This is a genomic window from Pseudomonas sp. TNT2022 ID642, assembly GCF_028656995.1.
In the GTDB taxonomy this organism is placed as follows: Bacteria; Pseudomonadota; Gammaproteobacteria; order Pseudomonadales; family Pseudomonadaceae; genus Aquipseudomonas.
The window spans coordinates 227,204-284,319 of record NZ_JAMDGW010000012.1 but is presented as its reverse complement, the minus strand read 5'-3'; the positions used below and the strand labels follow the sequence as shown (position 1 = coordinate 284,319).

The 57,116-nt window shown below is 56.7% G+C and carries 55 protein-coding genes (2 of these 55 running past the window's edge); 27 read left to right on the top strand and 28 right to left on the bottom strand.

Annotated elements, in window-relative coordinates:
* Positions 1–507 carry the 3' portion of a TonB-dependent siderophore receptor gene (locus M5G26_RS13570; RefSeq protein WP_443218389.1) on the top strand. The gene continues 1,659 nt to the left of window position 1, outside the view, so the window shows 507 of its 2,166 coding nt (coding positions 1,660–2,166); its start codon lies off the left edge, out of view; it ends in the stop codon at positions 505–507.
* Positions 508–645: 138 nt separating this feature from the next.
* A complete protein-coding gene (locus M5G26_RS13565) occupies positions 646–1,839 on the top strand; it encodes a GAF domain-containing sensor histidine kinase (RefSeq protein WP_273915699.1) in 1,194 nt (397 codons plus the stop codon).
* Here the strand turns inward: M5G26_RS13565 and M5G26_RS13560 are convergent.
* The 3 genes from M5G26_RS13560 to M5G26_RS13550 form a co-directional block, all read right to left on the bottom strand.
* A complete protein-coding gene (locus M5G26_RS13560) occupies positions 1,836–2,477 on the bottom strand; it encodes a LysE family translocator (protein ID WP_150652868.1) in 642 nt (213 codons plus the stop codon). The two genes, M5G26_RS13565 and M5G26_RS13560, sit on opposite strands and share 4 nt — an antisense overlap.
* Positions 2,478–3,576: 1,099 nt before the next feature.
* Positions 3,577–3,918, bottom strand: a complete 342-nt coding sequence (locus M5G26_RS13555) for a hypothetical protein (RefSeq protein WP_038369774.1) — start codon at positions 3,916–3,918, stop codon at positions 3,577–3,579.
* 86 nt (positions 3,919–4,004) lie between these two features.
* Entirely contained in the window at positions 4,005–4,649 is a 645-nt protein-coding gene (locus tag M5G26_RS13550; RefSeq protein WP_150692711.1) for an ATPase, read from the bottom strand.
* 171 nt (positions 4,650–4,820) lie between these two features.
* Between M5G26_RS13550 and M5G26_RS13545 the strand changes: the two genes are divergently transcribed.
* The 3 genes from M5G26_RS13545 (at position 4,821) to M5G26_RS13535 (ending at position 6,877) form a co-directional block, all read left to right on the top strand.
* Complete coding sequence (locus tag M5G26_RS13545; protein WP_134177176.1) at positions 4,821–5,069, top strand: hypothetical protein; 249 nt, start codon at positions 4,821–4,823, stop codon at positions 5,067–5,069.
* 147 nt (positions 5,070–5,216) lie between these two features.
* Positions 5,217–6,374, top strand: a complete 1,158-nt coding sequence (locus tag M5G26_RS13540) for a GGDEF domain-containing protein (RefSeq protein WP_134177177.1) — start codon at positions 5,217–5,219, stop codon at positions 6,372–6,374.
* Between the two features lie 8 nt (positions 6,375–6,382).
* The gene (locus tag M5G26_RS13535) at positions 6,383–6,877 is read left to right on the top strand and encodes a PaaI family thioesterase (protein WP_273915698.1); all 495 of its coding nucleotides are present in this window, start codon (positions 6,383–6,385) and stop codon (positions 6,875–6,877) included.
* Positions 6,878–6,932: 55 nt separating this feature from the next.
* Here the strand turns inward: M5G26_RS13535 and M5G26_RS13530 are convergent, their stop codons facing one another.
* The 6 genes from M5G26_RS13530 to M5G26_RS13505 form a co-directional block, all read right to left on the bottom strand.
* Positions 6,933–7,196, bottom strand: coding sequence for a PAAR domain-containing protein (locus M5G26_RS13530; protein ID WP_273915697.1), 264 nt, complete (start codon positions 7,194–7,196; stop codon positions 6,933–6,935).
* Positions 7,197–7,248: 52 nt separating this feature from the next.
* The gene (locus tag M5G26_RS13525) at positions 7,249–7,656 is read right to left on the bottom strand and encodes an Imm1 family immunity protein (RefSeq protein ID WP_273915696.1); all 408 of its coding nucleotides are present in this window, start codon (positions 7,654–7,656) and stop codon (positions 7,249–7,251) included.
* Between the two features lie 5 nt (positions 7,657–7,661).
* Positions 7,662–12,389 (bottom strand): RHS repeat-associated core domain-containing protein, encoded by a 4,728-nt coding sequence (locus M5G26_RS13520; protein WP_273915695.1) that lies wholly within the window; start codon positions 12,387–12,389, stop codon positions 7,662–7,664.
* The gene (locus M5G26_RS13515) at positions 12,386–15,310 is read right to left on the bottom strand and encodes a type VI secretion system Vgr family protein (protein WP_273915694.1); all 2,925 of its coding nucleotides are present in this window, start codon (positions 15,308–15,310) and stop codon (positions 12,386–12,388) included. Before M5G26_RS13515 ends, M5G26_RS13520 begins: the two co-directional genes overlap by 4 nt.
* 126 nt (positions 15,311–15,436) lie before the next feature.
* The gene (locus tag M5G26_RS13510) at positions 15,437–15,952 is read right to left on the bottom strand and encodes an Hcp family type VI secretion system effector (protein WP_008084998.1); all 516 of its coding nucleotides are present in this window, start codon (positions 15,950–15,952) and stop codon (positions 15,437–15,439) included.
* 453 nt (positions 15,953–16,405) lie between these two features.
* Positions 16,406–18,610 (bottom strand): OsmC domain/YcaO domain-containing protein, encoded by a 2,205-nt coding sequence (locus M5G26_RS13505; RefSeq protein WP_134177182.1) that lies wholly within the window; start codon positions 18,608–18,610, stop codon positions 16,406–16,408.
* 221 nt (positions 18,611–18,831) lie between these two features.
* On the opposite strand from M5G26_RS13505, the gene M5G26_RS13500 reads away from it, so the two are divergent.
* Complete coding sequence (locus tag M5G26_RS13500) at positions 18,832–21,444, top strand: bifunctional diguanylate cyclase/phosphodiesterase (RefSeq protein WP_273915693.1); 2,613 nt, start codon at positions 18,832–18,834, stop codon at positions 21,442–21,444.
* Positions 21,445–21,488: 44 nt separating this feature from the next.
* Here the strand turns inward: M5G26_RS13500 and M5G26_RS13495 are convergent, their stop codons facing one another.
* Positions 21,489–21,704 carry a hypothetical protein gene (locus tag M5G26_RS13495; protein ID WP_273915711.1) on the bottom strand — a complete coding sequence of 72 codons (216 nt, stop codon included), beginning with the start codon at positions 21,702–21,704 and terminating at the stop codon, positions 21,489–21,491.
* A 172-nt stretch (positions 21,705–21,876) separates the two neighbouring features.
* On the opposite strand from M5G26_RS13495, the gene M5G26_RS13490 reads away from it, so the two are divergent.
* Entirely contained in the window at positions 21,877–22,710 is an 834-nt protein-coding gene (locus M5G26_RS13490; RefSeq protein ID WP_273915692.1) for a suppressor of fused domain protein, read from the top strand.
* 38 nt (positions 22,711–22,748) lie between these two features.
* On the opposite strand, the gene ppk2 is transcribed toward M5G26_RS13490, so the two are convergent.
* Entirely contained in the window at positions 22,749–23,564 is an 816-nt protein-coding gene (gene ppk2 / locus M5G26_RS13485) for a polyphosphate kinase 2 (protein WP_134177185.1), read from the bottom strand.
* 190 nt (positions 23,565–23,754) lie between these two features.
* Here ppk2 and M5G26_RS13480 point away from each other — a divergent pair, with 190 nt between their 5' ends.
* From M5G26_RS13480 to M5G26_RS13465, 4 genes are all read left to right on the top strand, one after another.
* Positions 23,755–25,881: a TonB-dependent receptor family protein gene (locus M5G26_RS13480; protein ID WP_273915691.1), complete on the top strand. Its 2,127-nt coding sequence runs from the start codon at positions 23,755–23,757 to the stop codon at positions 25,879–25,881.
* Between the two features lie 222 nt (positions 25,882–26,103).
* A complete protein-coding gene (gene sseB, locus M5G26_RS13475; protein ID WP_273915690.1) occupies positions 26,104–26,895 on the top strand; it encodes an enhanced serine sensitivity protein SseB in 792 nt (263 codons plus the stop codon).
* A 91-nt stretch (positions 26,896–26,986) separates the two neighbouring features.
* Positions 26,987–27,637, top strand: coding sequence for a hypothetical protein (locus tag M5G26_RS13470; RefSeq protein ID WP_273915689.1), 651 nt, complete (start codon positions 26,987–26,989; stop codon positions 27,635–27,637).
* Entirely contained in the window at positions 27,637–27,765 is a 129-nt protein-coding gene (locus M5G26_RS13465) for a hypothetical protein (RefSeq protein WP_273915688.1), read from the top strand. The genes M5G26_RS13470 and M5G26_RS13465 overlap by 1 nt, the downstream gene beginning before the upstream one ends.
* Positions 27,766–27,870: 105 nt before the next feature.
* Here the strand turns inward: M5G26_RS13465 and msrA are convergent, their stop codons facing one another.
* The 4 genes from msrA to M5G26_RS13445 all read right to left on the bottom strand — a co-directional run bounded on the left by msrA (position 27,871) and on the right by M5G26_RS13445 (position 29,707).
* Positions 27,871–28,377 carry a peptide-methionine (S)-S-oxide reductase MsrA gene (gene msrA, locus M5G26_RS13460; protein WP_095118586.1) on the bottom strand — a complete coding sequence of 169 codons (507 nt, stop codon included), beginning with the start codon at positions 28,375–28,377 and terminating at the stop codon, positions 27,871–27,873.
* A gap of 85 nt (positions 28,378–28,462) precedes the next feature.
* Positions 28,463–28,756, bottom strand: a complete 294-nt coding sequence (locus M5G26_RS13455) for a hypothetical protein (RefSeq protein ID WP_273915687.1) — start codon at positions 28,754–28,756, stop codon at positions 28,463–28,465.
* Between the two features lie 175 nt (positions 28,757–28,931).
* Entirely contained in the window at positions 28,932–29,186 is a 255-nt protein-coding gene (locus tag M5G26_RS13450; RefSeq protein WP_273915686.1) for a hypothetical protein, read from the bottom strand.
* Positions 29,187–29,326: 140 nt separating this feature from the next.
* The gene (locus M5G26_RS13445; protein ID WP_273915685.1) at positions 29,327–29,707 is read right to left on the bottom strand and encodes a hypothetical protein; all 381 of its coding nucleotides are present in this window, start codon (positions 29,705–29,707) and stop codon (positions 29,327–29,329) included.
* Positions 29,708–29,897: 190 nt separating this feature from the next.
* On the opposite strand from M5G26_RS13445, the gene M5G26_RS13440 reads away from it, so the two are divergent.
* From M5G26_RS13440 to M5G26_RS13430, 3 genes are all read left to right on the top strand, one after another.
* Positions 29,898–30,458 (top strand): hypothetical protein, encoded by a 561-nt coding sequence (locus M5G26_RS13440; protein WP_273915684.1) that lies wholly within the window; start codon positions 29,898–29,900, stop codon positions 30,456–30,458.
* Positions 30,459–30,920: 462 nt separating this feature from the next.
* A complete protein-coding gene (locus M5G26_RS13435) occupies positions 30,921–31,283 on the top strand; it encodes a DUF6124 family protein (protein WP_273915683.1) in 363 nt (120 codons plus the stop codon).
* Between the two features lie 183 nt (positions 31,284–31,466).
* Entirely contained in the window at positions 31,467–33,197 is a 1,731-nt protein-coding gene (locus M5G26_RS13430) for a DUF6119 family protein (protein ID WP_273915682.1), read from the top strand.
* 177 nt (positions 33,198–33,374) lie between these two features.
* Here the strand turns inward: M5G26_RS13430 and M5G26_RS13425 are convergent, their stop codons facing one another.
* The 3 genes from M5G26_RS13425 to M5G26_RS13415 all read right to left on the bottom strand — a co-directional run bounded on the left by M5G26_RS13425 (position 33,375) and on the right by M5G26_RS13415 (position 37,495).
* Positions 33,375–34,826 carry an ATP-dependent nuclease gene (locus M5G26_RS13425; protein ID WP_273915681.1) on the bottom strand — a complete coding sequence of 484 codons (1,452 nt, stop codon included), beginning with the start codon at positions 34,824–34,826 and terminating at the stop codon, positions 33,375–33,377.
* Complete coding sequence (locus tag M5G26_RS13420; RefSeq protein WP_273915680.1) at positions 34,823–35,992, bottom strand: DUF262 domain-containing protein; 1,170 nt, start codon at positions 35,990–35,992, stop codon at positions 34,823–34,825. The genes M5G26_RS13425 and M5G26_RS13420 overlap by 4 nt, the downstream gene beginning before the upstream one ends.
* A gap of 699 nt (positions 35,993–36,691) precedes the next feature.
* Positions 36,692–37,495 (bottom strand): 2OG-Fe(II) oxygenase, encoded by an 804-nt coding sequence (locus M5G26_RS13415; protein WP_273915679.1) that lies wholly within the window; start codon positions 37,493–37,495, stop codon positions 36,692–36,694.
* Positions 37,496–37,762: 267 nt separating this feature from the next.
* On the opposite strand from M5G26_RS13415, the gene M5G26_RS13410 reads away from it, so the two are divergent.
* Positions 37,763–38,734 carry an AraC family transcriptional regulator gene (locus M5G26_RS13410; RefSeq protein ID WP_273915678.1) on the top strand — a complete coding sequence of 324 codons (972 nt, stop codon included), beginning with the start codon at positions 37,763–37,765 and terminating at the stop codon, positions 38,732–38,734.
* A gap of 712 nt (positions 38,735–39,446) precedes the next feature.
* Here M5G26_RS13410 and M5G26_RS13405 read toward each other — a convergent pair.
* On the bottom strand, positions 39,447–41,366 hold the full coding sequence (locus M5G26_RS13405) for a tyrosine-protein phosphatase (protein ID WP_273915677.1): 1,920 nt from the start codon (positions 41,364–41,366) through the stop codon (positions 39,447–39,449).
* Between the two features lie 160 nt (positions 41,367–41,526).
* On the opposite strand from M5G26_RS13405, the gene M5G26_RS13400 reads away from it, so the two are divergent.
* Positions 41,527–41,976, top strand: a complete 450-nt coding sequence (locus M5G26_RS13400) for a GNAT family N-acetyltransferase (protein WP_273915676.1) — start codon at positions 41,527–41,529, stop codon at positions 41,974–41,976.
* Positions 41,977–42,110: 134 nt separating this feature from the next.
* Here M5G26_RS13400 and M5G26_RS13395 read toward each other — a convergent pair whose 3' ends face one another.
* Positions 42,111–42,440, bottom strand: a complete 330-nt coding sequence (locus M5G26_RS13395; protein ID WP_038367105.1) for a DHCW motif cupin fold protein — start codon at positions 42,438–42,440, stop codon at positions 42,111–42,113.
* Between the two features lie 370 nt (positions 42,441–42,810).
* On the opposite strand from M5G26_RS13395, the gene M5G26_RS13390 reads away from it, so the two are divergent.
* Positions 42,811–44,328 (top strand): EAL domain-containing protein, encoded by a 1,518-nt coding sequence (locus M5G26_RS13390; protein ID WP_273915675.1) that lies wholly within the window; start codon positions 42,811–42,813, stop codon positions 44,326–44,328.
* Positions 44,329–44,391: 63 nt separating this feature from the next.
* Here the strand turns inward: M5G26_RS13390 and M5G26_RS13385 are convergent, their stop codons facing one another.
* Entirely contained in the window at positions 44,392–44,658 is a 267-nt protein-coding gene (locus M5G26_RS13385; RefSeq protein ID WP_273915674.1) for a hypothetical protein, read from the bottom strand.
* A gap of 142 nt (positions 44,659–44,800) precedes the next feature.
* Here M5G26_RS13385 and tspO point away from each other — a divergent pair, with 142 nt between their 5' ends.
* From tspO to M5G26_RS13365, 4 genes are all read left to right on the top strand, one after another.
* Positions 44,801–45,241, top strand: a complete 441-nt coding sequence (gene tspO / locus M5G26_RS13380) for a tryptophan-rich sensory protein TspO (protein WP_007916213.1) — start codon at positions 44,801–44,803, stop codon at positions 45,239–45,241.
* Positions 45,241–46,242: an alpha/beta hydrolase gene (locus tag M5G26_RS13375; RefSeq protein ID WP_273915673.1), complete on the top strand. Its 1,002-nt coding sequence runs from the start codon at positions 45,241–45,243 to the stop codon at positions 46,240–46,242. Before tspO ends, M5G26_RS13375 begins: the two co-directional genes overlap by 1 nt.
* Positions 46,243–46,335: 93 nt before the next feature.
* On the top strand, positions 46,336–46,962 hold the full coding sequence (locus tag M5G26_RS13370; protein WP_273915672.1) for a DUF3885 domain-containing protein: 627 nt from the start codon (positions 46,336–46,338) through the stop codon (positions 46,960–46,962).
* A 77-nt stretch (positions 46,963–47,039) separates the two neighbouring features.
* On the top strand, positions 47,040–47,450 hold the full coding sequence (locus M5G26_RS13365; RefSeq protein ID WP_273915671.1) for a hypothetical protein: 411 nt from the start codon (positions 47,040–47,042) through the stop codon (positions 47,448–47,450).
* Positions 47,451–47,505: 55 nt separating this feature from the next.
* Here M5G26_RS13365 and M5G26_RS13360 read toward each other — a convergent pair whose 3' ends face one another.
* Entirely contained in the window at positions 47,506–47,700 is a 195-nt protein-coding gene (locus tag M5G26_RS13360) for a hypothetical protein (protein WP_273915670.1), read from the bottom strand.
* 234 nt (positions 47,701–47,934) lie between these two features.
* Between M5G26_RS13360 and M5G26_RS13355 the strand changes: the two genes are divergently transcribed.
* On the top strand, positions 47,935–49,794 hold the full coding sequence (locus tag M5G26_RS13355; protein WP_273915710.1) for an ABC transporter ATP-binding protein: 1,860 nt from the start codon (positions 47,935–47,937) through the stop codon (positions 49,792–49,794).
* A gap of 172 nt (positions 49,795–49,966) precedes the next feature.
* Here M5G26_RS13355 and M5G26_RS13350 read toward each other — a convergent pair whose 3' ends face one another.
* Together M5G26_RS13350 and M5G26_RS13345 are read right to left on the bottom strand one after the other, a co-directional pair.
* Complete coding sequence (locus tag M5G26_RS13350; protein ID WP_273915669.1) at positions 49,967–50,971, bottom strand: glycosyltransferase family 2 protein; 1,005 nt, start codon at positions 50,969–50,971, stop codon at positions 49,967–49,969.
* 212 nt (positions 50,972–51,183) lie between these two features.
* Entirely contained in the window at positions 51,184–51,597 is a 414-nt protein-coding gene (locus tag M5G26_RS13345; RefSeq protein WP_134177914.1) for a PaaI family thioesterase, read from the bottom strand.
* Positions 51,598–51,812: 215 nt separating this feature from the next.
* Here M5G26_RS13345 and M5G26_RS13340 point away from each other — a divergent pair, with 215 nt between their 5' ends.
* Positions 51,813–52,346 carry an ATP-binding protein gene (locus tag M5G26_RS13340; RefSeq protein ID WP_134177913.1) on the top strand — a complete coding sequence of 178 codons (534 nt, stop codon included), beginning with the start codon at positions 51,813–51,815 and terminating at the stop codon, positions 52,344–52,346.
* Positions 52,347–52,378: 32 nt separating this feature from the next.
* Here the strand turns inward: M5G26_RS13340 and gabP are convergent, their stop codons facing one another.
* Both gabP and M5G26_RS13330 read right to left on the bottom strand, forming a co-directional pair.
* Positions 52,379–53,779: a GABA permease gene (gabP, locus tag M5G26_RS13335; RefSeq protein ID WP_273915668.1), complete on the bottom strand. Its 1,401-nt coding sequence runs from the start codon at positions 53,777–53,779 to the stop codon at positions 52,379–52,381.
* 314 nt (positions 53,780–54,093) lie between these two features.
* Positions 54,094–54,576: an HIT family protein gene (locus M5G26_RS13330; protein ID WP_134177911.1), complete on the bottom strand. Its 483-nt coding sequence runs from the start codon at positions 54,574–54,576 to the stop codon at positions 54,094–54,096.
* A gap of 54 nt (positions 54,577–54,630) precedes the next feature.
* Here M5G26_RS13330 and M5G26_RS13325 point away from each other — a divergent pair, with 54 nt between their 5' ends.
* Positions 54,631–54,981 (top strand): hypothetical protein, encoded by a 351-nt coding sequence (locus M5G26_RS13325; RefSeq protein WP_273915667.1) that lies wholly within the window; start codon positions 54,631–54,633, stop codon positions 54,979–54,981.
* Positions 54,982–55,086: 105 nt separating this feature from the next.
* Positions 55,087–55,563 (top strand): short chain dehydrogenase, encoded by a 477-nt coding sequence (locus M5G26_RS13320; protein WP_273915666.1) that lies wholly within the window; start codon positions 55,087–55,089, stop codon positions 55,561–55,563.
* Between the two features lie 47 nt (positions 55,564–55,610).
* On the opposite strand, the gene M5G26_RS13315 is transcribed toward M5G26_RS13320, so the two are convergent.
* Positions 55,611–56,045 carry a DNA methylase gene (locus tag M5G26_RS13315; RefSeq protein WP_273915665.1) on the bottom strand — a complete coding sequence of 145 codons (435 nt, stop codon included), beginning with the start codon at positions 56,043–56,045 and terminating at the stop codon, positions 55,611–55,613.
* A 195-nt stretch (positions 56,046–56,240) separates the two neighbouring features.
* Here M5G26_RS13315 and M5G26_RS13310 point away from each other — a divergent pair, with 195 nt between their 5' ends.
* Positions 56,241–56,489: a DUF6555 family protein gene (locus tag M5G26_RS13310; protein WP_150692750.1), complete on the top strand. Its 249-nt coding sequence runs from the start codon at positions 56,241–56,243 to the stop codon at positions 56,487–56,489.
* Between the two features lie 2 nt (positions 56,490–56,491).
* On the top strand, positions 56,492–56,884 hold the full coding sequence (locus M5G26_RS13305; protein WP_038367150.1) for a GFA family protein: 393 nt from the start codon (positions 56,492–56,494) through the stop codon (positions 56,882–56,884).
* Positions 56,885–56,964: 80 nt separating this feature from the next.
* On the opposite strand, the gene M5G26_RS13300 is transcribed toward M5G26_RS13305, so the two are convergent.
* Positions 56,965–57,116 carry the 3' end of a hypothetical protein gene (locus tag M5G26_RS13300; RefSeq protein WP_244295032.1) on the bottom strand. 235 nt of this gene lie beyond the right edge of the window, so the window shows 152 of its 387 coding nt (coding positions 236–387); its start codon lies beyond the right edge, outside the window; the stop codon is at positions 56,965–56,967.

Genomic DNA, 57,116 nt, shown 5'->3' with positions numbered 1-57,116 from the left:
GTCATGACCTGCTACAACACATCAGGCAAAGTGCGCAGCCAAGGCGTGGACATGGAACTGCAAGGCGCGCTGACAGAAAACTGGCAGGTCGGCGCCGGCTACACCTACACCCGCGCGCACTACATCAAGGACGAGAACCCGGCGAACAACAATCAGCGTTTCGATACCGACACGCCTGAGCATCTGTTCAAGGTGTCTACGGTGTACCGCTTCCAGGGCCCGCTGCAGAACCTGCGCGTGGGCGGCAACGTCTACTGGCAGAGCCGCATGTACAACGACATCACCCTGGCCAATAACGGTAGCTACCGCCTCGAACAGGGCGGTTATGCCGTCACCGATCTGATGGCCGGGTACGAAGTCAACAAACACCTGGATCTGCAAGTCAACGCGAACAATATCTTTGACCGTGTCTACTACTCCGCCATCGGCTCTGATGTCACCTGGGGTTCCACCGACAACTATGGCAACCCGCGCAGCTACATGCTGACCGCCAAGTACAAGTTCTGAGTCGATAACGTTCGATCTGTCACAACAAACAAGGGCGCCGGGGAAATCCGCGGCGCCCTTGTTTTTTCTACCCGCCGTATTAGTCATGAACGGCAATACCAGATAGTCTCTGAGCGAACTCATCTCGAAGCATCGCCCATGACCAACCCGGACTTTGCACCCGACATCGAAGCCATCCGCAGTATTGACGCGGTGCCGGTCATCCTGAGCATGGTCAAACACCTCACCGGCATGCGTTTCGCCGCGGTGGCAAGGGTCACCGAGAGAAACTGGGTGGCGTGCGCTGTCGATGACTCGATTGATTTCGGGCTCAAACCCGGTGGCGAACTGGTGCTCGAATCGACCATCTGCCACGAGATCCGCCAGCATCAGCAGCCAGTGATCTTCGGTCATGCCAGTACGCACCCGGTCTTTTCGCTTCACCACACGCCGAAAACCTATGGGCTGGAAAGCTACATTTCCATTCCCATCGTCAAAGCCAACGGCGACTTCTTCGGCACGCTGTGCGCCATCGACTCGGTTCCGGCCAATATCGATGAACCGGCCATTACCAAAACACTGACCCTGTTCGCTCAATTGATCGCCATGAACCTGGACACACAGCGCCATCTGGAAGCGACCCAAATCGAGCTGAACAACGCCAATGAACTCGGACGCCTGCGCGAGCAATTCATCGCCGTACTCGGCCATGATTTGCGCACCCCACTGAGCGCGGTGCGCATGAGCGCCGACTTGCTGGAAAGCAAAACCGAAGACAAACGTTCGCTCAACCTGATTGCGGCGATTCGCAACAGCTCGGTGCGCATGGGCGTGTTGATCGAAAACATCCTCGACTTTGCCCGAGGACGACTGGGCGGCGGAATTCCGGTGCAGCGCAAGCTGGTGGATGACCTGCAGCACACCTTGCAACTGACCCTTGCCGAGGTTCAGGCGTCCCATCCGCAAGCGAATTTCATCCATGAACTGGATGTGCCGGCAGGCGTCTATTGCGATGCGCTGCGCATCAGCCAGTTGCTGTCCAATCTGCTGGGTAACGCGGTCACCCACGGCTCGAACAGCACACCGATCATCCTCAAAGCCTGTGCGGAAAACGACGAGATCGTGATTTCCCTGACCAACCAGGGCACGCCGATTTCAGCGCAGCTGATGCCCTTACTGTTCGAACCCTTCTCCCGCGCCGAAGCCGGGCAACGTTGCGAGGGCTTGGGACTGGGGCTTTACATCGCCTCGCAGATAGCGATGGCACACAACGGCACGTTGAGCGTTACCTCAAGCGCCGAGTCGGGAACCTGCTTCGTGGCGAGATTCCCGGCCCGGTTCAAATGGGTCTAAGCCGTCTGCCGACGCATCGTCAGAATCGCCGCGCCAAACCCGATAAACGTAGACCCGACCACCCGGCTGACCCAACGGGACAAAGCCGGACGAGTCAACACGCCCTTGGCCCGCGAAGCCAGCGCGGCATAAACGCTCAGTGACGACACCGACAACGCCATGAAGATCGAAGTCAGGATCAGAAACTGCGGCAAGAGCGCGGCGCCCTGATCAATGAACTGCGGAAACAACGCAGTAAAAAACATTGTCGCCTTGGGGTTGGTCACCGCGGTCAGGAATGCCGATTTGTACAACTTGCCGCGCGTCGGCCGCACCTTGCTCGCCTCCCCCTCGACTCCCTCAGGCAGCATCGGGCCTTTCTTGAACAGCTGCTTGACGCCGAGATAGAACAGATACCCGGCACCGATGATCTTCACTGCATTGAACAGCAGTTCCGAACTGGCCAACAACGCCCCCAACCCCAACATCGCCGCCGCCGACAGACAGAACAAGCCACTGGCGTTACCCAACGACGACCAGATCGTGCTGCGCTGCCCATGCGCGAGGCTATTGTTGATCGCCATCAACGTCGCCGGCCCCGGGCTGGCGATGGCAATTGCGGCGACCAGAGTGAAGGTCAATATCGAGTGAGAATCCATTTTCGCTGCTCGTATGATTGAAGTTGCCGCATGTTACAGCAACCGGCTGCATAGCCCAGATCAAAAGCCCCTCACCCTAACCCTCTCCCCGAGGGAGAGGGAACTGACCGAGGTGACTACCAGAGTTACGCCGACGTGAAATACCGAGTCGAACTCAAATTCTCAAACAGATCAAAAGCCCCTCACCCTAACCCTCTCCCGGAGGGAGAGGGAACTGACCGAGGTGACTACCAGAGTTACGCCGACGTGAAATACCGAGTCGAACTCAAATTCTCAAACAGATCAAAAGCCCCTCACCCTAGCCCTCTCCCGGAGGGAGAGGGAACTGACCGAGGTGATTGCCAGAGTTACGCCGACGTGAAATACCGAGTCGAACTCAAATTCTCAAACAGATCAAAAGCCCCTCACCCTAACCCTCTCCCGGAGGGAGAGGGGACTGAGCGAGGTGACTACCAGAGTTACGCTGACGTGAAATACCGAGTCGAACTCAAATTCTCAAACAGATTAAAAGCCCCTCACCCTAGCCCTCTCCCGGAGGGAGAGGGAACTGAGCGAGGTGACTACCAGAGTTACGCCGACGTGCAATACCGAGTCGAACTCAAATTCTCAAACAGATCAAAAGCCCCTCACCCTAGCCCTCTCCCGGAGGGAGAGGGAACTGACCGAGGTGACTACCAGAGTTACGCCGACGTGAAATACCGAGCTGGACTCAAACACAGAAACCAAAAAACCGAACACGCCCGCGCTTCTCACCACTCAACAGGATGAGCGTTAGCTCGGCTGCAGCTTTTGATCTTGATCCACGGGCGACGTCGGAAGGCTGAGTGGAGGGATTGATCCGGGCGTGGGAGCGCAGCGACCGTTTGGTGCTTCTTCGGCGTCTGGAAAAAGTGACCCGCCGTAAGGGCGGAACCCTAAGCCGCCATCACCGCAGCAACGGATATTCACAAAGAACACCCCGAGCATGGTCGGCCCAAAGGCCGCCAAGCTCAAAAAACAGCCAAAAAAAAGCCCCACAACCACATAAGGGCGTGAGGCAAAAAATTGGTTGGTTGCGGCCAACCAAAGGAGCTCAGTCAAATACGTACAAAAGCCAAAATCAGATGCAATCCTGCGCAGCCCGCTCAAAACTCGAAGGCAAAAGATTCGAAGCCAACAAATGGCGCTCATAGATAAACACCTTGCCGCCAGCGCCAGCCTTATAGGCCTCCAGCACGTTGTCAGCAGAAATCTTGCTCGGCACCACAATCCGATAACTGCGCTGAGTCTGCGAAACCGTCGGGTTCAACGCACTGCCCTGCAACTTCGGCACAACACAATCGGCGTACTGCGCAGGCGTCTTGCTGGTCTGCAAAGTAAGGCTCGGATTGTTCGGCGCCGAAGCGCAACCAGCGAGCAACAAAGAAGCGACAGCCATGGCAGGCACGAATAAAAGACGCATCGGTGTAATCCTGAAAATAAAAGTTCGGTTCAATCGGCAACGGTTCAGCCTCACGGAGCCGCCGTTGCCATTTATGTTTTAAGTGTTCAGCTCGACGCCACCAGCGCCTTGAGCGACACATCAAATTGCTTCAAGGCGTTGAGTTGCAAGTCACGCTGCCTGTCGATCTGTGCAGCAATGGCCGGTGCCGCCTGGTTATGCACCCACACCGAAGGCAGCTGTTTCTCGACGGCGCCTTCAGCCTTGCCGATGTATTGCAGGTCGGCGTCGTAGAAGCGTGCGGTAAAACGCGCTTCAACCAGGCTGTTCTGCTGCGTCAGCAAGCGGTTGAAGGTGTCGAGTTTCACCACCACGTCCGGATGCGCCTGCACCAAGGCATCAAGGTTGTCGTATACGGTCACCGACAAGAACTGCTGTTGCAATGAACTCACCAGCCAGTCGATGGCCAGTTCCGGATCGGAACTGCTGACAAAGGCTTCACGAATTCGCGAGTCGAGCGCATCTTTCGCGCCGTTGACCGCCATGTCGTGGTAACGCTCAAGGTATTGCAGGTTGTCCAGTGTGTTCTCACTGAGCAACACACCCACGGTTTGCGAATGCTGCAACGTCGCGCTGCTGCCGGTGATGGTCTGGAAGTGACACGACCCGGTGTCGGCTGCGTAAGTCGGTGCTGTGAACAGCGCGCCGCCTGCCAGCAGGGCGACCAAAGCCAGTCGGGTCATAGTCTTCATCGCGCAGATTCCTTGAGCGGCGTGTTCGATGGAGGCGATTTTCCGCCGATTGCCGCCAAAGCAGAACTTGCGTTTCTTGATGGTCACTATTACTTCTAGCAATAGTTGCGCGACGTGCAGACTGATACACACTCAATCACAACGAGAAAAACATGAAATGAGGAGTTCGCCTTGAGAACGTTTGACCTGATCCGAGACGCCGTTTTGCCCGATTTCCGCGAGCGCGTGGCCGAGTATCTGGTTCAGTACGAAAGCGTATTGCTGAACAAAGACGCGACTGACCCGCAGCTCATCAAAGACACCGCCAACCAGTTGCGCGGCTACCTGCGCGGGCTCAACACCACCCGCGTGCTGGGCATGGCCTACTGGGAAGAGCTGGACCGTCGGGTCGTCGACACCTGGCTCGCGCCCGAGCAATGACCGATCGGCGCGGTGATCAGGGCGGCGGCCAGCAACCGCGCCCTCCCCGCTGCCAGCGGTCTGCGCGGCAACACGCCCTCTGCGAAAAAACCGCCTGAACGCTTACAATCGCCGGTCTAATCGCCAATCAGACAGGCTCATCCAGAAATGCCGCTCGACCCACCTACGATGTTGACCATTTCCATCGCCCTCGCAGCCGCCGCCGCGCTGTATCTGGCGATTGAATGGCGCAGCATTCGTGAGCCTTCGCTACTGTTCTGGAGCGCCGGTTTCGCCACCATTACCGTCGGTTCCACCCTGGCCCTGTTGCGCAGCAGCGGCTTTTTGCTGATCGGCATCTGGTTCGCCAACGGCTTGCTGGTGACCGCACACTTCCTGTTCCTGCTTGGCGTGGCACGCTTTACCCAGATACGGCTGTCGCCGTCCTGGTATCTGATCTTCGCCACTTGGCTGGTCATGCTGCTGTTGCCGGACGGGCCGCTGTGGTCCAAGGTCATGCTCGCTGCCAATTCGCTGCTGGTGGCGCTGTCGACCCTCAAGGCCAGCTCGCTGCTGCGCCCCCACGGCAAGTCGCTGAGCGTGGGCGCGGTGCAGTTGCGTTACGTTCTGCTCGGTCACGGGATCTTCTATGTGGCCAAAGCCCTGACCGTGGTGATCCCCGGCACGCTGATCGATCTGGCGGCGTTTCGTGGCGAGATCATTCAGATTTCCCTGGTCGAAGGCGCGATGGCGATCATGTTGATTGCCCTGTCGATGACCGGCACCGAACGTTACCGCCGGGAAAAACAGATCGCCCGCCTCGCCGAGCGCGACCCGCTGACCGCCCTGTACAACCGCCGCGCCCTGGAAAAGCGTGCACCGCGCCTGCTCGAACACGTATCGCCCGAGCATCCCGGCGCCTTGCTGCTGATCGACATCGACCATTTCAAACTGGTCAACGACCAGTACGGCCACACCGCCGGTGACCGCTTGCTCATCGCCTTGAGCGAAATGATCCGCTCGGTGCTACCGCGCAATGCACTGACGGCGCGCCTGGGCGGTGACGAGTTTGTCATCCTGCTCAGCAGCGCATCGAGTGAGCGCGTCATGGAACTGGGCAACACATTGCGCGAGCAGTTTCTGAGCACCACTTCACAGACATTCCCCACTACCGCCGCCGTGACCCTCAGCATCGGCGCCAGCCTGTTCGACCACCCGCCCGCCAACCTGACGGCACTGATCGAGCAAGGCGATGCGGCACTCTACGAATCGAAACGCGGCGGTCGCAATCGACTGCGCCTGACCGGACTCACCACGCCAGGATAATAAAAACCATGTCCAGCCTCGATACTCCCCTGCAAGACCTCGCCGCCCCCGAAGGCGTCTGCTACGGCTGCGGCGGCCGCAACCCGCACGGCCTGCACGTGAAAAGCCATTGGCATGAAGACGGCGTGCACGTCATTGCCGAACACCTGCCGGAGGCCAAGTACTGCGGCTGGCCGGATCTGGCCTACGGCGGCCTGATCGCGATGCTGGTCGACTGCCATTCCAACTGGACGGCAATGGCGTACCACTACCGTGCAGAAAACCGCAAACCCGGTAGCCTGCCGCGCATCGACTGCGTCACCGGTAACCTCGGCATCAAATTCATCAAGCCGACACCGATGGGCGTGACGCTGACTCTGCGCGCGAAAGTCGAGGGTGACGTCGGGCGCAAGACCCGGGTGATCTGCGAGGTGTTTGCCGGGGAAGTGCTGACGGCGGTGGGCGATTCGGTGTTTGTGCGTGTCGATACCGGGCAATTGGCCGACGCGGCACACGGGCGATAAACCTGGCGAGCCTGCCTGGCTTGTCGAACCGTTACCGGCAGGCCCTGGCGACTGTTCAACTGACCACAGCCCCTTTGGGGCCGCTGGCAATCAGGGCGGCGCCACAAGCGGTTTTCATGCCGTCCAACGCCACAGGCGTGCCATCAACGGTGTAAGTGCTACTGCCCTCGGCGATGGGAAAAACCCCTTTGCACAGAGGGCAGCTTACATTGTGTCCGACACCGGCAATGGGCTTGCCATTGAGATCGGTTCGAGAGAATGCTTCAAGGACCGTGCCACCATGCGTGGTGGAGTCACCCAAGCGAATCGCGTCTTTCACAGCATCACTCCTTTGCCGTTCAATCAGGCCCGACGGTCTGACCTTCGCCCCCTCATTCTTCAATCTCCCACGCCAATCCCGGGTCCGCGGTGCCGTGTTCGCAAAAATACAGCAACGCTTTCCGGGCACTTTCTTTGTCGACAACCTGGTTTTTCGGGTAACTCCCGGACTGCCCACCGACGACGACATCAACCGTCTCATCGCTTGATGCATCAGGAGTGGTCAGTGTGTAAAGCTTTTCGTCGACGTTGACCGCGATAAACACAACATAGCGATGGTCGTTCCCCCCGCCCACGCTCATGTAGTTATCGTCATCGAGCAAAAACAGTGTCGAACTGCACGCCTTTCCATCCAGTCGATCCAGAGTTTCGAGTACCTTTGCGCGGTCGGGACTCAAGTGCTCTCGCTCTTTGAAAGTCTCGCCCTTTGCTTCGTCTTCTAGGATTTTTTCCAGCTTCATGATCACTACTTCGTTGGTGTGTAAGTTCGGCTGCCACTGGGTGAATGCACGGTAATATTACATCCCAGATTTCGAGCCAGTGAACGAATTCCCCCTGCGCCCGGCAACCCGCAAGCCTTGCACGGATCGCGGTCGACCCACATTTCGGCACTTTCGGCTTTACCTGCCATGCCCGCATTCACGGCATGTTGCACCGCTTCAGCCTCCGCGTGGGTTTTGGTTTGCGCATTTACCCGGTCGAGGGTAATCGCCGTCTTGGGATTCTGGTCACCTGAGTTTATACCCTCGAAACTCTGACCATTGACCCTCAATAAAGACAATGTCGATGTGTCATTGGCAGAACCTGCGACGGGTAGACCCAAGGCTTTCCTGCGGTCAGCCAGTCGCTGCCGTGGATCACAGGTTTCCAGGCCCAGCGGATCGATCCAGCCCGTCGGGTTTGGTGCATAGGCATAAAGATTCAAGCCACCGGCATAGCTGATCGGGTCTTTGCTGATGAAACGACCGACCTGCGGATCGTAGTACCTGTAGCGGTTGTAATGCAGGCCCGTCTCATGGTCATGGTACTGCCCCTGAAAACGCAGTGGATTCGTCAGCCCCTGTTGCCTGGCCCAATCTGAACGCTGCTCCTGAACTTGACCCCACGCCTTGTATTGCGCACTCCAGACGATTTCACCTCGCTGGTCAGTCAGTTCCTGTGGCGTGCCCAAGTGATCGCACTGATACCAGCTCAACTCATCGATCGGTTGGGCCTTGGGTGCGTGGCTCCACAACGGATCATCGTCCAGTCGATATTCGTCGCTGTAGTCGGGCTGCTCCGACAGTTTGATTGCCTGATGCCGCAGTGCCTGAGCGACAGGCACAAAGGTGCCAGGCTCGTACACGTAATGCACGGTACGACCATAGTCACCATCCACCTGTGCCAGGCTACTTTCCCAGGCTAGAACGTCACCGTCCCAACCATACAACGTGAAGCCGCAACCCGACTCGCGCTGCTTGCGTGCGTATTCGTGATGGTTCCATTGAGAGCCGGCTTCAGGGTGCTGTTTAAAGTGCGCACGGGAGTGTTTGTAAACCCTGCGGCCCAGCGCATCATAGGCGTAATCGACCTCCAGACGGGCGTCGTCAAAATGCACCAGACGGTCGAACAGATCCCAGCGCAGCCGGCTGTAACTGCCGTTATGCCAGCGCTGGATCAGGTTGCCCCGCTCGTCATACTCATAATGAGTGCCGGCGTACTCGCGCAGCAGGTTATCCAGAAGCTTGCTGCGGGTCGGGTCCTGATCCAGCGGGCGTCGGGTTTGCCGGGCCGTTTCGTCGAGCAGATTGCCAGCCGGGTCGAAGGCGAAGGTTTCCACACCCAGGCGACTGCTCGCCTGAAGCAGACGACCGATCGGATCGTATTGATAAGCCAACGTCCCTCGGCGGGTATCGTCAATACCGCGCAACTGACCTGCCGCATCGTACTGATACTCGCGTTTGAGCACAGTGCGCTTATCGTCGGCGCGTCCCAGCAGTTGCTCCTGCAAACCTCCGGCGGGGTCCCACTGCTGGGTTTGCAACAGATGATTGCCCTGATGCCGCGCAACTTCACGATGCAGGTCGTCGCGCTCGAAACCGATAAGGTCATGTTCATCGAGGCGCATGCCCAACAGATGACCGCTGCCGTAAGTCAACCAACTGACCCGATGACCGTCCGGACGCAGCGTGGCCACTCGCTGATTGAGCGCATCGTATTCATGTCGCCAGATCGCGACCGAGGGTTTTTCCAACCCCAGAAAATGCTGATGTTCGCGCAGCAGGTTGCCAGCCGGGTCATGGAACCACTGCAAGCGGCTCTGATCGTTACAGGCAAGCACCAGGTTGCCGTTACCATCGTAGGCGAAGGTTTCCGCTTGCGACTCGCTGCCCAGCGTCGCCAAACGGCTGATCATCCGGTTCATCGGGTCGAACTGGAATTCGGTCAGGCGCTCGCCGTCGCGAATGGAGGCCAATCGCCCGGTCTCGGTGTCATAGCGATAGTGTTTGCTGCGCCCATCGAAGCCGGTTTCATGGAGCAAGCGCCCCACCGGATCGTACTCGAACTGCACCCGCTGCTGGTTCTCGTTTTCCAGGGCGGTCAGCCGCCCCAGTCGGTCCCAGCGATAGCGCAACGTCTGCTCCGTGGCATCCACTCGCTCGGCCACCAGCCCCGCAGCCGTGTAACGCCAGGAGGTGCAGCGGTCCAGCCCGTCGACATGGGCCAGCAAACGACCTTCAGCATCGTAAGTGAAACGTTCTTCGGTTTTATCCGGATGCCTGATCAGCACCCGCTGGCCGGCACGGTATTGGTACTCGGTGCTTTGCCCGGCCGCGTCGGTGAAGCAAATCAACTGCCCAAGACTGTTGTACTCCCAGGTACTGGCCTTGCCGGAGCAGTCGGTATATTTCGTCAGTTGACCGGCATCGTTGTATTCAAGTTTCTTCTCGGCGCCGTTGGCGTCCTTGATCGCTTTGAGCAGGCCTGCCGAGGTGTAGGCGTATTCGGTCTGGTTGCCCAATGGGTCAATGGCTTTCTCCAGATTGCCGTGAGCATCATAGTCGCGCAGCCAGAGCCCGCCTTCGGCGTCGCTGATCTTGATCAACTGATCTTGATCGTCATACGCAAAATGCACGACGGTGTCGTCGGCACGAATATGCTCAAGCACATTGCCCCGTTCGTCATAGCTGAAGCGGTCGATGCTGCCGTCGGTGTGCACATGGCGCACGACGTTTTTCGCCTCATCGCGAAACAGCCATTCCGAGCGTTCATCCGGGTGCCGAATGCGATAGGTGTAGCCAAGGATGTCGTAGTAGTGCCAGGTCTCGTTGCCATGGGCATCGGTGACATACGTCAGGCGGATGTTTTCGTCCCACTCCAGCCGGGTATCGAAACTGCCGTCATCCGCCCATTCGCGGACGGCTTTGGCATCAGCGCCCTGACCTTGCCATTGCAGGTTCATCCCGCGCCCGGTGCGATCGGTGTAACGCGTGACCAGATGGTGCTGGTATTGATAATTCCAGGCCGCGCCGTTTTCATCCTGAGCCTGGATCAGATCACCGCTGGCGTCGTAGCGATAGGCACACAATTGACGCTTGGGTGCACCGTCGCGAATTTCCCAGAGACCGATCAGGTGCCCTTGCGCGTCGAGCAGGGTGCCGAGCTGCAAGTGGACGTTGCTGATATCGCCTTCGTAGGTAATCAGATCCGACAACACCGCCTCGTCGTCATGACGGTGTTCGTAGTGAAGCATGACCCCGGCACCGCTGCGCAGGACGATACCGATCAGCACGTAACGCTGACCGCGGCGCACGTAGGTTTCCTTGCGCTCGATACCGCTGCACAGCACCAGCCGGTTTTCGTCGACCCGCACCAGCGTCAGGCTTTCAACCGGGTCGTAATGGGCCTCACCGACTTTGGGCAGTGGGTAGTTGTGGCTACGTCCATCTGCCGCGTGAAACACCAGGCCGTCATCGACGCGATCGAAACGGGTGGTGAATTCGGTAATCCAGCGAGCGCCCATGCCCCCTTTGTCATAGGCCTCCAGGCGCGAGTAATACGTGCGCGTCCAGTTGATCGGGAACGGGCCCGGCAGGCTGAAATCAGTGTGACGGAAAGTCTCCGAGCCCATCGAGAAACTGATGCTGTGCGCGGTAATCGGGCACACCACGTTTTTTCTGCAATTAGGGTCGGCTTTCGCCCCGGCTTGCTTGGACTGCATCTCAAGCTGACCTTCCCCGGCCTTGCGCTTGGCCTGGGTGGTGCCGCCGGGTTTGACGTTCGTACTCTGACCATGCGCCTTGCGCTTACGCCAGGTGACCACGGCGCCACCGAGCATCTGCAACAGCCAGCCGATGGAGTGTTGAACACCCGGATCGCTGAGCTTCTTCAGCTGTGTTCGCAGCTCTACGCCCAAAGTCCGCAGCATGGACGTATTGCTGAGCACCAATGCCTTGGCTTTTTCCGGCAGCAGGTTTTTCGCTGCGCTGTTGGCTACGCCTTTGCCGGCGGCCTTGTAGGCACTGAACGCTGCACCGAAGATGTTGCCGATGGCCGCTTTGGGGTCATGCAGTAACTGGCTGCGCGCCGCCGTGATCTTTGAACCCGCAGCGTTGAGGTCGCCCTTGGCATCGAGTTTGCCATTGACGACGGTTTCCAGCCCCTTGGCAATCTCGTTCACCGCGCTCTGGCCCAGTTTGCCAGCGTCGTCGAGAATGCCAGCGAGTTTGGGCTGCGCCTGTTTTACGAAGTCATCGATCGTGCCGACAATGGTCGCGTTCAAATGCCCGATCAACACTTCGATCAGCGAATCACCCAGAAGCATCTTCGCGCTGTTACGCAGTTCCTGGCGCACCAGGCCCAATGTCGGACGCAGCGTCATGCGTGCCGATGCCATGGTTGGAGGGGCCGGCAGTACGCCAATCAGGTTGATCCCCAGGCTGACCCAGTCCAGCACTTGGCGCTGCTTGCTTTTGGCCAGGGTCACGATGTCGCCAAGGGCGTCGACCAGCGCCATGATGTTACCCACCACCGGCAAGGCACCGGCAACGTTCTTCACACGGTCGAGCGTGACAACCCCGCCACTGATCGACTGCAGCCAGGCATCGAATTTGGCGGCGCCGCGACCGACGTCTTGAATATCGATGGTGTTGAGCGGAACGACAGCAACCTGGGGTTCACGTTTTTTATCGGGCGCAGGAGTCGGAGTAGTCATGACATGAACTCATCTGGCAGCAAGCTTGAGGCCGGACTCAGGCCGGGCGTTTGAATCGCGTTTTTGGGCAACGAAACGGCAGGCAAACTCGGCAACTTGCCGTTCTTGCTCGCGGCGCCGAGGATGCTCGACGCACTCGGCAACGCCGCACTCGCCAGTTTCGGCAACCCGGCCACCCCGCCCTGCACAACCCCCTTAACCTGCTGCGCTGTTTGCATCGCACCTTGCGCGGTCTGCATCGCACTCATCCCTGTTTGCGCCATGTCCTTGCCCTTCTCCAACATGTCCCAACTCTTGCTCGGCAAGACCTGCGCGACCATGGCTTGCACCTGACTTGGCACGTCTTCGGCACCCGGTGGATTCAACGGCCACTCCGGTTTGCCGATGTAACTGCCATCGCTCCACGTATCTGCTGGATCCTTGCCGAACAGCACCCGTGCCGGCCCCGGCGCAGCGCCGGCGACGCTGGCAAAACCCTTGCCGTCGAGCTTGCCCTTGATGCTTTTGCCCAAGGCATCGATGACTTCGTAATCCCCCTCTTTGATGCCCTGACGCCCGGCGTACTGGTTGAACAATTCCAGGTTGCCCTTGCCCGGTTTCGGCGGTTCCGGGAATACCCCGGCGAGACTTTTCGCGCCGGTGTAGGCGAAGTTCGCCGCGTGCGCGGTGTAAGGGCCGCTGGTGGCGTGGGTGATGCCGCCGGCGTTGTAGGTGGTGGCGCTGCCACCGCCCTGGATCACCAGTTCGGTTTTCGCAGTGATGGTGATGCGATCGGCATTGGCGGTGATGTTGAGTTTGGCCAGCAGGTTGATGCTGTCCTTGAGCGCACGCACGTCGATGTCGCCGGAGGCCGCGACCAGCCGCCAGCCCATGCTCTGCACGAACAGGCGCATGCCACGACTGGCGCTGGCCAGCAGGCGTTTGCCGATCGACAGGCTGGTGTGGCCGGTGCTGCTCAGCGCCAGATGTTCGCCGGTGGCGATGTGGGTTGAGCGCGGAGTGGTCAGGGCGATGCCGGCTGGGCTGGCGAGGACAAGATGCGGTTCGGTGAACTCGGGGAATTCGTTGGCGGTGAGGTTGGCCGGTCCACTGCCGAGCACGCCTTGATGCTGGGCATGCAATGCCTTGGCGACGTCGTCCTGATCGCCCGCCTCTTGGGCTTGCAACTCTTTGGCTTGAACGGCGAATCCGTCCTGCTGATCGCTGGCGGTGGCGAGGCGTTCAGCGGTTTCCGGCAGATCTTTGTGGTGCTTGGATTCGTTTGGACGCGGCTCGGTGGTGATCAAAAGACCGGCCGCCGCACGCACCGCACCGTGGCGATCGGTTCTTAGTTCAAAACCTTCACCACGCGGCTGACCACCGCTCGGGCGCGGATGGGTCAGGTAACCGAGGTTGATCGCACTCGCACCGTGGTCACTGCGCAGCGCGATGCTGATCTCGCTGGTGGTGTCGTCGATGCGCAGTTCGTTGGCGCGGCTGCCCTTGTATTCCTTGCTCTTGACCGTGGCCAGGGTCTTGAAATCCGGCAGTTTGTAGGGCGGCAGATTGGCGCCGTGGTACAGGCAACCGGTGATCAGCGGTTGATCGGGATCGCCTTCAAGGAAGGTGATCAACACCTCCATGCCGACCCGTGGAATATTGATCGAACCAAAAGTCTCGGCGGCCCAGCTCGACGCCACGCGCATCCAGCAACTGGTCATGTCGTCGTGCTTGCCTTCGCGGTCCCAGAAGAACTGCACCTTCACCCGGCCGTACTGGTCGCAGTAGATCTCTTCACCTTCGGGGCCGCAAACCACCGCACTTTGCGTGCCGAGGACTTTCGGTTTCGGGTGATCGAGCGGCGGACGGTACGGCACGTCCCACGGGATCGCGCTGAAGCGGTTGCGATAGCCCTGGTGGAAATCGTCCTTGAGGTCGGTGGTGTCGCTGGTCACCGACTCTTCGAGCACTTGCGGTTGTTTGCCTTCGTGGAAGATTTCAGTGAGCAGCCAGAGGTCGTTCCACGTCGGGTTGGCGTGGTCGGTCAGGGCAAGGAAATGCCCGCTGACGAGGATCGGCTGATCGCTGTTGCCCTCGGCCAGACGATAGTCGCTGCGATGCCGTTCCAGTGCGCGATTGGCCAGGTGTTTGCCACGCTCGCGATCGACGAAACGGCCCGGGTAATCGTAGTCTTCGAGGTCCGGTTGCGCGCTGCTTTTGGCGTCGCTTTCCAGCTCGATTTTCGGTTTGACGAAGTCGTAATCGCGCCGCGTGGTGCGGCTGGTGCGGGTGGCCAAACGCAGGCCGAAGCGCTTGACCACCGGTTTGTCGGCGACCAGTCCGGAGTCCTGCTGATAGGCCACTGGCGCCAATTTCGGGAACACCGTCTGGTCATCACCGAATGTCAGCTTGTGGCCGCTGGACGTGTGCTGGAAGTGGTAGTGAATACCTTCTTCCTCGCACAGCCGCTGGATGAAATCCAGGTCCGACTCGTCGTACTGCACGCAGTAAATGCGCTCGGGATAAATCGCGCTGAGCTGGAAGTGGTAATCGCTGGCGAGGATGCCGTGTTCTTCCAGGACCTGGCTGATGATCTGCTGCACGGTCATCTGCTGGAAAATTCGCTGATTGACTCGATGCGCGAGGTACGCGAGTTGCGGGCGCAGGGAAATCTTGTAGCGGGTCAGACGCTTGCCCGCCTCGCCCTGGGCGATGCTGTAGACCAGCCCGTGAATCCCGCTGCCGCTCGGCGACAGCTGAAGAAACGCCAGTTTGTGCAGCACGCTTTCGAGGTTGATCGAGGCCTTTTCGCTGACCAGTTCCAGCTCGAATTCAAATGGCGTGTTGAGGGCCTCACGACCGGTGAACGACAGCACTTGAAAGTCACTGTCGATGCCATCGACGGTCAGATTGAAATGAGGCTGGTTGGCCGGTGAGAACATTCCCTTGTCCCTCGCGCAGTGCTGCGACGCGCCTCAGGGTGCATGAAACTGAGGCGAAGAATTCCTTGATCGAACAGTGAACTCGACCAGTCAGACTGGTCGAGTCGGTATCACTATCAGCCGCGATTAAACGACTGGAGCACGCCAGTCATCGGAACCCGAAGTGCCGGAGACTTCGTGGGTCCAGGTGATTTTGCGGTAGGTGAACTGCACTTCTTCCAGGTGAGTGAAGTGCGCGTTGCCTGGATCCTGGCAGTTGTGCATTTTGTTGTTGATGGCGACGATGATCGCGTCTTCCAGTTTGGTGGTGTAGTAGTGCTCTTGGGTGCCTTGCGCCGAAGTGCGGTACCACTGGATAACGATTTCGCTCATGCGCTCGCCGGAAGTCAGCGCCGCTTGCAGCAGCGGCGAAGCCTTGTCATAGACCTTGGTGATGACCACTGGCTTGTGCACGCGCTGACCGGTTGGCTGACCGGATTGCGGGTCACGCGGGATGATCACGTCGTGGGTGAAAGCCTGAACCATCACCTGGTCTTCGTGGCCTTCTTGAAAGGTGTTGCCAACGGAATCGGCAGTAAATGCGCCGGCAGTGATCAGGCCTTGTTTTTCGCCAGTGACGGACATGTAAGCGGGGGTTGCCATGGAATGCTCTCCTTGCTCAAAAGACACAAGTGACAGGCACCATTGCCTGTCCGTGCGAGTTTGGAGATATCAAATTTCATGCCAGTCATTACATTGCCATTGTTCATCAACAACTTGTGTAAACAACTTCAACAGAAGTAGCTATTGCAGCCAGGAAGAGTCGTCGTAAGTGCGCAACTTCTTGCGCAGTACTGCGCAAGAAGTTGCGCACTTGGCTGCACGCCCTGAACGGCGTGGCCTGTAGCGGTTTTCAGGGATGTTTTCTGGAAACAACTGCGCAACTTCTTGCGCAGTTGCTAAAAAGCGTTTTTATCGTCAATCGACGAAAAATCTCCAGATAGCCTTACTCTCGTTGACGTTGCATCAACGCAGTTTTGCTGAATAGGCAAAACATCGCGCGTAAAGAAAAGCCAGGCAACTGCCTGGCTTTTCTGGTCAGCGGAAATAATGTAGTCAGTGCGAAGAAGCTGTCACATTCGCCCGCGCCGAATGCAGCTTTTTATAGCTCTCGATCAAGCGCAAATGCCGATCCAGCCCTTCCAGCTTCATGCTCGTCGGCGTCAGGCCATAGAAGCGCACGCTGCCGTTGACCGAGCCAATCGCTGCATCCATACGCTCGTCACCGAACATCCGGCGGAAGTTGGCTTCGTAGTCTTCCAGCTCCAGATCTTCATCCAGCTCCATCTCCAGCACCACGTTGACCGCTTGATAGAACAAGCCGCGCTCAACGGTGTTGTCGTTGTATTGCAGGAAAGCTTCAACCAGATCCTTGGCCTGTTCGTACTTCTGCAGGGCGAGGCAGATCAGCAGGCGCAGTTCCAGAATGGTCAGCTTGCCCCACGGCGTGTTGTCGTCGAACTCGACGCCGATCAGCGTGGTGATCTCGGTGTAATCGTCCTGCTCGCTGTTTTCCAGACCTTGGGCGAGGTTACGCAGGCCGACCTTGCTGAGGTTGTGCAGGTTGAGGATGTCGGCGCGGAATTGCAGGGCTTTGTTGGTGTTGTCCCAGATCAGGTCTTCGACCGGGTAAATCTCCGAGTAGTCCGGCACCAGAATCCGGCAGGCCTTGGCGCCGATGTGCTCATAGACCGCCATGTAGACTTCTTTGCCCATGTCTTCAAGGATACCGAACAGCGTCGCGGCTTCTTCGGCGTTGGAGTTTTCGCCAGCGCCTGAGAAGTCCCACTCGACGAATTCGAAGTCCGGTTTGGCACTGAAGAAGCGCCACGACACCACACCGCTGGAATCGATAAAGTGCTCGACGAAGTTGTTCGGTTCAGTGACGGCCTGGCCGGAGAACGTTGGTTGCGGCAAGTCATTGAGGCCTTCGAAACTGCGGCCCTGCAACAGTTCGGTGAGGCTGCGCTCCAGCGCCACTTCCAGGCTCGGGTGCGCGCCGAACGAGGCGAACACGCCGCCGGTGCGCGGGTTCATCAACGTCACGCACATCACCGGGAATTCACCGCCCAGCGACGCATCCTTGACCAGCACCGGGAAGCCCTGCTCTTCCAGACCTTTGATGCCGGCGAGGATGCTCGGGTATTTCTCCAGTACTGCTTGCGGCACGTCCGGCAGGGCCATTTCGCCTTCGAGGATCTCGCGTTTGACCGCGCGCTCGAAGATTTCCGACAGGCACTGCACCTGCGCTTCGGCGAGGGTGTTGCCGGCGCTCATGCCGTTGCTCAGGTAGAGGTTTTCGATGAGGTTGGACGGGAAGTACACCACCTCATTGTCCGACTGGCGCACGAACGGCAGCGAGCAGATGCCACGCTGGGTGTTGCCGGAGTTGGTGTCGAACAGGTTCGAGCCACGCAATTCGCCGTCACGGTTGTAAATCTTCCGGGTGTATTCGTCGAGGATCTCGCTCGGCAACTCATCTTTCGGACCGGGCTTGAACCATTGTTCGTCCGGGTAGTGGACGAATTCGGCGTTGGCGATTTCTTCGCCCCAGAACTGGTCGTTGTAGAAGAAGTTGCAGTTCAGGCGCTCGATGAACTCGCCCAGCGCCGAGGCCAGTGCGCCTTCTTTGGTCGCGCCCTTGCCGTTGGTGAAGCACATCGGCGAATGCGCATCACGGATGTGCAGCGACCAGACGTTGGGCACGATATTGCGCCACGAAGCGATTTCGATCTTCATCCCGAGGTCGGCGAGGATGCCCGACATGTTGGCGATGGTCTGCTCCAGCGGCAGGTCTTTACCGGCGATGAAAGTACCTGCGTCCGAACCGGCCACTGGCATCAACAGCGCCTGGGCATCGGCATCGAGGTTCTCGACTTCTTCGATGATGAATTCCGGGCCGGTCTGCACAACCTTCTTCACCGTGCAGCGGTCGATGGAACGCAGGATGCCCAAGCGATCTTTCTCGGAGATGTCCGCCGGCAACTCGACCTGGATCTTGAAGATCTGGTTGTAGCGGTTTTCCGGGTCGACGATGTTGTTCTGCGACAGACGAATGTTCTCAGTCGGGATGTTGCGCGTGTCGCAGTACAACTTCACAAAGTACGCCGCACACAACGCCGACGACGCCAGAAAGTAGTCGAACGGACCCGGTGCCGAGCCATCGCCCTTGTAGCGGATGGGCTGATCAGCGATCACCGTGAAGTCGTCGAACTTGGCTTCAAGTCGAAGGTTGTCGAGAAAGTTGACCTTGATTTCCATGCGGGATTACCAGAATACGGCTAAACGAATGGCGGCCATTATCCGGTTTTTGCGCGGGAAGTCTTGCCCTTTCGGGATTGGCCGCTGATCGGCGTCCTGCACTTGGGAAGACAAATCACGCGGCGTTCACTACGCTTTCAGAGCAGTCGCCGAGAACATTCTGAACATTGCGCCCGCGCCGTGGTTCTAGATTCAGAAGACAGCGGATCAAGGACGAGCACATGGACCTTTCCAGCTATGCAGCCCCGCTTCCACCGCGCCAGAGCGCCGTCACCCGCCGCCTGGCCTTCGCAGTCGGGGCGCTGTTTGTCAGCGGCGTGATCGCGGCGGCGGTCGCTTTGCTGGGTATCGCCGAGCGCCTGGACAGCGAAGAGGTCAACAAAACCCGCTTTTACTCGGCTCGCGCGCTGGAAAACCGCATCACTGCCGCGAAGAACTACATCACCAGCTACGCCTACTGGACCACCGCCTACGAGCATTTGAGCGGTGAGGTCGACACCGATTGGGCCTACACCGAGCAGAACCTCGGCAAAACCCTGTTCACCAGTGACGGCTATGACGGCGTGTTCGTCCTCAACCGCGAAGGCACCCGTTACGCGGTGGTGCGCGGGCAGTTGGTCGATGCCGAGCTGTCCGCGTTCGTTCAGGTGAGTGCCACGGAGTTACTCGATCAAGTGTTGGGCCAAGGTGATCTGACCAAGCCAGTCAGTCGCTATTCACTGTTCGAAGGCTGGCCGGCGCTGGTGTCGACGGCGGCGATCATACCCAACGATGAGCGGCCCCTGGGCGATCCGCAGACCTCTTCGGTGCTGGTATTTGTCGACAAACTTACGCCGACCAAATTGCGCCTGATCGGCAGCGGCTATGGCTTGAGCAACCTGACCTTGGCGCCGGATGAAACCCTTGAACATGACCGCCCGCGAGTGCCGCTGGACAGCACCGGTTACAGCCTGATCGCTGATCTGGAACGGCCCGGGCAACATTTATTGTGGTCATTGCTGCCGCCACTCGGCGCGACGATTGTGGTGCTGATGCTGCTGACCGCGTACTTCTTCCGTCATGCTTTGCGATCATCGCAATACGTCGACCAGAGTTTTGCCGTCATGCAAACCTCCAATCAAGCGCTGGAAAACGCCAACCGCGAACTGGAAGCCAGCGAAGAACGCTTTCGCGCCGTGGCCGAAGCCGCGTCGGACTGGATCTGGGAAGTCGACCGCCACCTGGCGCTGACATACCTGTCGGCGCGCTTCAGCGAAGTGACCGGTTACCCGCAAACCCTGTGGCTGGGGCAGGACATCGGCCACCTGTTGAGTTGCGACACCACGCCACTGGAACTCTGGCTGAGAAACCTGACCGAGGAAAACAGCACCAGCGACCTGCGTTGCACCTACCGCGATCACTCCGGCCAGCAACGCCACTGTCGGTTGTCCGCGCGGCCGATCTTCGACAAGCACACGGTTATTGGCTATCGCGGCACCGCCAGCGACATCACTGACGAAGTCGCCGCCCATGCGCAGATCCAGCATCTATCGATGCACGACGCCCTCACCGGCCTGCCCAATCGCAACAAACTCGCGCGTTATCTGGATGACGCGCTGTTGCTCAAGGAGCACGCGCCGCCGCTGACGCTGCTGATGATCGACCTCGACAACTTCAAACCGATCAACGATTCACTCGGCCATCCGGCCGGTGACGCGGTACTGCAGGAAGTCGCTGTGCGCCTGCATGAATGCACCCGCGAACATGACATCGTCGCGCGACTGGGCGGCGACGAGTTCATCGTGGTGCTCAATGGCATGGACAGCCCGCATGAAATCGACAAGTTCTGCACCCGCCTGATCGGCAGCCTGCATCAACCGGTGATCTTCGAGCATCATCCACTGCACATCGGTGCCAGCATCGGCATCGCACTTAGTCGCAGCCACGGCTACGTACCCAGCGACCTGATCCGTTACGCCGACATCGCCCTCTATCAAGCCAAATCCGAGGGCAAAAACACCTGGTGTTATTTCGAAGCGCACATGAGCGATCAGATCCAGACGCGCCGGCAAATGGAAGATGACCTGCGCCATGCGCTCAAACACAACGAATTCATCCTGCACTACCAGCCGCGCTACAAGGTCGATGGCAAGCACATCGTTTCGGTCGAAGCGCTGGTGCGCTGGCAACATCCGACCAAGGGCTTGCTGGGGCCGGACTTGTTCATTCCATTGGCGGAGCAGACCGACCTGATCGTCCCGCTCGGGCGCTGGGTGCTGCGCGAAGCGTGCGAAACCGCGCTGGGTTGGCCCGAAGACATACTGCTCTCGGTCAATCTGTCGCCCGCGCAGTTTGCCGTCAGCGATGTGGTTGAGGATGTTCGTGAAGTGCTGGTGCAAACCCGTTTTCCGGCCAGTCGCCTGGAACTGGAGATCACCGAAAACGTGATGCTTAACGACACCGACGGTGCGCTGACCACCATGAACGCCCTGAAGGAACTCGGTGTGCGCCTGAACATGGACGACTTCGGCACCGGCTATTCATCGCTCGGTTACTTGCGTGCTTATCCGTTCGACGGGATCAAGATCGACAAGCGTTTCATCGCCTCGATCAGCAGCGGCAGCAATGATCGCGCGGTGGTGCAAGCGATTATCGGCCTGGGCAAAGCCATGGGCCTAACCGTCACCGCCGAAGGGGTCGAGACCGAAGAGCAACTGGATATTCTCGGGGTCGATCAATGCAATGAGGTGCAGGGTTACTTCATGAGTCGGCCGATCGACAAAGCAGCGTTTGCGCGGTTGCTACAAGATTCCAGAGGTGCACAGTTGATAGCCAAGAAGGGTCGTGTGACCTGAACGGCTACAGGGTGGATCAAGCGCTGAAGCCGTTCGTAGCGCCGTCAACCGTTTGTTCGCCGCATGTCCCCGGTGAACACATTGCCCGCATCCCGCACCAGTTGCCGCCACTCGGCGCTGGTGATCAGCCCCTGCTCCTCCATCTCATCGGCGGCTTTTAGCAGTTCGTCGTACTGTTCTTCCGGGTCCAGACGCATCTGCGCGTGCGTCGCCAGTTTTCGCCATGCCGCCAGTTTTTCCTGTTTGCGCTGATCGAACATCGGGGAAAGATCTCGTGAAGGACTTCCTTGATAGAAAGACGTGAGATCCCAGTGGTTCAGCGCAGTCGACGGATGGAAGAAAACAAGCCATTGGCCATCAAGCTGAACCAATGCCAGAATCTCCCCGCTTTCGCCATTCGGCAAAGCCATTACGATCGCGCAAGGAACGCCAGTGCAATTTTTTAAAGATCTTTTCGCCTCATTGAAAAAACCGGCGGCCGAGCCAGCTCAAACGCCAGAAACAACTGAAGAACACTACGAAACCTTCTCCCATGAAGATTTGAGCGAGGCGGAAAAGGCCAATCTGGCGCTAAGAGACGCCACTCAGAAATCCTTGGATCGGCACTGGAACACGGTTGGCGTCAGTGAAAACGATGTACTGGGTTACGCGGTCAGTCCGAGCTTCATGGGCGGCCCGGATTGGCCATCGACGCGCCAAGCCTATCGCGTGGTGCGCCGCGGCGACTCGATCATCTTTGCCACCGAAGGCATGTCAGACCCTTTCGATGGTGTCGAGGGTCTGGGCAACGGTTTCGAAATGGAATTGTTCATTGAAACAGCCGACATCCCCGAGCATGCGCGCGGTGCGGTGGGAGACGTTGAGCCGTTTACACGCAGTTGGGCCTTCGAGTTGTTGAAGCACCTCGCGAGGGAGGTCGCGTACGCCGGTGGTATCACCGAGCGTCTGGAAAAATACGGTTCGATGTCGTTTGAAATTCCCGGGTTCAGCAAATCGGACTACATGTGCGATCAATTGCCAGCGCATTTCGTCACCGAAGATGACATGACCGGCATGCTGCTCGGCGCGCCAGAAGCGGATTTTTCGACGCAAATCGAGGACATGCCGCTGTCACCCGTCAAACTGGTCAGCGTTATGTTGATCACCGCCGCTGAACTGGAGTACATCCGTTCGGGCGGGCAAAACGCTCGGAACGATCTGATCGCCCGCTTGAAGTCCGCCGGTTTCGGCCCGGTCAGCAGCCTGACGCGCGCAAGCGTCGTGTGAGCCAAAGTGGCGTTCGCCCAGTGGCAAACGCCAACACCTCAAAACTTCGCCGCTACGCGTTTGTACGGATAATCCGGATCGCGGTACTTGCCCGGCTTCTGCCGCTTGGGCAACTCGACCTTCTCGCGCTTCACATCCTCATACGGAATGCGGCTGAGCACATCGGTGATGATGTTCAGCCGGGCGCGGCGCTTGTCGTTGGAGTCGGCCACCAGCCACGGCGCGTGTTCAGTATCGGAATGCTTGAACATTTCATCCCGCGCCCGTGAGTAGTCGTACCAGCGACTGTAGGACTTAAGATCCATCGGTGTCAGTTTCCAGGTCTTGCGCCCGTCGTTGATGCGCGCCTCAAGCCGGCGGGTCTGCTCTTCGGGGCTGACTTCCAGCCAGTACTTGAGCAGGATCACTCCCGATTGGACGATGGCGTGTTCGACCCAGGGAATCGATTTGAGGAATTTGTCGGCCTGTTCGTCGGTACAAAATCCCATCACCCGCTCGACACCGGCGCGGTTGTACCAACTGCGATCGAAAATCACCACTTCGCCTGCCGCGGGCAGATATGGCAGGTAACGCTGCACATGCATCTGGCTTTTCTCGCGATCGGTCGGTGCAGGCAGCGCCACCACGCGGAAGACACGCGGGCTGACGCGCTCGGTCAACGCCTTGATCGTGCCGCCCTTGCCAGCGCCATCGCGCCCTTCAAAAACGATGCAGACCTTGACGCCCTTGGCAATCACCCATTCCTGCAACTTGACCAGTTCGACGTGCAGTTTGCGCAAATGCTCGAGGTAATCCTTGTTTTTCAGTTTCAGACTTTCAGGCGCCGTGGCGGCCTTCTTTTTGCCTTTTGCCATGACCTTGGCCTCTCTCCAATAAATGCAGAAACAGAGTGTTGATTGACGGGACAAACCAGACACGTGAGGTTAGTCCATGCCGTGCCGTTTGCCATGGCCGGGCAAAAAGCCAAATTGCCATGTGTTTCGTTCGTTCTTTGTTGCGTCGCACTGTTCATTGCCCTGCCCTTGTCTGCCTGGAGTTTTCTCGATGCCCGCGTCCAAATCCCTGCCCACCGCCCTGCTCGGCTTGGCCCTCGCCTGCCCGGCGATGGCCGAGACTCAAGGTCTGGAACTGGGGCAAGTGCTGATTTCGGCCGACGAGCAAAGCGCTTCAGACGCGAGCGTCGAAGAAGCCAAAACCCGTCTGGAACAAGTCCCCGGTGGCACCAACGTGGTCGACATGCGCCAGCCATTGCAGGGTCGCGTGGCGAGCAATCAGGATGTGCTGGCCTATCAGCCGGGCGTTTATGCGCAGTCGGCGGGCAACGAAGGCGTGAAAATCTCGGTCCGTGGCTCGGGCATCAACCGCGCACCGGGCGCTCACGCGTCGGGGCTGTACACCCTGCTCGACGGCCTGCCTCTGACTGGCCCGGGCGGCACGCCGTATGAATTGCTCGAACCGCTGTGGGTCGATCACGTTGAAGTACTACGCGGCGCCAACGGCTTTGATCGCGGTTCGCTGGCCTTGGGCGGCGCCATCGATTACGTCAGCCACACCGGTTACACCGCGCCGAAACTGCAGGTGCGCTACGCCACCGGTAGCCACGGCTATCAGCAGCGCCAGGTCAGCTCCGGGCAAGTGCTCGGCGATTTCGATTACTACGTGTCGCTCACCGACTCCAACGCCGACGGCTATCAGGATCACACCGCCAGCGAGAGCAAAGGCGTGATCGCCAACTTCGGCTATCGCTTCAACCCGAACCTGGAAACCCGCTTCTATATCCGTTACCGCGAAACCGACAACGACCTCGCCGGCCGCGTGACCAAGCACTCCATCGAACACTCGCCTCGCGCGGCCAATCCGTCCTATGTGGCACGCGATGACAGCCGCAAACAGCCGGGCAGCACTTTCATCGGCACCAAGACCACTTATTACATCGACGACGATTCCAGCATCCAGACCGGCCTCGCCTATCACGACTACCCGATGGACCTGCGCGAAGGCCCGAACCGCTTGAAGGTCGCCTACACCGACGTCAGCGGCACCTTCGACTACAAGCGCCGTGACACGATTTTCGGCATGGAAAGCCGCAGCAACGTCGGCCTGCGCGTGACCAAACACCTGCCCAACGACGGTGCCAGCGAATTCGTGCGCATCCCCAGCGGCAACACCGCCAGCTACGTGCCCGGCACTCGCATGCGCAATTTCACCTACCAGGGTTCGGACACCGTTCTGCATTTTGGCAACGACCTGGAAATTGCCGACGACCTCTGGCTGACCACCGGCCTCGCCGCCATCTACACCCGCCGCGAAAGCGCTGTGACCTACCCACAGAGCGGCGGCAAAACCAGCATGAACGACTGGGATTATGCGCCGCGCCTCGGCCTGCGCTACCAGATCACCCCGGACCTGCAAGTGTTCGGTAACCTCAGCCGCTCGGTTGAGGCGCCGCATCCGTGGTCGCTGATCTACAGCTCCAACGTGCGCTTCCCGGCCGGCAGTGGCGCGGCGACCGGCACGCAGAAAGACCCGATCAAATTGCAGAACCAGACCGCGACCACGCTGGAGCTGGGCGGTCGTGGCGACAGCGCCGTCGGCGAATGGAGTCTGGCGTGGTACTACGCGCAGGTGCGGCATGAACTGCTGTCGGTGTTGCCGGATGCCACCGCCGTCACCCCTTACGAACTCAACGCCAGCCCGACCGTGCACCAAGGCGTGGAAGCCAGCCTCAACAGCAAACTCTGGTCGGCGGCCGATGGCCGTCAGTTGAGCTTGCGTCAGGCGTATACCTTCAGTGATTTCCACTATCGCGATGATGATCGTTTCGGCGACAACCGCTTGCCGGGCCTGCCGATGCATTACTACCAGGGTGAGTTGCGTTACGACTGGCCGCAGGGGTTCTTTGCGGCGGTGAATACGCAACTGGTGTCCAAAGTGGCGGTGGATTATGCCAACAGCTACTACGCCGATCCGTATGCACTGTTCGGTGCGACGCTGGGTTACAACGCGCCGAAGGGTGACTGGCAGACGTGGGTGGATATGCGCAATTTGACCAACAAACACTACGCGGCAACGGTCACGCCGGGGTATGACGACAAGGGACTGGATGCGGCGCGGTCTACTCCGGGTGAAGGGATGGGGGTTTATGTCGGGGTTTCGTGGAGTCTGCTCTGATACCTAATCCTGCTGGTGGTGGCGGTGTGTCTGTTGCGAAGAAGCTAACTGACCCACCACCATCGCTAGCAGGCAAGCTCCCACAGTGATTTGCGCTGCACCCGAATTTTGTGATCTATACGCAAACCTGTGGCAACGGGTTTGCCCGCGTAGGCGTCAGCCGAACACGCGTCGATGTACCTGTTCTATGCCCTGTTTCAGAACGAGTCACGGATGAATACCATGGATACCCAACCAGAAAACCTGCTGGAAAAAAGCCTCAAACGGGCCGCCGACGAACCGGCACATCGCCCCGAATTTTTCAACACACTGTTGAACTCGAGCGTATACATCCTCGGTACTGCTGGTGAGGCCGACGGCCACGTCAATCTCCAAGCCGGCAGCAACATCAGCATCGCCCATTGGCAAAAACCGGACGGCACCCCGGTCATCCCGTTTTTCTCGTCACTGCAAACACTGCAACAGTCCATCGACAGCGAGCAGTCCTACCTCGAGATACCCGCCCGATCGTTGTTCGAAATCACACTGGGCGCCCTGCTCTGCCTGAATCCGAAGTCGCCGTACGGCAAAGAGTTTTTCCCGCAAGAGGTGCAAAATTTGCTCGCCGATGCTGTTGGCCAGACCGCCACGGAACGCACGGTCGAGAAAGAAACCAACGTGCTGCTCGGCCAGCCTGCCGAATACCCGTCACAAATGGTCCACTCGCTCACCCAACTGCTCGCCAAACATTCCAATGTGAAGCGCGGATTTCTGGCATTGATGCATGACACCTCGGTGGACGAAAAACCGCACTTGATCGTGGGCATTGAGGCGGACGGCGATATTGAGCAGGTTATGCGTGAGGCGGGCAATGTTGCCGGGGATACCGCGCCACAGGGCGAGCCGGTTGATTTATGCCGGGTATCCCAAGGTGAAGCCGGCCTGAGTGATTACTTTCTCAGGGAAACCACGCCCTTCTATGAGCGCAAGTGGGGCCATAAACTGCGTTCTTTTCTGGGGTTTGGTAAAGCATGATTGAACATACACCAGGACCTTGGGTTCTGGACGAGACCGCCGAGGTCACCGGAACCCAACCCTCTCCAATGCCCGCCGAGTCAGGAAATGAATGAACTTAGCCGATGAAATGGCGGCCGCTTTTCCTGCGGGCAATCCGCTGCCCACACGCCTTCGCCATGCACTTGAGTTGTTGGAAGAACATGGCTGCGTGCGCAGTCACCGCGATGGCACGCGCTACATGACGCTGCATCCGGACCCGGCACATAGCGATGTGGCGACAACCGCTTTTTACCTGCCAGTACCTGCCGACACCGCCCGCTGGACTAATAGCGATGATCCTGACGTAAACCAGCGCCTGACCCTGTTCCTCAGAACCGGTGGGGACGGCTCGTGGGCCGGGCTGTGGCTGGACGACATCGGGCAACAGCGATTCGTCCATCTGGGATCAGGGTCCGGGTCAACGATGCTTTGCGTCCTGACCGACACGATTGAAGACTTGTTGAGGCTGCTGGCTATCGGTTACGACGAGCTCTGCTGGCCGGAGCAGTTCCAACTGACCCCGGATGAAGTACGCGAAAAAAAATACGCCGAAGACGATTACCCTCCACCGCCTCTTCTGTTGCGAAGCCACGTCGAGCGAACGCTCGGGCTGGGCATACCGGCGCGAGCAGCGGATCTGGTCCGCGGTACAGAGTGCATGGATGTGAGCGAATCGAACGACCCCTTCTGGAACTGGCTCAAGCAGGTCAGTCGGCATTAATGGCGACACTGTTCGATCACTTCCACATCCAGAGCACCCTCGCTGAAGCCATGCGAGACGCAATGGCCGACAGCGATGAGGCGATCATCGATGCGCTGGATGATTTGAAGGATCAAGCGCAGGGCTAAAACGGCGCCATGAGCGCTCGCCTCTTCGCGGGCTTGCCCGCGAAGTCGGAAACTCATTCAGCCTTACAACCACTCAAGTGTCGCTGAAAGAAAGGCGCGTGCCCCTCACCCGCGCTTCGGCAGCTTCCAGTTCGGCCGAATGAAATGGCAGGTGTAGCCATTCGGAATACGCTCAAGGTAATCCTGATGCTCCGGCTCCGCTTCCCAGAACGGCCCCGCCGGTTCGATTTCGGTCACCACGCGGCCCGGCCATAGTTTTGAGGCGTCGACATCGGCAGCCGTGTCTTCAGCGACATCGCGCTGTTCTTCGCTGAGGTAGTAAATCGCCGAGCGATAGCTGCGTCCAAGGTCGTTGCCCTGACGGTTGGGCGTGCTCGGGTCGTGAATCTGGAAAAAGAATTCAAGAATCTGTCGGTAGCTGATCACCGCAGGATCGAAGGTGATCTCGATGGCTTCAGCGTGGTCGCCATGGTTGCGATAAGTAGCGTTCGGCACATCGCCGCCGGTGTAACCGACGCGGGTCTGCAACACACCGGGATAACGCCGCAGCAGATCCTGCATGCCCCAGAAGCAGCCGCCAGCGAGGATGGCGGTTTCGGTTTGAGTGGTCATGGCGTGTCGTTCCTCTTCGGGGTGTTGGGTATAGCGATGGTTATGAGGGCGGGTTGGCGGATTCCAAGGGGCTGAGCCAATAGAACTACTGACGCGCTGAAACCTGATTGGCTTCATCGAGCAAAGAACCCGTAATCCTTCGGCCGCTGTAATCACTGACAAAGTAATTGATTCGGTTAGCCAGATGCTGAATCGATAACCAGCCCAAACCGTGGTAGTCACGCATTTCCTCGGCGTTGAGCTTGATCATGGACTGGTACCCCACAAAAGACGCTTCACATTCAACGAGGATGTAGACAGAACCATCTGCGAGCTTGAAAAGTCGCCAGTAGCTGTCGTTGGTGTGATATTCCGCAGGGGTGGGTCGAACCAGTTCCATGATTGAATTCCGTGGGCTTTCTTTTGGTTTCGAGACCATAACATGGCTGCAAAGCCACGGTTTTAGATGAGACGCTTCTGGCCGGTTGCCGACGTTGACGACATTCATTTCAATTCAAAAACGCCAATCACGGGTACTGACGAGACAAAAGTTATGAGAACAGCACATTCACCTGCTAGACACCATTAGACGCGAGCTCCAGCATCCAGGTGAATTGAGCAATCGCCAGATGAATCTCATCCTGAGTATCGCCATCCCAATCCTCCACCGTCGACAACTCAGCCCTCAGCGCGTCAATTCGACCGCGTATTTCAGCAACCTCTTCGTCCCCACACTGCTGCGCAATTGCCGTCCACTTTTCATCCGAAATACGCTGCTGCACAGAAAGGCCCACACTCGCTTGCGCGATCATTGCTGACAGTTTGCTCATCAAATATCCCTCCTCTATTCCTTGCAGACAGTCGGCCCTATACCCTCACCGGAAATGGGCATGATGTCATTGGCCGTGCTGAGCCTCAGCACTTTATTACTGAACAGACGCCCAAATCAGCGGGCTAAACGAGACCGGATCTATGCCGACATACGGTCCGGGGATACCTCAACGTAACTCGACTCCCCGCCTCCACTGGCCCCCGACAACCACCCCCACACAAACCGCAACGTCGTCCGCCCCGCCTCATCAACCCCCACCACGCCCCGCGACCAACCCGCGCGAATCTCGCCATCCGTGGTGATGCACTGATAAAGCAGCTCGATACTGTCCGGTCCGGTCACCCGCCCGACCTGGTTACCCATGCGAATATGCCCACCCGCATAAGTCCCCCAAACCGCCTCGCCTTCGACGTAGTAGTGAAACACCGTGCGCGCATCGGACAACCCCTGAGCGTTGTTCGCCACGGCAAACCGGCGGTTGTGCAAACGCTCGGCAACTTGCGAAAAAGCAGATTCCATAAACCACACATCCTTAGTCGAGAAGATCCATTCCAGCCTTCGCGCATCCTAATCCATTACCTTCTCGCAGCAAGGCTCTACAGGCGTTTTCTGCCCACCCAACCGCACAGTCACGTTTGACGGTCCTACCCGCCCCACCTAGTCTGCCCAAAACACCCTTTCAGCCAAAACCGAGTTCACGAGAGGCAAGATGAGCAACTTCCCAATCGTCGCCACCGTTCTCTCGATGATCCTCGGGCTCTCCGTCACCCGCCTACTGCTCGGCACATTAACCGTGTTCCGCATCCGCCGAGTAGCCAAGCCAGATTGGGTGGCGCTGGTCTGGGCGGTGATGCTGTTTACCATGCAGCTGCAATTCTGGTGGGCCGTCAACGCACTGTCGGCGGTGAAACAGACCTTCTCGTTTCTCGAATTTCTACTGCTGGTGATGCTGACGCTGTCACTGTTTGTCACCGCGGCGTTGTTGCTGCCGAGCCGCAGTGAGGATGAGCAGCACGGGTTGCGCGTGTATTTTGAACAGGATGGGCGCTATGCATTGCTGTCGCTGTCCACATATCTGTGCTTGGGGCTGATCGTTAATGTCACGTTGTTTGAGGCATCGCCGGTGGCGCTTTGGGGTTTGCTGGATGTGATCATGATTGTGTTGCCGATTGGCGCGTTTGTGGCACGGTCGCGTAAAGCGTATGCGGGGATTACGCTGATTTATGTGCCGATTAATGTGATCGACATGCTGATTTCGCTGGCGAATTAAGTCCCCCCTGTAGCGAGAGGACTTGCCCCCGATGGATCGCGAAACGGCTCCCGCTCCTCCAGTCCACAAAGACATCGCAAAAACAGCTCGAACTGCCCTGTTGAAGCAATTCCTGGGCTTTGTTTAAAGACACCCCAAGTTACGTCATCCCAACCTACAACGCCTTGCGCCGTTGCCTACGACTACGCCAGAATCCGCCGGCTTGTGCGCCTTGGATGCGGGTTCTATTGTGGTTCGGTCACTGAATAGCAGTGATCGGGTTTGGTAGCCCGACTTTCCCAGGCGCATTGCGCACCTTTCGCAGAGATCGTTTGTCTGATCTCCGCTTTATGGTGGCCATGCGTAGGGCGTCCTCGGACGCGCCGGGCTCCTGGGCCGGTCTACCAACCTGTGCATGGCCGCCACCCCTCGTTTGGTAGCGAAGTGTGATGGCTCCTTAATCGTTTCCCAGGAGTTTCATCTATGTTCAAAATTACGCCGAACCCGCCAGAAACCGATCCAATCGCAGGCGACGAATCCCCCGACGCCAAGAAATTCAACGAAGCCGTCGACCGCGCCCTCTCCCACTACCTCGGCCCCGCTCCGGAAATCATGGCCACACCGTACCAAACCAACACGATGTTTATCGCCAATCCAAAAACCAAGACTGAGGAGTTGCTGCTGAATGCCAGTGAATCGCTCGGGTCGGCTTCCGTGATGCTTGGAGATGTTATCGGTATGGTTCACGGACCGGCACGCAAGACACTGCAAGGCATTGCGCAGGTGGTAATGCTAGGGGAGTTGGCGGTGAATCGGGCGTTGGATAACGTAGTGCCAGTGGAGTAAGCAGTGACTCCCTCTGTAAAAGCTGATTCGGCTATCTTTGCAGAGGGAACTCGAACGCGTGATTTTGAAAGAGTGCGCCGTATACCTGCCAGAAGTCGTCACAGGTCCGCAGATCTATATATTGACAGATTCTCTATTGCTGCTTAGCTGTTGAAACATGACTTGCTAATGCGAGGGATAGCCATGGGCTCATCGGACGTTGAGATAGCACAAATCTCTTTTTTCCTAGCGCGCAACAACAAGACGTTCAAAACAATATTTGATCAAGAAAAAAATATCCTTGGCTTATTATCAGCAAAAGGGTTTAACTTTACGACATCCAACATTGACTGCTATTTTATTTACTTCGAAACTTCTACAGAAAAGTCCAACCCACCGTGGCTGAGTTTCATAAACGATAAAATACCCACTACTGAAAACTTAGAATTCAAGGCAAAAAGCAAGAACCCGAATGGGATTTTGCTTATGAACATTAACGACAGGATATTCGCTGCAACTTTTGGGCGCAGCGCAGCGAGTTACTTAGATAGAGATGCTTTCGAATCAGACTTTGGAATAAAAACCGCAATGAACATGTGCGGAAATGAAGAGATACGCCAAACAAAAAGCGAGAGCCACGCAATAACTCCGACACATATTGACAGACAGGTCAATAAACCTATAGACTCATTCGCCTTTGGATTAAGTGAAGCCGAAGATCTGCGGTACATTTCGGCCCACATGAAAAACCACAAAAACGTCACTCTTCAAGGCCGCAACAACCTAACTATAAAAATTATAGGAAAAGAGAAATTAACCTGGCAGATCCTTATCGACTACTGCGAAATTTTTTTGTTAGAGTACGCAAGCAAAGAATACACAAAACTTTTCCCAAACTACAAACATTTCAATGAGGCATCAGAAACAGAAAAAGAAGCTTTAGACCATATATTAATCAATCATCTATCAATTAAAGATATATCAAAAATAAGCCTCGGAATCCCAGAAGTACTTATAGACCCAGACTGCGGGTTCACTTTTACAAACAACAAAAAGCGTGATGACAAAACCTATTCATACCTAGACATACTCCAAGTATTCGAGCACATAAATGCAGACAAAATCACAATAGCAAGATTAAAGGCGAGAAACATTTATTGCTACTCACACGAAGAGAACAGAGTACTAAACTATAAAAAATGGCCAATATATAACTGCCTATCATTTGAGCAATGTCTCGATGACAAATATTTTGTTTTAAGTGATGGAAGGTGGCTTCAGGTAGACAATGACTTCTATCAAGAGATAGTCAACTTTACCAACAACAAATTACACGAAGAACCATGCGAAGAAATTTTCAGCGGAATAGATATCAGCGATGATAAAAACATGCTTAACAAAGAAAGTATCTTTAATAGCAGAGTTTGCAAAATCCGCCCTTCATGCATCCTATTCGATCAAGCAAAATTAAAAATCGGAACAGGCCGTAAAGATAAAGAATTTTGCGACATCCTAGACCTAACCGACGAGAGAACAATTAGAATCATTCATTGCAAGCCTTACAAAAATACATCATCTACCAATTACCTATTTTCTCAAGCGCAGTTCTACTGCCATGCATTCGTAAACGACCAAACTTTTCTTGATGATATAAGGCTCCATATTAGCCAAGGCACAAACACCAACAAAAAAAACTATTTAGACTACTTAAAGTCGGATATTGCAGACATATACGGAAAAGATTACACTGTTTGCCTGTGGTTGTTATACGACCAACGAACTAAAGCACCAATCAAACAGGATATACCACTTATGGCTCAGTACGAATTAAAGCTAATGCACGAACACCTTAGAAATATATGCAAGTTTAGCGATGTCATCATACGCTTCATACCTGTAATTAGAAAAAACTATATAAGATCAATATCACACTAATACAATGCGCACAAAACAAATAAAAATCTTCAGAAACGGCATAAATACACCACTCGCGCTACCCAGGCGCTTAGAAAAACGAGTAGCTTACAACCATCCAAATAGAGACAATCATATTTCAAACAAAAAGGATAGATCTATTGTTATAAAAATAGATCTATCCTGCAATGCCACACTTCACGCCAAAGATCGCCTTACTGTTTCAACAAACACTTTAGAATCCGCGTCACCAAAGAGAACAATCCACACTTTTGTAACTCCTCTCACAAACTCCGCCTGCCCGATATTTAATGATCGAGACATATTTCCTGCCCAGTCATGAAAATCCACACCAGCTGTAGAAGCGATAGCAACTAATAAATCCCGAGGATCTACTCTAAGTTCGCGAGCAACCGATTCTTGGTCCAACTCCCTAAAGCAATTTCTTAGAATCTGATCGGGAGGCTCGATGCCTGGTAAGAACACATGAGGCCAGGGTAAATTAAGGGTTCGATGGTGCTCCCGCTGGTCTCCGTCGAAACATCCAATTAGGGTCGCCCACCCCTGAACTCGGGGCATAGTGTTAAGAACTTTAACTATTTCAGACTCACCATCTCTAGCGACCACAAAACTAACCTGCCTTGCGAAGTCGGGATCTATTTGCTCAATAATCGTTTCGCAAAAAACCTTTGCAGTTTCATCCTCGATAACAAGAAGTGCCTTGTATGAAATCCCACCCCCTAACAAGGACGAAATATGGTGCGAACGTGGTGGCGTTAAAATGCATGATCGAGAACCGTTTGCCAACAACAAATAAGTATTAGATAGGGGAATGCGCTGTAATATTACAGGTGAATGTGTTGTTAAGAGAAAGCTAATTCCGCGCCTTCCTCCCTCTCTCGCCAAAAAATCCATAAAAGCAAGCTGAGATCTTGATGACACATGAGTTTCAGGTTCCTCAAGTATTACTAGAGAGTTATCCGGCGATCGCTGAACAGTCCAAAGCGCCGAGAGCAAAGCCAATTCACCCTGCCCCATAGTCTCACTTCCGTATACAACACCATTAATCCCAACCCTAAAATATGGCCAAACTTCGAATGGCCCGTACTCTGAGACCTCCCAAACCTCACAAGTTTCATAATCCTTACCCACTACATAAGAAGCTAGCTGAAGCTGCTCATCAGTTAAAAGTTTTGGAGTGATACCATCCAGTATTTCCTCAAATGTCTTGTCGCCATTAATTTGCTGCCGACACATCATTGAAAATAAGGATGGATCTATCCATATACAACTTACGGTATCCTCGCCCTCAACTATTTTTGTGCCATTACCAAAAGAAACTTTACGAGTATGAGCATTACCTTCTTTAGATATTTTAAAATCTATAGCAACGCCATCGATACGATTTTGCTGAGCTAAAAGATCGGGAGTAGCTGCGGAATTCAAAAGACCTTCGACTATAGCGTGAGCAAGTGTAGACTTCCCTACACCATTACCGCCAACTAATGCAACAATACCCCTCCCCAAGGAAATATTAGCATCTTCGATTGCCAACGAATTAGAGATGGAAATTTCTTTCACGCACTCCGAGTAATTCCGATGAAAGACACGCCGCCAATCATCCCCAAAACTAGCTGCTCGAACACTCATTTCAGCTCTCCCCAGCCGGAATTAAGTATTTTTCGCCCCAATACATCTGGATCTATCGCAGAGTCACTGAGAATCCCTTCTATTTTATTTTTGACATTATCTATTGCCACATTACTAATCATGGTGATCTTTGAGAACTCTACAAACGAACACCATATGACAAAATCGCGGAGAATTATCGATGATACGTCTGCGACCCTAGAAGTAGCACGATCATCATGAATTGGAAATAACATATACATGGGATAACTTCCCGGTACAGGGCCGTCTAAAGCTGCCAGAGTATTCTGATAAAAAAAGTAGCGAAGAAACTGCGAAATGATCTTAGAGCTATCGATATCAAATGCGCCTAAGGAAATACCTCTCACCGCAAAAACCAACCAAGAGTATAGAGTTGCCTTGTTAAACTTTGGTTTTGGCTCAGTCGTACATGCCTCGGCAAACATCACTAGGCACGCTTCTAAATGACAGAAATCCGCATCACTAAGAGCTTCCTCACTCCGATACAACTCAACCAAATCGTTGCCAATAATTTTGGTAGCAATAGTCCCGCGCTTAACAGTCAAAGCAACTCGACAGACCACATCATCATACGCCATTCGCGCATTAGAAAATCCAAACTCTTCTTTCCCTATGCCACGACGCTCGAGAGTTTTAACCAACTCTCTAATTTGATCTCTTACAGGTCCATAGAATGCGTTCCTTTGCTCTGCGCCCGTTAAGTTTGATGGCTGATTGAGGCGATAGAAGAGCTCTGCAGGTTCCGACGGTTTAAAATCAACAATTCTATAAAGCCGCAGTGTAAACTGGTCAAATTGGCGTTGAACCTCATCCGGGAGATCTCTATATTTTTTTCCATCAAGAATTTTAATTTTAGAGTCCAGCGGCTCTATAGATCCATCTACTGAGAATTCCCCCCTAACAAAATCCCTAATAGCAACAAGACGTTGCTGACCGTCAAGGACTTCCTGCTTTCTCGTGTCTGGACTTTCAATTACGTGAATAGGTGGTACATGCCACTCGCGCAACACACTGTCAATTAGCCGCTGTTTCTTTGATTTCGGCCAGACTTCACCACGTTGAAAGTTTGGTTGCAGATCTAAAGCGGCAGACTCGATGCGAGTCATCACTGTTTGGATATCTGGATCCCATGGTACCAACCGCATACACCCTCCTAAATGAATGAAAATTGAACCGAGCATAGCCGATCCCAAAAATTTTAGCGTCCGTCACAAAACTGGCCGCACCGCCACCCTTTCCCCATTCTCGGCTCCCAGTGTCCAGGTTCCCCAAATCAAAGAACCAATCAAGGTGTTCTCATTCCCAAACCGTCAACAAACCACCCTCCGCTGCGACGACCTCTTTTCCGACGACTTCGGTATCCTTTTTTCCAACTATTCGGCAACCGCTTCGCCGATGAGTCGCACGATCGATGAACATCATCGGCGGCGTATCAGGACCGTACGATCGCGTCAGGTTACGTCGCATGCATTACCACGACGTCATCGTTCTTCCGATCCACAGAACGACATCACTTTCGTCGTCGCTACAACCGACCAGATCGTCCCTATCCACGATCTGGTCCACCGCTATGCTGCATATCGAACCTAGCTCTCGACAAGTAGATCCACAAAATGCGCGTCTTCGACTTACGCGCATGATGAGATAATCAATCGTGAACAACTCACCGAACTGTTGTCGCCCTTATTGGCTAAACCGATCCTAGATAAACTAAGGGGAGCGGACGTAAGAGCTGACTCTCAGGAAAGAGGAACCGACCACCGCCATTAAATCGCGGCCTCCCGCTAATACCGGCATAATTTAGAACGCATAAATCATCGATTTCATCGAGCGCAGGTGAACCTTCACCCTTTCCTCTTGAACAACTTGTTCCAGTAATACCTCAAACTCCACCGATCCTTCGGCCGCGGCTTATAGTGCGTTTTATTCCTCTGCCCCGGCTCCACACCCACCCGACTCGCCGTGTAGTAATAAAGCGCAATCGACCGCCGAGTGATGTGTTCCGGCGTGGTCAACGGCTCCGGATGCCCGTGATTGCTGTCCTTATCCGTATTAAAAATCACACACCGGTTATAAACCGGCAGCACCTTCTTCAGGCATTTCTTCATCCCCACATCCCAAAGCTCCAGGTTGCCGCCGTACGCCTCCTGCCAGTCCTCGGTCAGGTAAATGATCACGTTCAACCGCCGCTCAACATTGAGCTTTTTGTTCAGCCGAAAATCCGAATGCACGCCGAGGAAGCCGCCGGTTTTGGTTTCGTGTAACCCGCCGCCTGCAAAATAAGGGTCAGGAATCAGTCCTTGAATGCCGGTGAGTTTTTCGAGGAATTCCAGCATGGGTGCGGAGTTGAAGGTGTTGAACACGTTCTTCAGGTAAGGGCTGCAGGCGTTGGGGCTGATTTGGCGTTTGAGTTGGCCTTTGTAGCCGCGCTCGTAGATTTGTTCGTTGTTGGTCGGTTCGACCGGGAAGTGTTCGCGGATGCTGGCGATGACGTCTGCTTGCAGGAAGTTGTCGATGACGATGTGCGGGAATGGTGTGGCTTGGGTGTATTCGCTGGTCAGTGATTCGCCGAAAGCGCTGGCGGCGTTTTGGTCGAAGTCGAGTTCCGGGGTCAGGGTGATGGGGAGTGTTTGTGTGTTGGCTTGCATTGCCGCTCCAATTAACTTGAATGCTTTCAGGTCATGTCAAACAGGGCCAAGCGCTGGAGGCGTCGCCGCTATTTGTTTGCTGAGTACAGTTGCGAGCAGGTTGCCATGTCGGCGATTGGCTGCCGAGTGTCCTTTGCTTAAACGTGGTGCGGCGGTGTTACGGCATGTTTCCGGCTGTCACAAACCGGTCATATTTCCTCTGCTAATCTCCTCGGCGCCCTACCCTTCATCCCTGCCCTAGAGCCCCCAACCGAAGGTGCCGCCAAGGTGTTTCCGACTCCCGTTCGCCAGCAAATTATCCTGCGCTCCGACAACCTCCGTTCGGACGACTTCGGTGCACTGTTTTCCAGATTGTTTGGCAATCGTTATGCGGACAATCCGCCGCTGCCGTCGAACATCATTATTGGCGGAGTTTATGGGCGGCATGAGGGGGTGAGTTTTCGGCGGATGCATTATCACGGTGATTTCACCGTCGCTTTCCCTGATCCACAGGATGAGATCACGTTCGTCATTCCCACTGCTGGCAAGATCGTTTTCAACCATGCCACCGAGTCTATCGGGGTGTCGCACGTTGGGCTGGCGATTGATAAGGCGGATATCCGTTCGATGCGCTTTCTGGATGATCACGCGCATCACGGGATGTCGATCAATCGTCACCAGCTCACCGAGCGACTGTCGGCGTTGTTGGATAAACCGATTCTGCAGAAGATCGTTTTTGAGCCGAGCGTGGATCTTGAGACGGCAGCGTTTCAGGGGATCAAGGCGTTGATTGATCTGGCCACGGGGACGGAGTTTGATTTGTTGATCAACAGCGGGACGTTGATGCCGTCGCGGTTGCGCGAGATGTTGATTGATGCGGTGTTGGAGGCGTGGCCGCATAACTTTTCCGAGGCGTTGCGCCGGCCCACGGCGATGGTTGCGCCACGGCATGTGAAGTTGGCGGTGGAGTTTATTCAGGCGCATCCGGAGCAGTTGGTCAGTGGCGTGGATCTGGCGCGGTTGAGTCATGTCAGTCAGCGGGCGTTGCAGGAGGGGTTTCGGCGGTTTGTCGGGATGTCGATTGTGGCGTATCAGCGGCAGGTGCGGCTGGAGCGGGCTTATGAGGTTTTGAGGCAGCGGGATTCGGGGTCGGTGACTGAAGTGGCGTTGCGATTTGGGTTTAGTAATGTGGGGCGGTTTTGTCGGTATTTTCAGGGGGCTTATGGGGTTAGTCCGGCGGAGTTTCGGGCTCGGGGGTGATTGGGTAACAGGTTCGCAAGGTAACTTGTGGTGAGAATATTTAGCTAATCGTCGCACCGCGCCGATGGGTCGCTAAGCGTGGGGATGGCACGCCGACGCGGTTGATCGAGGAGTGGGCGCGGAGGCGTTTGACCGAGTTGGCCAGTTGATTTTGCGGTAACTGCTTTCCCCTCACCCTAGCCCTCTCCCCGAGGAGAGGGAACCGAGCCGGGCATATTGAAGATCTACACCGACCTGAGAGTCTTGCTTTGAATCCATAATCGCCTCGATCTTTCAGGTCGATGCATGACGCAAGACGCCTCGGTCAGCCCCCTTTCCCACAACTTCATATACAAGCGCAAGGGACACTCGCAGGTTTTGTGGTGGGGCTGCCCCTCATCGGAACGCCGCCCGCCCATCCCTCTCCCGAGGGAGAGGGAGCCGATTGGTGGGCTTTTCAAAATTTGAGCTCGACTCGGTATGCCACGTCGGTGTAACTCTTCCAATCCACGCGGTCAGTCCCCTCTCCCTTCGGGAGAGGGTTAGGGTGAGGGGCTTTTGATTGGCTGCTATTGGATGGAATCAAATTTGTGGGAGCGAGCTTGCTCGCGAATGCGGTGGGTCAGTCGATTTAATGTTGACTGGTCTGGCGCTTTCGCGAGCAGGCTCGCTCCCACATTGGTTTTTGGGGTGTTTGTTGGATGGGGTCGTCCTTCCTTGACCCCGTTTTCTTTTAGAACGCGTAGCTGGCCTTGAGGCCGCCGTTGAAGCCGTGGCTGTCGCCGCCGCCATTGGCGCCGACTTCTGCGCCCAGGCTCAGCGCGCCGAGGCTGGCCATGAGGTTGACGCCGCCACTGAACTGATCGCGATTGTCGAAAGCCGCGCGTTGTTCGATATCGAGGCCCAGCAGGTGGCTTTGGCTGTCGACCTGATTGTCGCCCAGTGTGCGTTCGTAACCCACTTGCACGCCCGGCACCAGTTGCCAAGCGTCCATCGCCACTGGGGCGAAGGCGACGTTGAGGTTGGCGACAGCGCTGCGGCGGGTGGCGGTGTTGTCGTCGACGTCGAGGGCCAGTTCGCTGCCCTTCTCTTTGAAGCCGTTGAGGTCTAGGTGGCTGACTCGGAAGCCGAGGCTCGGTTCGAAGGTCATGCCGTTGACCGGGGCGCGGTAACCGAGCGCGACGGTGGCGCCGCTGAGGTTGCCGTGGGTGTCGCCCTTCGCGGTGCCGAGGCCGCCGCCAAGGTCGCGTTTGCTGTCGTAATCGATGTAGCCGGCGCTGGCGTTGGCGTCGAGGAACAGGCCTTGTTCGAGGCTGGTGAAGCCGTAGCGGGCGCCGACGTTGAGGAAGGTGAAGTCGGTATCGGCTTCGCCACCTGCACCGCCGACCGTGCCTTTGCTGTAGCCGAAGCCACCGCGTGCGCTGAGTTGTTCGCTGAAGCGTTGGGTGACGCCGACCATCAGGCCTTGGCTGTGTTCGTTGCTGCTCTCGGCGTGGGCCGAGCCGTCGGTGCCGAGGTAGCCGGCGAGCGCGGTGGTCCAGAGGCGGTATTGGCCGACCTTGAGGTCAGTGCCGCTGGCGAACGGTGCGGCGGCTTGTTCGATCATTGCGTTTTGGCGCAGCAGGTAGCTGGCGGCGTCGGCGTGGACTTGTCCGCCGACCTGCGATTCGACACCGCCGAGGGTGCCAGCGTCGATGGCCGATTGCAGGTAATAGTTGTAGGCGCTGTAGGTGCCGGACAGGCTGGTGTTCTGCAATTCGCGGAGCAGTTCGGCGCCGGCAGCGGCGTTGCCGATCAGCCCGGCTTGGCCTGGGAGGCTGTTGTATTCGACCAGTTTGCCGCGCAGCACGTAAATGGTTTCCTGCGACAGGCCGAGGCCTTGTTTGAGGTAGTTGTCCATGCTGCCGTATTGCGCAGTGACTTCGTCGAGGCCGGCCTGCAAGTAACTGGCCTGCACACCGAGCAGTGGCTCGTAGATCGCGGCCATGCTTGGCGGTAGCGCCTTCAGCGTGGCGGCGACGCGGGCGGCGGTGTAGTCGTTGGTGGCCAGGTAGTTGGCCATGATGGTCGCATCGTCGACCCCGGCAATGCTCTGCAACACGGCGGCGGTCCAGCCGGTGCGATCCTTGCCGGCGGTGCAGTGAAACAGTTGCGCAGCATCGACACTGGCCAGTTCATTGAACAGCACGCCGAACTGGCCGCGCATGCCGGCGTCGCTGACGAACGCGCGGTTGGTTTGCTCCATCATGGCGATGGCGTCGGCGGCACTTTTGAAGGAGATATTGGTGATGTTCGCGCCGGACGTGGTGCTGCCGATGATGTCGATGTTCTGGTAGGTCGCTCCGCTGATCATTGTGTCCGGGGTGGCGGCGATTTCGCTCGGGGTGCGCAGGTCGTAGATGGCTTTGATGCCGAGGCTGTTGAGGGTCGCCAGATCGCTGGCCGTCGGCGTCAGCGCGTTGGAGCGGTAGAACACGCCGCTGCGCATCGTGCCGTCGTGGGCCGTGGTGTACGCGGTGGTGATGCCGGCGATATCACGGAAGTTGTCGATGCCTTGCAGGCGCGGCGTGTCCAGCGGCACGGACTCGGCAGCATGGGCGGCGGCGATGGACAGGCTCAGTCCGGACAGCGAACACAGAAGACGTTGAAACACAGTGCAGCCTCATTGTTTAAGCGTTGGGCTGGTCACTATGGTTAGGCAAGTGATACTGAATATGACAGTTTCGGTTTGAATGGAAATGGCTGCGCGATTGGGCCGTGGGGTGCGTGATTGGTCCATCCTCCGGCAGAGAAAGTCTCAGGAATTAACGAAAATGGAAGATCTGATTCGAATGGCAACACGCGAAGATGCCGCGAACATCAGTGAGCTCATCGTGAATACTTTGCGTGTGTCCAATGGGCGCGACTATTCGCCAGACGTTATAGAGCAGGTGCAGCGCAGCTTTTCACCGCAGGCGGTTCTGGGCTTGCTGGGCAAACGTCAGGTTTATGTGGCGACTTTGAATCAACACATCGTGGCCACCGCCAGTCTTGATCAGGACGTGGTTCGCAGCGTGTTTGTCGAGCCGGGCTGTCAGGGTAAAGGACTGGGTAAGCGGCTGATGGAAAGACTCCAGTCTGTTGCCGTTAGCCAGGGTTTCACCAAGCTGCATGTGCCCTCTTCGATCACGGCTGAAGGATTTTATCGATCGCTTGGGTTCGACAGGGTTCGAGACGAATATCACGGCGTCGAACGTACGATCATCATGCAAAAGCAATGGTGATGGCAGTACCGAACCCACCGTAGAACCATTGCAGCAGTGAGCCTGCTCGCGATGGCGGCCGGCCAGCTGAGGTGGTGTTGACTGAAAAGCCCCCCATCACGAGCAGAAAAAGACCTGAAGGCATCAGCGCGAACTCAATCGACGATGAACAGTTTCGCGCCAGTGGCGGTGAAGGATCGATGACCTTCGGCGTCGTTGCCTACCTGGTAACTCATGCCGGGAGTCAATGTGAACTGGCGGCCATCCTCCAGTTCAGTCTGCAACTGCCCTTCCAGGCACAGGAGGATATGGCCGCGCCAGCACCAATGATCAGCGAGGTAGCCGGGACTGTACTCGACCATCCGCACGCGCGTTGCGCCAAACTGGCACGTTCGCCACCAGGCCGTGCCGGTTACCCCGGCATGCGCCACCGGCTCAATGGTTGACCAGTCGGTGGTACCGAAAGGAATGGCGGTGAGATCCATGGTTACCTCGTTGATGTTCGCGAAGCGCGCAAGGTATCAACGAGGGAATTGTGCCGATAGATACAGACAGCTCGGATTTGCGGGATACAGACTCTGATTACGGTCCTTGTGGAAGCTGGCTTGCCAGCAATGAGGCCCGGTCACACAGCTCACAGAACGCAGAGAAACCAAACAATCCGGGCAGTCAGTTAAGTTGATCTGGAGCAGTATTTACCCTACACGGCAGCCGTAATCTGTAATGGCTGAAAACAGCCGTGCTGTGCGCACGTCACAGGCCTTGAGGCCAAGGTGGCGCTAAATGAACAAAAAACGCATTGTCTGGGGGAGCATTCTCCTGGGCCTTCCGTGTGTCTTGCTTCCGGTCCTTTTGATGGGTTACGTCGCCTGGATGTTGAATCTGGCAGCGGCTCAACAACGCCTGGAAACCCTCGCATCCGTCGCTTCCAGTCGTGCCCATGGCACTTTCAGTGAAGCGGCCGGCGCGCTGAAATCCATCGCCGGCTCGCGTCTCGCGCCGTGCACGCCGGAAAGCATCGACGAGATGCGTCTGTTGACCATCAACACGCTCTCGGTAAAGTCGATCGGTTATGTCGAAGAAGAGATTTACGCCTGCGGTTCCTGGGGCCCGGTCGGGCAGCATGCGGCGCCGTGGCGTGAAGACTTCACCACCTCGGATGGCGTGCGTGTGTCGCTCGGTGTGCAGTCGCGCATCGTTGCGGCCAAGCCGATGATGGCGCTGCAGTATGCGGCGTTCAACGTGCTGGTCGATCCCGAGCAGTTTTTGCAGGTGATGCTTGATGAGGATCTGCACCTGGCGGTCGGCACTGCTGCCGGGCAATTGGTCAGCGCCTCGCGTCCGGGCGCGGAACACTTCCTTGCTCGCGTGCATTCCGGCCCGCACTCGGGCCTTGCCGACGGCTACCTCTACACCCTCGTCCACAGCGGCGACTGGGTCGCCATCGCCGCACTGTCGCGCCACGAGCTGATGCAAGGGCTGATCCGCCGTGAATTGATGCTGTTGCCGATCGGTGGCTTGCTCGCAGGTGTGCTGGTGTTGCTGATCGTGCGCCGCACCCGGCAACGCCTGTCACCGCTGGCCGAATTGCAACTGGCGGTGCGCAATCGCGAGTTCGTCGTTCACTATCAACCGATCATGCGCCTCAGCGACGGTGCCTGCGTCGGCGCGGAGGCACTGGTGCGCTGGCAGCATCCGGATGGCTCGCAGGTGTGTCCCGACGCGTTTATACCATTGGCCGAGCACAGTGGTTTGATTCTGCCGATTACCGATCAGGTGATCGACCATGTGATGCATGATCTCGGCCCGTTGCTGGTCAAGGAACGCAGCCTGCACGTAGCGATCAACCTGGCGGCGAAAGACGTCAGCAGTGGCCGCTTCCTGCCGAAACTGGAAGCTGCATTGCGTCGCGCCGATGTGCAGCAGAAGCAGATCTGGCTGGAAGCGACTGAACGCGGTTTCGTCGAGATCGACGCTGCCCGCGCCACCGTCAATCGCGCCCGCGAGCTGGGTTATCTGGCGGCCATTGACGATTTCGGCACGGGTTTTTCGAGTCTTCAGCATTTGCAGCAATTGCCGCTGGATGTGCTGAAGATCGACAAATCGTTCGTCGACAACATCGATCAGGATGCAGCCACCGGATCAGTGACTGGCCACATTATCGAAATGGCCAAAAGCCTGCGTCTGCAGATCGTTGCTGAAGGCATCGAGACCGAAGCGCAGCGCGATTACCTGCGCGGTCAAGGTGTGCAGTTTGGGCAGGGCTGGCTGTTTGGCAAGGCGATGCCGGCGGATGCGTTTTTGCGCTTCTTTCGAGAGCGTACGAACGTGGCGGTTGAGCAGGATGCACTGGAAGCAGCGATGCCGATTTAAGCGCGCATAAACATCCGGGCAAACCCATCTTCGGTCGCGTGATGGGTTTGCTGAGAGCCCGCGTCAGCTGGTCTGGCTGACCACCTTGATGTGCGTGATCCCTACCCGCGCGGCATGTTCAAGAATCTGCTCGGCTGTTGAATCCGCTGTGGGCATGATCAAACCATTCTCCGCGTCGCCCAGATGCAGTTCCAGCAGATGCATCGCGGCCTCGTGGACAGGCAACTGCTGTTCTTTGAGTTCAAACAAGTGATCACGAGGCTCTTCGTTAAATCGGTATTCGATGCGATAGCTGTACATGATGTCATCCGCGTCAGTAGGAAAAGGCAACTGACTATCCTGACGCGATGGTCAGTTTTTAGTTCAAATTGAATCGCCCTCAGACCAATCTGGAATTCATGGCAAACTTTTCGCTCGCCGAGGCGTCCCTTTCTTAAACCCCCAACCGGCTGATTTCAGCCAAGGACTGGCGATGACCTTTTTTATTTTTCTTCTGGCCTGCGCAGCGGCGGCAACCACCGGCGTGATGTTCAAACCGGGGCCGTGGTACGAAGGGCTGAACAAACCCGGTTTCACTCCGCCCAATTGGGCGTTCCCGGTGGCCTGGACGATTATCTATCTACTGCTGGCGTGGGCCGGTTACCGCTTGAGCCTGATCCCCGGCAGCCAGACCGTGCTGGCGTTGTGGGCGGCGCAGATTGCGCTGAACACATTGTGGACGCCGGTGTTCTTCGGTGCGCATCAGGTGCTGGCGGCGATGGTGATTCTCACGGTGTTGTGGCTGGTGGTCGCGGCGATGGTGGTGCTGGCGATACAACTGGACCTGATCACTGGCTTGATCCTGTTTCCTTATCTCGCATGGCTGTGCGTTGCCGCGGCGTTGAATTTTTCCATCCTGATCAAGAACCGCTGATGACCAGTGCCAATTGGGGTAGTGAAACACCGTGGCCGCAGGGCGAACGTGAGTTGGCGCAGGTGCGGGCCTTCAACAGGAAGCTCGCCTGGCTGCCACGCTTCAAGATCCGCAACCGCCTGACGCCGCGCTTGATTCAGGCGCTGTTGCGCGTCAGCCAGATCGGCGGCTCCGGCGTGTTGCGCAAGTTTGGCCTGACGGCTGAGCGCAAGTTGATGGATGACGTGCCTGTGCGGATCATCCGCCCCAAAGGCCCGGCGAAAGGCGTGGTGCTGGATTTTCACGGTGGCGGCTGGGTGATCGGCAATGCGCAGATGGACGACAACTTCAACGCGGCCATTGTTGATACCTGCGAAGTGACCGTGGTTTCGGTCGACTATCGATTAGCGGTTTCGACGCCGATTGAAGGTCTGCTGCAAGACTGCCTCAACGCTACGCGCGGAGTATTGAGTGATGCCGAATTTGCCGGTCTGCCCGTGGTGGTGGTCGGTGAATCGGCGGGCGGCCATCTGGCGGCGGCGACCTTGTTGGCGCTGAAGCAATGGCCCGATTTACTGCAACGCATCAACGGCGCACTGCTGTATTACGGCGTCTACGACCTCACCGGAACGCCAAGCGTACGCAACGCGCCTGCGGACACACTGGTGCTGGACGGCCCCGGCATGGTCGAGGCGTTGCGCTTGCTCACACCCGAACTGACCGACGAGCAGCGCCGTCAGCCATCGCTGTCTCCGCTGTACGGCGACTTCAGCGGCCTCCCGCCCGCGCTGCTGTTTGCCGGTGAACTCGATCCGCTACGCGACGACACACTCGACATCGCCAAACGTTGGGCGCAAGCGGCCCCGGTCGAAATGTACCTGCTGCCCTCCTCACCCCACGGCTTTATCCACTTCCCCACGGCTATCGCTCAAGGCGTGCTGGCCTACAGCCGGAAATGGATTTCGGCGCGCGTCGAGGCCGTTGGTTCGCCACAAACGCCAGCAGCGGCGCCGTCTCACTGAGTCCACCGACTTAGCTCTAGAGTCGGGGTTAAAGTAAGATCTGTCCGCAACTCCTTGGTTGAGGAGACAGGCTCATGAATACGAAGGGACAACGTGAACCTACGAGATGAAATCGAGAGGACTTTTCAAGGCAAAGCCTTTGCCCGACCGCTTTACTATTCCTACCCTGGAGGACTGCGTTTTGAGCTCTCCGAAACGGGTGGGGTCATTGAGCAGTTCCTGACCGCCCTACGAAAATCGACAACGATCTGCAGCGATATCTTTTCTGACGCGGCAACGTTTGCGGTGTGTCTGCGCACTCACTCAGGCGCCCTTGGTTTTACTCATCGGGCCGCGATTCAGGCATTTCGATCTGCCGGCATTGATATTCCTCCTGAACGCTCGATCTGGAGCGAGGAGATAGATGTCGAAGAATGGTATTGCGAAGAACAGCCTGAGTACTGGATCAACATCGCGTTCGAAGCGCCGATCACAAGCCTTCAAGCATTTCTCTGGTGTGCATTGGCTAAAGATTTTGGCGTTATCGAGCCCAATCCCCACGTTGATGTGTATCTGTTCAATCTGCCGAAACAGGTCATGGTCTTCCCCTACGACGACAGAGGCATGGATGTCGTCGGCCCTAATGCATCGCTGCTTTCGCAACTGTACGAGCGGCACAATCAATACCTGCTGGACTATGACCGCTCGGCCATGGATGCCACGTTCGCAGGGGCGCTTTAGTTGCTACACATGGCGCTGACATCAGCGACGAATCCCAAAAGGGAGCTTTTGGGCGTGAGCAATACTGGGGGCGCAATATGGAAATAGATCGTCTGCTCAAGAAGCGGCAACTCAATGTGCAGGAACAGAATGCGGTGACTGCCCATCGCCTGACGGAAACTGCTCGATTCTGGCGTGATACCGGTATTCCCGAGGCCTTGGCACGTTTCGGCGAGCGCCAAGGTGTTGATTGGTCAGAAACCGTCGTACTCGATCTTGAAGTCGACTTTCCCGGAATGCCACGCCTGTATGGCTTGATCCTCGATCAAGCGGAACGGTTCATAGCGTTTCAAATTGACACCGACAGTGATCATCAACACGTTGAGTTCGTAAGCCAATGGGAGGACGTGTCGGCGCATCAGAACTATACGGCTTCCCAGCGCGGCACCGGCCAAGGCTTTGCTGTGATTTCTTTGCAGGTCAGGCGTGAAGTGCTTGCACAACGATAGGCGCCCGTTTTCAGGCTTAGGTTTACTCTCCCTGGAAGGCCGACAATCGCCACGCTCAGGCGATGTAGAAGAAGTACAGCGCCAAGCCAAGCAACTGCATGAGCAGCAAGATGGAAAGCAAATGATTACACCCCTTCCAGACATTGCTCACTGGTTGGTTTCTGGCGACTCGATAACGAAGGTAACTGTCGAGTGAGAGCGACGCCGTGGGGATCAGCACGAACACAAACGTCAAAAAGAAATTAAACATTTCCTTTGTCCATCGACTCCCAACATGGATCCCGGTGTGTTCGCTGCATCTTGCGCTGCTCAAGTCATATGAGCAGAAAGCTTAGCTGATCGGCACACGCCCGCGATCCGTGGGATTGGGCACCACGATGATGCGGGCAATAACACTTTGTGGGGACAAACCGTTGACATGCAAACCCGCAACACCGCCATTCAATGGCAGAATCCCCTGACCCTGATGATTTCGGAGACCACAATGCTGCGCGTGTTTGAACAACGACTCGACCCCTTCCCGCCCGACGAAGCACCACCCCCGCCCGTCGGTCTGATGCGGTTCCTGTGGGCCTGCACCCGTGGCGCACGCGGTTATATCCTTGCGCTGGCGCTGCTCAGTGCCAGCGTGTCGATCTACGAAGCGTGGCTGTTTTCCTTTCTCGGCCAGGTCGTGGATCTGCTCTCGACGTGGCAGGCCGGCGGCGGTGTCAACGCGCAGGAAAGTCGCGTGCTGTGGGGCATCGGCATCGTCTTGTTCATCAGCATTGGCCTGGTGGCGCTGCGCACTATGGTCCAGCACCAGATATTGGCGATCAATCTGCCGTTGCGGCTGCGCTGGGACTTCCACCGACTGATGCTGCGGCAAAGCCTTTCATTCTTCTCGGATGAGTTCTCCGGGCGAGTCACGACCAAGGTCATGCAGACCGCGCTGGCCGTGCGCGAAGTCCTGTTCACGCTCATCGAGATCGCACCGGGTATCGGTGTTTACTTCATTGCGATCATCGCCCTGGCCGGCGGCTTCGCCCTGAAACTCATGTTGCCGTTCATTGCATGGCTCGCGTTGTTCGGGCTGGCCATGCTGTACTTTGTGCCCCGCTTGGGGAAAGTCGGCCAGGAACAGGCCGATGCACGATCGTCGATGACCGGGCGGATTGCCGACGCCTACACCAACATCACCACGGTGAAACTGTTCTCGCACTCCAAGCGTGAAGCGCACTTCGCCCGCGCGGCGATGGAAGATTTCAAGCTCACCGGGTTTCGCCAGATGCGTCTGGTCAGCCAGTTCGAAATCGTCAATCAGGCACTGGTGGTCGGGCTGATTATCGGCGCTGGCGGTTACGCCCTGTGGCTGTGGCATCTGGGCCAGGTCGGCACCGGTGCGGTGGCGGCGATCACCGCCATGGCACTGCGCATCAACGGCATGTCGCACTGGATCATGTGGCAGATGACGTCGCTGTTCGAAAACATCGGCACCGTCCAGGATGGCATGGCCACCCTCACCCGCGGCCCCAAGGTGCAGGATGCGCCGAACGCCGCCGTGCTGGTGCCGGCGGGCGGCGCGGTGACGTTCGACAAGGTGAACTTCAACTACAACGGCGAACGTCAGGTCCTCGACAACCTGAGCCTGAACATCCGCCCCGGCGAAAAAATCGGCCTGGTCGGCCGTTCCGGTGCGGGCAAATCGACGCTGATCAATCTGCTGCTGCGTTTCTATGATGTCGACAGCGGTGAGATTCGCATCGACGGCCAGAACATCGCGAAGGTGAGCCAGGACAGTCTGCGCAGCGCCATCGGCATGGTCACGCAAGACACGTCGCTGCTGCATCGCTCGATTCGCGACAACATCGCCTATGGCCGCCCGGACGCCACCGACGAAGATATCCGCCGCGCCGCCGCCAATGCCCAGGCCGACGGTTTCATCAGCCAACTCAGCGACAAGCAAGGCCACAGCGGCTACGACACGCTCGTCGGTGAGCGCGGCATCAAACTGTCAGGGGGCCAGCGCCAACGCATCGCCATTGCGCGTGTGATGCTGAAGAACGCGCCGATCCTGCTGCTCGACGAAGCCACCAGTGCCCTCGACTCCGAAGTCGAAGTCGCCATCCAGGAAAGCCTCGATGAAATGATGCAGGGCAAAACCGTCATCGCCATCGCCCACCGACTGTCGACGATTGCCGCCATGGATCGACTGATCGTCATGGATGAGGGGCGGATTATCGAGCAAGGGACTCACGCTGAATTGCTCAGCAGGAACGGGATTTATGCGCGGCTCTGGCAGCATCAGAGTGGTGGTTTTCTGGGTGAAGATCAGGGGGTGGCGGCGGCGATGGATCAGGCTTGAGGGGACGGGGTTGGGAGCAGTCGCTGAGAAGCGACTGCGTTCGGCCAGATCCGCTCAGTCGTGGTAGATACAAACTCGCCAGCGACCTCGCTGCCCCCACTTTAGTCGACAGGCGCAACCTTGCGGTCGCGCAGCGAAACTCATCCGTAGGTGTTCACGAACAAGCCCGCAGTCAGACAGCGCCGGGGCGGCCCCGGCGCAAACGGCTCTTCAACTCGAAGCTGACTTTCTTCGCGAGAAAATGCCATTCCGGCAGTACCAATAGCAGGCCGCCCTCGCGCCCCACGCCACACTCGCGGGAATCTTTGCGTGTCAGCGAAAAAAATCGGTGTGGCAACCTCACACGGTTTCGAATGCATCCCTTGATCGTCCAGGTGACACCTCGCCTCATATAAGCCGTGGCTACCTGACGCTTGCGGTTGAAGAGATGAAGATGAGGCTTGAGCGCAGCCAGGGTGTCCCGGTAAGCGTCGTAGCTTGTCAGGACATGATGCTCGTCTTTGACGCTATTGGTCAGCGACCCTTGACGCACCCTTTGGAAATATCGATCGGCCTGCGTTGCGTAGCAGAGCTTGCTATGAAGATAGATGTTCATGCTGAACAGCTGATCCTCGTGCGCACGCCCCTTGAAAGTCACGTCGAAGCGTTCAGTCACGGTTTTTTTGAAAATGTACTGCCATGTCGTGGCCTTGTATTTATTACTGAGGATCAGATCCTCGAACAGTTCTACGCCCTGACTGAACCAACCCTCGCGGGAAGGTGCGGTATCACGTCTTAAATAATTACGCTCGCCACTCGAATCAACAAAAGAACGCTTTGAGAAGTAATAAAGTTCTAAATCGCTGTTTTCACTTACTGCTTTATTGAAGCCTGCAAAAAGATCGAGACTGACCACATCATCCGGGTCGCAAAAAAACAAGTAGTCGCCTGTAGCGGCATTGAATCCCGTCACGCGCGCCCCACCGACGCCCATATTTTCCTGGGTGATGATTCTTATCCTGCTGTCATCGCCATACTTCGAATTAATTAACTCCAGCGTTCCATCTGTCGATCCATCGTTAACAATCACGATTTCCGATGGCTGAACAGTTTGTCCTAAGAGCGACTCCATCGTCTCGACTATATAATTTTCTACATTATATGCAGCAACAATAACGGAGACCTTCAAATCCAACATGAAATATGCTCTTTAAAAACAATAAAATAAAAGCAGGATAATAACTCGCAAATCATAGCATGGTGATACACGGATTACACTTGGGCAGTTCCTCTCCTACCGCTGTGCTCAAGACCTGCAGGCCGAAAACAGTCATTCAACGCGACTCGGCAACATCCACCCGCCGATCAAGATGCGCACTGCTCCTGGCAACGCCTTGCTGCACACACGAGTTAACTCATCGGCACAGCAAAAACCGCACTGGCCCGCGCAACCGTACGCTCCCCAACATGCAGACTGACGGCAGCAAACGCCAGTTGCCGGCCTTTTTTCGAGTACTCGAGACGCACCTCCAGCCACTCGTTCATGTGTACGGCGCCGAGATAATCCAGGGTCATGCTCGCCGTGATCAGTGGCTGCGGAGGGTCGCTGGAAAAGGCCATGGCGTAACCCATACCGACATCGGCCAATGTCGCCAAGACACCGCCATGCAAGGTGCCCCGGCCATTGGCATGGCGTGAGTCAGTCAACAGGCCCAGCTCCAATTGCAGCCCGCTGCCCCTTGCGTAGATCGGGCCCAGCAAATCCAGCAACGGGCTGCTGCGGCTGAATGGGGTGAATCCCTCGGGAATTGCGCTGACGTCCATGGTCCCTCCGTGTGCCGGCGACTCACCGGCGTCATTGAGCTGAATACTTCGATTCAGTTGGAAGGTTTATGGGGAATCATGTAACGGGGGAAGCACTATACGGATGCGGAATCTGCACTGATAAACCGTGCGCCCTGAATGGGCGGCACTGACACCCGGGGAGCTATCTTGATACCTTGCCGAATCCGAAACAGGCTTTTATTCAAGGAGGAAAATTGCGTATCTACATTACAGGCGCGTCGTGTGCAGGCGTAACGACATTGGGGCAGAACCTCGCCCTTTTGCTCGACCTGCAACACGTCGATGTCGATGATTATTACTGGATGCCGACAAATCCTCCGTTCACGACTAAACGACTGCCCGATGAACGCGTTTCATTGATGCAGCGAGAACTCGGCGACGACGATTGGGTGCTGACCGGCTCGTGTATTAACTGGGGAGATGCGCTGATTGCCCATGCCGATCTGATTGTGTTCGTTGTCACACCGACACCCATTCGCCTTGAGCGGCTGGCAGCACGGGAAAAGCAACGCTTTGGAGAGCGGATTGCACCCGGTGGCGATATGCATGAGATACATGTGGCCTTTCGAGAATGGGCCTCGCAGTACGACAATCCGGGCTTTTCGGGACGCAATCGAGCGTGGCACGAGGCATGGTTATCGGCGCAAACGGCCCCGGTCTTGCGAATCGACGGGATCAATACTCCTGAACAAATGGCTGCGGATGTCATTCACGCTTTAGCGCAATAGCTCAAAACCGCGTAGCGCAGATAACTGCGGCCTCACCCCACCGACGTGACCCTCGCCGCTGGCGCTGGATGACGCGACGTCACCAGGCCGATAAAGGAAATCGCCAGCGCAAGGCCGATCGTTGTGGTGACTTCGGTGCGGTGTTCCGGGGTGATCATCATCACCGCCAGCGCTGCGCAAATAAACACGATCACCAGCCACGTCAGCCAGGGGAACAGCCACATGCGAAAGGTCAGCTCGACGTTGCGCTGTTGCAAAATCCGGCGCATGCGCAACTGCGACACCGCGATGGCGAGATACACCAGCAAGGCAATCGCCCCGGAGCTGGCCAGCAGGAATTGAAACAGCCCGGCAGGCATGAAATAGCTCCACACGGTAATTGACGCACCGATCACGGTGCTGGCGATGACCGCTGCGCGCGGAACACCTTCCGAGGACGTAGCCTTGAGCATCTTCGGTGCATCACCGCGACGGCCCAGCGAATACAACATCCGTGAGGCAATGTAGATCGAGGAGTTCATGCAACTGGCCACGGCGATCAGCACGACGATGTCGACCATGAACTTGGCGTGGGGAATGTTCATGATTTCCAGGGCACGCTGATAAGACCCGACCGAAGCCAGCAACGGATCATTCCACGGCACCACAGAGATGACCACGAAGATCGACAGCAGGTAAAACACGCCGATGCGCCAGATCACCGAACGCGTGGCCTTGGCAATGTTGCGCGACGGATCATTCGATTCGGCGGCGGCGATGGTCACCGCTTCGGTACCGATGAAACTGAACATGATGGTGATGAAAGCGCCAACAACCGCTGACAGACCGTTGGGCGCAAATCCGCCGTGGTCGGCCATCAACCCGCTCAAGCCGCTGACTTCCCTGTCGGGAATCCAGCCCATCAGCACGGCAAACCCGACACCGATAAAACCGATGATCGCCACGACCTTGGCCATGGCAAACCAGAATTCGAACTCGCCGTACTTGGACACGCTGAACAGGTTGGTCACCACCAGCGCAATGATCGAGCCCAATGCAAACAGCCACGCATCGACCTGCGGAAACCATTGGTTCAGCACATGCCCGGCGGCGAGCGCTTCGATAGGAATTACCAACACCCAGAACCACCAGTACAACCAACCGATGGTGAAGCCCGCCCAGCGCCCGATGGCCTGGTCGGCATAGGTAGAGAACGAGCCGGTGTCGGGATTGGCCACCGCCATTTCACCGAGCATGCGCATGACCAGCACGACGAGCAAACCGGAGAACAGATAGGCCAGAAGAACCGCCGGCCCCGCCGCCGCAATGGCATGCCCCGAGCCTACGAACAAACCGGCACCGATAATCCCGGCGATGGACAGCATGGTGACGTGACGAGGCTTGAAGCCCTGCGCCAATTGGCTACTCGAATCCGTTGAGTTCGGGCTGATCATTGGTTTTTTTATTCTCTGCTGATCGACATTTAAGCGAGTTGCCTGAGGCAAACGAGCACCATCGTTGCCTGCTGAAAGCCCTGAATGGAGCCTCCTCAACCGCCGCAGTTCTTATCACCCCCATGTTCTTGATGGGGTCATTTTTTTGTAAAGCCAAGCCACCTTACCCGGCCCGTCAGATGATTCAGTAGCCTGAATGCGCCATGGTTGTGTCTGATATCGACATGCGAAGACCGAGTGGTCGAGATCGACACCAATCAGTCAGCGAGAACTCTCTGAATAGCTTGCGGGTTCGTTGAGCCTTGTTCCAACAATCAGCCATACGCAATACGCAGATGTTTGATCACTTCTTCAATGGAAGGGCCTTGCGCCTTCGGTGGTATCGGGTTTTCCCCAAACTCCCGCCAGACGAACAACGTCAGCTCTGCACCGTCAGTCGCTGATGCAGCGCATTCAACGTGGGCAAACGTATCGAGGAGCCGATATCGCGTGTCCTGCCAGAACAGCGCTTCGACCCAGTGATAAACCGGAATGAAATGGAAATGAATCGGTAAACCCGGCTGATGCCCGTATCGACCGATGTAGAGATGTTTTGGCTTGAGTTGTCGCTCGATGACTTGCTGAGTTTTGGCAAGCAAACCGCCCAACTCGCCCAAGGCATCGGATGACAACTCGGCCAGCGATGTGGTTTCGATCTTAGTCCCCAGCATCAGATAGCCGGGAAGCGTGTTCGCCAGATGGTGATTGATGATCCAATGTTCGGTTTCATGAATGATGAAATGCGGGGCAATTTCCATATGCCGGAGGTCCTTAAGCAATTGAGGCCAAAGAGTAACAAAGGACTCGTCACGATGCCTGCGCAGATCCCGATCCCCCGGCAATGTAAACATCACCCGCGCCCCACGCGGCGCGTTAGCCTCCGCCCACAAACGCCACCATGGGCTGAACTCACGCTAGCTCGACGCAGCGCCATTTTCCGCTTGCTGCCGACATGGCAACAAATCGCCTACTTGCTGGGGCGCCTCGAGACGGGCCACGCCGGACAAACCTATTGGCTCGGCCAAATCGAATGGTGGTGCGACAGGCAGTATCTGGCTGTCGATCCGGTAACACCCAAGGCCGAGCGCGAAGCATTGCGGGAAAAGATTCGGCAATTGACGGTGAAGGGCCTGATTCGCTCGGGTGTGCGCTTGCTCTCCTGAGTGATCCGGGCTGATGATTCAGACAACAGCTACCTTTCCTCTTTTACATGGAACGACGGTCGATCCTTGTTCTCTACCGCTGAACCAACAGCGGAGGGATTGACCATGATTGCCCCTGAAACCGGTATGAAACCGGGTGAGCGTTATCGCATTGAAAGCGTGGAGCGCGCGCCGCAATTTCCTGGATTTTTCCTCGACGGCAAGTATTACCTGGGCCCCGAGCTGCAAACGGCTGTCGGCTGGCTCGAAGGGCAGAACTTCTTGTATGACCAACTCGACCCCAATGGCGAACCGGTTTATCCAGACAGAATCGTCGGCACGATCACCGCGCGGACACTGGAGCTGACAGACGGCCTGCGTCTGAACATCGATGAAATACCGTTTCAGGCAGAAGCCGTTACCCCACTCCAGACGCTTGACGAAATGGCCATTGAAAGCCGACCGCTGGCAATATCGCAACGGCATACGGCAGCAGGCTTGCGCCAGCCGATGCAACCTTCGGCGCTACTGGTTGCAGGTGCCGCATTGCTGGTCGGGTTGTGTCTGTTGGCGATCAATCGCTCTGGTGGTCGAGTCAGGTAGCTTTTGTACGACGCGGGTGGTGGCCGCTGCGTTGTCACGGCCCGCGATCAAAAGCCAAGCACAGCGCTTGCCTCGCGCATGAAGATTTCCACGGTTTTCGGACCGATGCCGTCGAATTCCGCCAGCCGTTGATCAAACGCCTGGCGATCGGCACTTGCCTCGACCATATGGCTGACCTTGCCCGCGTACTCATCGTTTAACCTGCGTGCCAAGGCGTGAAGCCGCGCGGCGGTGGTCTCGTCGTAACGCACGTAATGCGCCTCCCCGAGCATTGCGACCAATTCACGATGACTGCACGCAGCCAGTTTGCGCGGAGTATCGCGCCCGTGTTTATCGGCAATTACGCGATAGGCTTCGGCGGCGATTTCGGCCTGTATCCGCTTGCCCATGAGGAAACTGGCAAGCAACCATTTGAACAGTGCAGCGTCGTCGTTGTGCTTGAGTTGAATGTTCAAATCCTCGGCGCTGATCGTCTTGTTCACTGGCTACCTCCGTGGTTGAAATCATGGGAATTCTTCGTCCCCTTCTATGGTCGGCAAACGCCTGATCTTTAGGCTGCCGCCAGTTCCAACCGTTCAAAGCAACACCATTGTCAGCGGCCTGAAACAAACCGCGAAAATCCTTTGAATCTTTTTGGTCGGCAAAACTCATTTGCGTATGAGCGTAAGGAGGAACGCATGAGCAACGTCGACATCTTCGTCATCGAATACAAACTTCACGGCCAGGCAAAATCATTCGTCATCCGCGCCAAAAGCATGCGCAACGCTGACGCATGGCATTGGGCGAGTTGCGATGCCGGCATTGCACCGATTCCCAAACCCGGCAAACCACCGCTGAAAGTCATCTCCAAACCCCAGGCCGAGCGGTTCGGCATCACCGAGGTGAAATGGCGCGAAACGGCAATGGTGGACTGGATGGAGGCTTAGTCATGCTTAAACAGATCGGTAACACGCTGATCCGCCGTGACCACCGCGCGAGTTGCCATTGCGGCGCCGTGATCCTCGAAATCCACTTGCCCGATGGCCTGCCCACGCCGCATCGCTGCGACTGTTCATTCTGCAAACGCCGAGGCGCGATCGTTGCGGCGGTGCCGGCGGCTGACCTGAAAGTGATCCGTGGTAAGTCGGCATTGATGAAGTACAGTTTTGGCCAGCAAGTGGCCGAGCATTTTTTCTGCGGCAACTGCGGGATCTACACCCATCACCGACGCAGCACCAATGCGCAGGAGTTTGGTTTCAATGTGGGCTGTCTTGAAGGGGTCAACCCGTATGATCTGGGTGAGGTGCCTGTGGCGGATGGCGGGCCTTGGCACTCGCTGTGAAGCAAATGTCCGCTGGCGAGCAGATCAAAGCTCGCCAGCGGTTCAATGAGTAGAACCGGGATTAGCGAAAGAAACCTGCCTTATTGCACTTTCAGCTCAAGCAACTCACCGCCCTCTTTGCTCAAACGCTCCAGATACGCACCGACCTCGAGCAACTGATAAGGGAAGTAAAGACCTGCCGCAGTGGGCGCTCGACCATCGAGCCCGAGCAATCGCTCCAGCAGCATCGCGA

Bases quoted from the DNA above. Each gene is read 5' to 3' on its own strand.
- M5G26_RS13565 (WP_273915699.1), top strand. From the start codon at position 646: ATGACCAACCCGGACTTTGCACCCGACATCGAAGCCATCCGCAGTATT.
- M5G26_RS13560 (WP_150652868.1), bottom strand. From the start codon at position 2,477: ATGGATTCTCACTCGATATTGACCTTCACTCTGGTCGCCGCAATTGCC.
- M5G26_RS13555 (WP_038369774.1), bottom strand. From the start codon at position 3,918: ATGCGTCTTTTATTCGTGCCTGCCATGGCTGTCGCTTCTTTGTTGCTC.
- M5G26_RS13550 (WP_150692711.1), bottom strand. From the start codon at position 4,649: ATGAAGACTATGACCCGACTGGCTTTGGTCGCCCTGCTGGCAGGCGGC.
- M5G26_RS13540 (WP_134177177.1), top strand. From the start codon at position 5,217: ATGCCGCTCGACCCACCTACGATGTTGACCATTTCCATCGCCCTCGCA.
- M5G26_RS13535 (WP_273915698.1), top strand. From the start codon at position 6,383: ATGTCCAGCCTCGATACTCCCCTGCAAGACCTCGCCGCCCCCGAAGGC.
- M5G26_RS13525 (WP_273915696.1), bottom strand. From the start codon at position 7,656: ATGAAGCTGGAAAAAATCCTAGAAGACGAAGCAAAGGGCGAGACTTTC.
- M5G26_RS13520 (WP_273915695.1), bottom strand. From the start codon at position 12,389: ATGACTACTCCGACTCCTGCGCCCGATAAAAAACGTGAACCCCAGGTT.
- M5G26_RS13515 (WP_273915694.1), bottom strand. From the start codon at position 15,310: ATGTTCTCACCGGCCAACCAGCCTCATTTCAATCTGACCGTCGATGGC.
- M5G26_RS13510 (WP_008084998.1), bottom strand. From the start codon at position 15,952: ATGGCAACCCCCGCTTACATGTCCGTCACTGGCGAAAAACAAGGCCTG.
- M5G26_RS13505 (WP_134177182.1), bottom strand. From the start codon at position 18,610: ATGGAAATCAAGGTCAACTTTCTCGACAACCTTCGACTTGAAGCCAAG.
- M5G26_RS13500 (WP_273915693.1), top strand. From the start codon at position 18,832: ATGGACCTTTCCAGCTATGCAGCCCCGCTTCCACCGCGCCAGAGCGCC.
- M5G26_RS13495 (WP_273915711.1), bottom strand. From the start codon at position 21,704: ATGTTCGATCAGCGCAAACAGGAAAAACTGGCGGCATGGCGAAAACTG.
- ppk2 (WP_134177185.1), bottom strand. From the start codon at position 23,564: ATGGCAAAAGGCAAAAAGAAGGCCGCCACGGCGCCTGAAAGTCTGAAA.
- M5G26_RS13480 (WP_273915691.1), top strand. From the start codon at position 23,755: ATGCCCGCGTCCAAATCCCTGCCCACCGCCCTGCTCGGCTTGGCCCTC.
- sseB (WP_273915690.1), top strand. From the start codon at position 26,104: ATGGATACCCAACCAGAAAACCTGCTGGAAAAAAGCCTCAAACGGGCC.
- M5G26_RS13470 (WP_273915689.1), top strand. From the start codon at position 26,987: ATGAACTTAGCCGATGAAATGGCGGCCGCTTTTCCTGCGGGCAATCCG.
- M5G26_RS13465 (WP_273915688.1), top strand. From the start codon at position 27,637: ATGGCGACACTGTTCGATCACTTCCACATCCAGAGCACCCTCGCTGAA.
- msrA (WP_095118586.1), bottom strand. From the start codon at position 28,377: ATGACCACTCAAACCGAAACCGCCATCCTCGCTGGCGGCTGCTTCTGG.
- M5G26_RS13455 (WP_273915687.1), bottom strand. From the start codon at position 28,756: ATGGAACTGGTTCGACCCACCCCTGCGGAATATCACACCAACGACAGC.
- M5G26_RS13450 (WP_273915686.1), bottom strand. From the start codon at position 29,186: ATGAGCAAACTGTCAGCAATGATCGCGCAAGCGAGTGTGGGCCTTTCT.
- M5G26_RS13445 (WP_273915685.1), bottom strand. From the start codon at position 29,707: ATGGAATCTGCTTTTTCGCAAGTTGCCGAGCGTTTGCACAACCGCCGG.
- M5G26_RS13440 (WP_273915684.1), top strand. From the start codon at position 29,898: ATGAGCAACTTCCCAATCGTCGCCACCGTTCTCTCGATGATCCTCGGG.
- M5G26_RS13435 (WP_273915683.1), top strand. From the start codon at position 30,921: ATGTTCAAAATTACGCCGAACCCGCCAGAAACCGATCCAATCGCAGGC.
- M5G26_RS13430 (WP_273915682.1), top strand. From the start codon at position 31,467: ATGGGCTCATCGGACGTTGAGATAGCACAAATCTCTTTTTTCCTAGCG.
- M5G26_RS13425 (WP_273915681.1), bottom strand. From the start codon at position 34,826: ATGAGTGTTCGAGCAGCTAGTTTTGGGGATGATTGGCGGCGTGTCTTT.
- M5G26_RS13420 (WP_273915680.1), bottom strand. From the start codon at position 35,992: ATGCGGTTGGTACCATGGGATCCAGATATCCAAACAGTGATGACTCGC.
- M5G26_RS13415 (WP_273915679.1), bottom strand. From the start codon at position 37,495: ATGCAAGCCAACACACAAACACTCCCCATCACCCTGACCCCGGAACTC.
- M5G26_RS13400 (WP_273915676.1), top strand. From the start codon at position 41,527: ATGGAAGATCTGATTCGAATGGCAACACGCGAAGATGCCGCGAACATC.
- M5G26_RS13395 (WP_038367105.1), bottom strand. From the start codon at position 42,440: ATGGATCTCACCGCCATTCCTTTCGGTACCACCGACTGGTCAACCATT.
- M5G26_RS13390 (WP_273915675.1), top strand. From the start codon at position 42,811: ATGGGTTACGTCGCCTGGATGTTGAATCTGGCAGCGGCTCAACAACGC.
- tspO (WP_007916213.1), top strand. From the start codon at position 44,801: ATGACCTTTTTTATTTTTCTTCTGGCCTGCGCAGCGGCGGCAACCACC.
- M5G26_RS13375 (WP_273915673.1), top strand. From the start codon at position 45,241: ATGACCAGTGCCAATTGGGGTAGTGAAACACCGTGGCCGCAGGGCGAA.
- M5G26_RS13365 (WP_273915671.1), top strand. From the start codon at position 47,040: ATGGAAATAGATCGTCTGCTCAAGAAGCGGCAACTCAATGTGCAGGAA.
- M5G26_RS13360 (WP_273915670.1), bottom strand. From the start codon at position 47,700: ATGTTTAATTTCTTTTTGACGTTTGTGTTCGTGCTGATCCCCACGGCG.
- M5G26_RS13355 (WP_273915710.1), top strand. From the start codon at position 47,935: ATGCTGCGCGTGTTTGAACAACGACTCGACCCCTTCCCGCCCGACGAA.
- M5G26_RS13350 (WP_273915669.1), bottom strand. From the start codon at position 50,971: ATGTTGGATTTGAAGGTCTCCGTTATTGTTGCTGCATATAATGTAGAA.
- M5G26_RS13345 (WP_134177914.1), bottom strand. From the start codon at position 51,597: ATGGACGTCAGCGCAATTCCCGAGGGATTCACCCCATTCAGCCGCAGC.
- gabP (WP_273915668.1), bottom strand. From the start codon at position 53,779: ATGATCAGCCCGAACTCAACGGATTCGAGTAGCCAATTGGCGCAGGGC.
- M5G26_RS13330 (WP_134177911.1), bottom strand. From the start codon at position 54,576: ATGGAAATTGCCCCGCATTTCATCATTCATGAAACCGAACATTGGATC.
- M5G26_RS13325 (WP_273915667.1), top strand. From the start codon at position 54,631: ATGCCTGCGCAGATCCCGATCCCCCGGCAATGTAAACATCACCCGCGC.
- M5G26_RS13320 (WP_273915666.1), top strand. From the start codon at position 55,087: ATGATTGCCCCTGAAACCGGTATGAAACCGGGTGAGCGTTATCGCATT.
- M5G26_RS13310 (WP_150692750.1), top strand. From the start codon at position 56,241: ATGAGCAACGTCGACATCTTCGTCATCGAATACAAACTTCACGGCCAG.
- M5G26_RS13305 (WP_038367150.1), top strand. From the start codon at position 56,492: ATGCTTAAACAGATCGGTAACACGCTGATCCGCCGTGACCACCGCGCG.